Source organism: Aeromonas sp. DNRA1 (assembly GCF_963888745.1).
GTDB classification, from domain to species: Bacteria; Pseudomonadota; Gammaproteobacteria; order Enterobacterales; family Aeromonadaceae; genus Aeromonas; species Aeromonas hydrophila.
Genome location: NZ_CAWPKQ010000012.1, coordinates 1 through 46,319, shown reverse-complemented (window position 1 = coordinate 46,319; position 46,319 = coordinate 1). Strand labels below are relative to the sequence as shown.

48 protein-coding genes are annotated in these 46,319 nt (G+C 62.6%); 21 read left to right on the top strand and 27 right to left on the bottom strand.

What is annotated here, in order from left to right:
- The first annotated feature begins 379 nt into the window (after positions 1-379).
- Positions 380-919 carry a gamma carbonic anhydrase family protein gene (locus AACQ43_RS21995; RefSeq protein WP_168968694.1) on the top strand — a complete coding sequence of 180 codons (540 nt, stop codon included), beginning with the start codon at positions 380-382 and terminating at the stop codon, positions 917-919.
- 79 nt (positions 920-998) lie between these two features.
- On the opposite strand, the gene polA is transcribed toward AACQ43_RS21995, so the two are convergent.
- Positions 999-3,752 carry a DNA polymerase I gene (gene polA, locus AACQ43_RS21990; protein WP_168968693.1) on the bottom strand — a complete coding sequence of 918 codons (2,754 nt, stop codon included), beginning with the start codon at positions 3,750-3,752 and terminating at the stop codon, positions 999-1,001.
- Positions 3,753-4,151: 399 nt separating this feature from the next.
- Here polA and elbB point away from each other — a divergent pair, with 399 nt between their 5' ends.
- Positions 4,152-4,802, top strand: a complete 651-nt coding sequence (elbB, locus tag AACQ43_RS21985) for an isoprenoid biosynthesis glyoxalase ElbB (protein ID WP_029302630.1) — start codon at positions 4,152-4,154, stop codon at positions 4,800-4,802.
- A 72-nt stretch (positions 4,803-4,874) separates the two neighbouring features.
- Here the strand turns inward: elbB and AACQ43_RS21980 are convergent, their stop codons facing one another.
- The 4 genes from AACQ43_RS21980 to fieF all read right to left on the bottom strand — a co-directional run bounded on the left by AACQ43_RS21980 (position 4,875) and on the right by fieF (position 8,320).
- The gene (locus AACQ43_RS21980; protein WP_016349028.1) at positions 4,875-5,084 is read right to left on the bottom strand and encodes a cell division protein ZapB; all 210 of its coding nucleotides are present in this window, start codon (positions 5,082-5,084) and stop codon (positions 4,875-4,877) included.
- A 234-nt stretch (positions 5,085-5,318) separates the two neighbouring features.
- Entirely contained in the window at positions 5,319-6,599 is a 1,281-nt protein-coding gene (locus AACQ43_RS21975; protein ID WP_168968692.1) for a hypothetical protein, read from the bottom strand.
- 21 nt (positions 6,600-6,620) lie between these two features.
- A complete protein-coding gene (gene cysE, locus AACQ43_RS21970; RefSeq protein ID WP_049046515.1) occupies positions 6,621-7,400 on the bottom strand; it encodes a serine O-acetyltransferase in 780 nt (259 codons plus the stop codon).
- Positions 7,401-7,408: 8 nt separating this feature from the next.
- Positions 7,409-8,320: a cation efflux pump FieF gene (gene fieF / locus AACQ43_RS21965; protein ID WP_016349026.1), complete on the bottom strand. Its 912-nt coding sequence runs from the start codon at positions 8,318-8,320 to the stop codon at positions 7,409-7,411.
- Between the two features lie 86 nt (positions 8,321-8,406).
- On the opposite strand from fieF, the gene AACQ43_RS21960 reads away from it, so the two are divergent.
- From AACQ43_RS21960 to trmL, 3 genes are all read left to right on the top strand, one after another.
- Positions 8,407-9,102: a response regulator gene (locus tag AACQ43_RS21960; RefSeq protein WP_045790907.1), complete on the top strand. Its 696-nt coding sequence runs from the start codon at positions 8,407-8,409 to the stop codon at positions 9,100-9,102.
- Complete coding sequence (locus tag AACQ43_RS21955) at positions 9,099-10,454, top strand: ATP-binding protein (RefSeq protein WP_041216375.1); 1,356 nt, start codon at positions 9,099-9,101, stop codon at positions 10,452-10,454. The genes AACQ43_RS21960 and AACQ43_RS21955 overlap by 4 nt, the downstream gene beginning before the upstream one ends.
- 68 nt (positions 10,455-10,522) lie before the next feature.
- Positions 10,523-10,993, top strand: coding sequence for a tRNA (uridine(34)/cytosine(34)/5-carboxymethylaminomethyluridine(34)-2'-O)-methyltransferase TrmL (trmL, locus tag AACQ43_RS21950; RefSeq protein ID WP_168968691.1), 471 nt, complete (start codon positions 10,523-10,525; stop codon positions 10,991-10,993).
- Positions 10,994-11,021: 28 nt separating this feature from the next.
- Here the strand turns inward: trmL and dinF are convergent, their stop codons facing one another.
- The 4 genes from dinF to lexA form a co-directional block, all read right to left on the bottom strand.
- Positions 11,022-12,407, bottom strand: coding sequence for an MATE family efflux transporter DinF (gene dinF / locus AACQ43_RS21945; RefSeq protein ID WP_168968690.1), 1,386 nt, complete (start codon positions 12,405-12,407; stop codon positions 11,022-11,024).
- 22 nt (positions 12,408-12,429) lie between these two features.
- Positions 12,430-13,056 carry an SCO family protein gene (locus tag AACQ43_RS21940; protein ID WP_026080493.1) on the bottom strand — a complete coding sequence of 209 codons (627 nt, stop codon included), beginning with the start codon at positions 13,054-13,056 and terminating at the stop codon, positions 12,430-12,432.
- Between the two features lie 221 nt (positions 13,057-13,277).
- Positions 13,278-13,565 (bottom strand): hypothetical protein, encoded by a 288-nt coding sequence (locus AACQ43_RS21935; RefSeq protein WP_011704202.1) that lies wholly within the window; start codon positions 13,563-13,565, stop codon positions 13,278-13,280.
- A gap of 435 nt (positions 13,566-14,000) precedes the next feature.
- Positions 14,001-14,624: a transcriptional repressor LexA gene (gene lexA, locus AACQ43_RS21930; RefSeq protein ID WP_011704201.1), complete on the bottom strand. Its 624-nt coding sequence runs from the start codon at positions 14,622-14,624 to the stop codon at positions 14,001-14,003.
- Positions 14,625-14,828: 204 nt separating this feature from the next.
- Here lexA and plsB point away from each other — a divergent pair, with 204 nt between their 5' ends.
- Positions 14,829-17,252 carry a glycerol-3-phosphate 1-O-acyltransferase PlsB gene (gene plsB / locus AACQ43_RS21925; RefSeq protein WP_168968689.1) on the top strand — a complete coding sequence of 808 codons (2,424 nt, stop codon included), beginning with the start codon at positions 14,829-14,831 and terminating at the stop codon, positions 17,250-17,252.
- A 65-nt stretch (positions 17,253-17,317) separates the two neighbouring features.
- Here plsB and ubiA read toward each other — a convergent pair whose 3' ends face one another.
- The gene (gene ubiA / locus AACQ43_RS21920) at positions 17,318-18,181 is read right to left on the bottom strand and encodes a 4-hydroxybenzoate octaprenyltransferase (protein ID WP_011704199.1); all 864 of its coding nucleotides are present in this window, start codon (positions 18,179-18,181) and stop codon (positions 17,318-17,320) included.
- On the bottom strand, positions 18,178-18,714 hold the full coding sequence (locus AACQ43_RS21915) for a chorismate--pyruvate lyase family protein (RefSeq protein WP_011704198.1): 537 nt from the start codon (positions 18,712-18,714) through the stop codon (positions 18,178-18,180). Before AACQ43_RS21915 ends, ubiA begins: the two co-directional genes overlap by 4 nt.
- A gap of 145 nt (positions 18,715-18,859) precedes the next feature.
- Between AACQ43_RS21915 and AACQ43_RS21910 the strand changes: the two genes are divergently transcribed.
- Positions 18,860-19,297 carry a flagellar basal body-associated FliL family protein gene (locus tag AACQ43_RS21910; RefSeq protein ID WP_045528613.1) on the top strand — a complete coding sequence of 146 codons (438 nt, stop codon included), beginning with the start codon at positions 18,860-18,862 and terminating at the stop codon, positions 19,295-19,297.
- 105 nt (positions 19,298-19,402) lie between these two features.
- Positions 19,403-19,573, top strand: coding sequence for a hypothetical protein (locus tag AACQ43_RS21905; RefSeq protein WP_005307551.1), 171 nt, complete (start codon positions 19,403-19,405; stop codon positions 19,571-19,573).
- A gap of 13 nt (positions 19,574-19,586) precedes the next feature.
- Here AACQ43_RS21905 and AACQ43_RS21900 read toward each other — a convergent pair whose 3' ends face one another.
- The 4 genes from AACQ43_RS21900 to AACQ43_RS21885 all read right to left on the bottom strand — a co-directional run bounded on the left by AACQ43_RS21900 (position 19,587) and on the right by AACQ43_RS21885 (position 22,287).
- A complete protein-coding gene (locus tag AACQ43_RS21900; protein ID WP_011704195.1) occupies positions 19,587-19,928 on the bottom strand; it encodes a DUF2799 domain-containing protein in 342 nt (113 codons plus the stop codon).
- Between the two features lie 129 nt (positions 19,929-20,057).
- A complete protein-coding gene (locus tag AACQ43_RS21895; protein WP_016349017.1) occupies positions 20,058-20,180 on the bottom strand; it encodes a hypothetical protein in 123 nt (40 codons plus the stop codon).
- 74 nt (positions 20,181-20,254) lie between these two features.
- Positions 20,255-21,235, bottom strand: coding sequence for an acrylyl-CoA reductase (NADPH) (acuI, locus tag AACQ43_RS21890; protein ID WP_168968688.1), 981 nt, complete (start codon positions 21,233-21,235; stop codon positions 20,255-20,257).
- Between the two features lie 29 nt (positions 21,236-21,264).
- Positions 21,265-22,287 carry a LacI family DNA-binding transcriptional regulator gene (locus AACQ43_RS21885; RefSeq protein ID WP_024946139.1) on the bottom strand — a complete coding sequence of 341 codons (1,023 nt, stop codon included), beginning with the start codon at positions 22,285-22,287 and terminating at the stop codon, positions 21,265-21,267.
- A 252-nt stretch (positions 22,288-22,539) separates the two neighbouring features.
- On the opposite strand from AACQ43_RS21885, the gene AACQ43_RS21880 reads away from it, so the two are divergent.
- The 3 genes from AACQ43_RS21880 to AACQ43_RS21870 are packed head-to-tail and all read left to right on the top strand — an operon-like array spanning position 22,540 to position 24,620.
- Complete coding sequence (locus tag AACQ43_RS21880) at positions 22,540-22,983, top strand: PTS sugar transporter subunit IIA (protein ID WP_005307534.1); 444 nt, start codon at positions 22,540-22,542, stop codon at positions 22,981-22,983.
- Positions 22,984-23,015: 32 nt separating this feature from the next.
- Positions 23,016-23,303 carry a PTS sugar transporter subunit IIB gene (locus AACQ43_RS21875; protein ID WP_168968687.1) on the top strand — a complete coding sequence of 96 codons (288 nt, stop codon included), beginning with the start codon at positions 23,016-23,018 and terminating at the stop codon, positions 23,301-23,303.
- 60 nt (positions 23,304-23,363) lie between these two features.
- Entirely contained in the window at positions 23,364-24,620 is a 1,257-nt protein-coding gene (locus tag AACQ43_RS21870; RefSeq protein ID WP_011704190.1) for a PTS ascorbate transporter subunit IIC, read from the top strand.
- A gap of 67 nt (positions 24,621-24,687) precedes the next feature.
- On the opposite strand, the gene waaA is transcribed toward AACQ43_RS21870, so the two are convergent.
- A complete protein-coding gene (gene waaA, locus AACQ43_RS21865; RefSeq protein WP_168968686.1) occupies positions 24,688-25,953 on the bottom strand; it encodes a lipid IV(A) 3-deoxy-D-manno-octulosonic acid transferase in 1,266 nt (421 codons plus the stop codon).
- 1 nt (position 25,954) lies between these two features.
- Positions 25,955-27,070 carry a lipopolysaccharide heptosyltransferase II gene (waaF, locus tag AACQ43_RS21860; protein ID WP_016349010.1) on the bottom strand — a complete coding sequence of 372 codons (1,116 nt, stop codon included), beginning with the start codon at positions 27,068-27,070 and terminating at the stop codon, positions 25,955-25,957.
- Positions 27,071-27,311: 241 nt separating this feature from the next.
- Here waaF and AACQ43_RS21855 point away from each other — a divergent pair, with 241 nt between their 5' ends.
- A complete protein-coding gene (locus tag AACQ43_RS21855; protein WP_168968685.1) occupies positions 27,312-28,100 on the top strand; it encodes a glycosyltransferase family 2 protein in 789 nt (262 codons plus the stop codon).
- A 70-nt stretch (positions 28,101-28,170) separates the two neighbouring features.
- On the opposite strand, the gene AACQ43_RS21850 is transcribed toward AACQ43_RS21855, so the two are convergent.
- On the bottom strand, positions 28,171-29,214 hold the full coding sequence (locus tag AACQ43_RS21850; RefSeq protein WP_168968684.1) for a glycosyltransferase family 9 protein: 1,044 nt from the start codon (positions 29,212-29,214) through the stop codon (positions 28,171-28,173).
- 223 nt (positions 29,215-29,437) lie between these two features.
- On the opposite strand from AACQ43_RS21850, the gene coaD reads away from it, so the two are divergent.
- Entirely contained in the window at positions 29,438-29,920 is a 483-nt protein-coding gene (gene coaD, locus AACQ43_RS21845) for a pantetheine-phosphate adenylyltransferase (RefSeq protein ID WP_011704185.1), read from the top strand.
- 54 nt (positions 29,921-29,974) lie between these two features.
- On the opposite strand, the gene AACQ43_RS21840 is transcribed toward coaD, so the two are convergent.
- The 6 genes from AACQ43_RS21840 to radC form a co-directional block, all read right to left on the bottom strand.
- Positions 29,975-30,856: a VirK/YbjX family protein gene (locus AACQ43_RS21840; RefSeq protein ID WP_168968683.1), complete on the bottom strand. Its 882-nt coding sequence runs from the start codon at positions 30,854-30,856 to the stop codon at positions 29,975-29,977.
- 178 nt (positions 30,857-31,034) lie between these two features.
- Positions 31,035-31,847 carry a bifunctional DNA-formamidopyrimidine glycosylase/DNA-(apurinic or apyrimidinic site) lyase gene (gene mutM, locus AACQ43_RS21835; protein ID WP_102989718.1) on the bottom strand — a complete coding sequence of 271 codons (813 nt, stop codon included), beginning with the start codon at positions 31,845-31,847 and terminating at the stop codon, positions 31,035-31,037.
- A gap of 29 nt (positions 31,848-31,876) precedes the next feature.
- Positions 31,877-32,332 (bottom strand): hypothetical protein, encoded by a 456-nt coding sequence (locus AACQ43_RS21830; RefSeq protein ID WP_168968682.1) that lies wholly within the window; start codon positions 32,330-32,332, stop codon positions 31,877-31,879.
- 93 nt (positions 32,333-32,425) lie between these two features.
- The gene (gene rpmG, locus AACQ43_RS21825) at positions 32,426-32,593 is read right to left on the bottom strand and encodes a 50S ribosomal protein L33 (RefSeq protein WP_005307500.1); all 168 of its coding nucleotides are present in this window, start codon (positions 32,591-32,593) and stop codon (positions 32,426-32,428) included.
- A gap of 11 nt (positions 32,594-32,604) precedes the next feature.
- Positions 32,605-32,841: a 50S ribosomal protein L28 gene (gene rpmB, locus AACQ43_RS21820; protein ID WP_005307492.1), complete on the bottom strand. Its 237-nt coding sequence runs from the start codon at positions 32,839-32,841 to the stop codon at positions 32,605-32,607.
- A 136-nt stretch (positions 32,842-32,977) separates the two neighbouring features.
- Positions 32,978-33,652, bottom strand: a complete 675-nt coding sequence (gene radC, locus AACQ43_RS21815; protein WP_029302648.1) for a RadC family protein — start codon at positions 33,650-33,652, stop codon at positions 32,978-32,980.
- Positions 33,653-33,799: 147 nt separating this feature from the next.
- Here radC and coaBC point away from each other — a divergent pair, with 147 nt between their 5' ends.
- From coaBC to AACQ43_RS21795, 4 genes are all read left to right on the top strand, one after another.
- Entirely contained in the window at positions 33,800-35,002 is a 1,203-nt protein-coding gene (gene coaBC / locus AACQ43_RS21810; protein WP_168968681.1) for a bifunctional phosphopantothenoylcysteine decarboxylase/phosphopantothenate--cysteine ligase CoaBC, read from the top strand.
- A gap of 40 nt (positions 35,003-35,042) precedes the next feature.
- Complete coding sequence (gene dut, locus AACQ43_RS21805; RefSeq protein ID WP_016349004.1) at positions 35,043-35,501, top strand: dUTP diphosphatase; 459 nt, start codon at positions 35,043-35,045, stop codon at positions 35,499-35,501.
- Positions 35,502-35,570: 69 nt separating this feature from the next.
- Positions 35,571-36,167 carry a nucleoid occlusion factor SlmA gene (slmA, locus tag AACQ43_RS21800; RefSeq protein WP_011704178.1) on the top strand — a complete coding sequence of 199 codons (597 nt, stop codon included), beginning with the start codon at positions 35,571-35,573 and terminating at the stop codon, positions 36,165-36,167.
- A 186-nt stretch (positions 36,168-36,353) separates the two neighbouring features.
- Positions 36,354-37,190 (top strand): mechanosensitive ion channel domain-containing protein, encoded by an 837-nt coding sequence (locus tag AACQ43_RS21795; protein ID WP_060389807.1) that lies wholly within the window; start codon positions 36,354-36,356, stop codon positions 37,188-37,190.
- A gap of 125 nt (positions 37,191-37,315) precedes the next feature.
- Here AACQ43_RS21795 and AACQ43_RS21790 read toward each other — a convergent pair whose 3' ends face one another.
- The gene (locus tag AACQ43_RS21790; RefSeq protein ID WP_005323764.1) at positions 37,316-37,504 is read right to left on the bottom strand and encodes a holin; all 189 of its coding nucleotides are present in this window, start codon (positions 37,502-37,504) and stop codon (positions 37,316-37,318) included.
- A 416-nt stretch (positions 37,505-37,920) separates the two neighbouring features.
- Between AACQ43_RS21790 and pgi the strand changes: the two genes are divergently transcribed.
- On the top strand, positions 37,921-39,570 hold the full coding sequence (gene pgi, locus AACQ43_RS21785) for a glucose-6-phosphate isomerase (RefSeq protein WP_017411125.1): 1,650 nt from the start codon (positions 37,921-37,923) through the stop codon (positions 39,568-39,570).
- 148 nt (positions 39,571-39,718) lie between these two features.
- On the opposite strand, the gene ilvC is transcribed toward pgi, so the two are convergent.
- Positions 39,719-41,200 carry a ketol-acid reductoisomerase gene (gene ilvC / locus AACQ43_RS21780; protein WP_168968680.1) on the bottom strand — a complete coding sequence of 494 codons (1,482 nt, stop codon included), beginning with the start codon at positions 41,198-41,200 and terminating at the stop codon, positions 39,719-39,721.
- A gap of 209 nt (positions 41,201-41,409) precedes the next feature.
- On the opposite strand from ilvC, the gene ilvY reads away from it, so the two are divergent.
- The gene (ilvY, locus tag AACQ43_RS21775; RefSeq protein WP_017411123.1) at positions 41,410-42,303 is read left to right on the top strand and encodes an HTH-type transcriptional activator IlvY; all 894 of its coding nucleotides are present in this window, start codon (positions 41,410-41,412) and stop codon (positions 42,301-42,303) included.
- On the opposite strand, the gene AACQ43_RS21770 is transcribed toward ilvY, so the two are convergent.
- Complete coding sequence (locus AACQ43_RS21770) at positions 42,292-43,164, bottom strand: substrate-binding periplasmic protein (protein ID WP_168968679.1); 873 nt, start codon at positions 43,162-43,164, stop codon at positions 42,292-42,294. The two genes, ilvY and AACQ43_RS21770, sit on opposite strands and share 12 nt — an antisense overlap.
- Positions 43,165-43,333: 169 nt before the next feature.
- Between AACQ43_RS21770 and AACQ43_RS21765 the strand changes: the two genes are divergently transcribed.
- A complete protein-coding gene (locus AACQ43_RS21765) occupies positions 43,334-43,525 on the top strand; it encodes a hypothetical protein (protein ID WP_076362872.1) in 192 nt (63 codons plus the stop codon).
- Between the two features lie 72 nt (positions 43,526-43,597).
- Positions 43,598-46,174, top strand: coding sequence for a bifunctional acetate--CoA ligase family protein/GNAT family N-acetyltransferase (locus AACQ43_RS21760; RefSeq protein WP_168968678.1), 2,577 nt, complete (start codon positions 43,598-43,600; stop codon positions 46,172-46,174).
- The last annotated feature ends 145 nt before the right edge of the window (positions 46,175-46,319 follow it).

Genomic DNA, 46,319 nt, shown 5'->3' with positions numbered 1-46,319 from the left:
CATCAGACATTGATATCAAAAATTGTTTTTGATGCTCGATGCTGTGAGTGCCCACACAGATTGCTTGATTCAAATTGTTAAAGAGCGACGCAGCTTTTGGCTGCTGCGGGAGTGGCATTCTACTCAACCGCCTTCTCGAGTCAAGCCTTATTTGCAAAGGCTTTTCGAGGCTACCGACTCGGTTGTTTGCGTTGCCGCTTGCCGTGTCGATGGAGGCGCATTATAGGGAACGGATTCTTTCTGGCAACCCCTCATCGGCAATAAAATTGCAAAAAAGCGCACTTTTTTAGTTATTCATATCCAAGCACAGCTTTTATACAAACTTATCCACAGAAACCGGTCTCGAATTGCTAGAATGGCCGAAAACAAGGAGGCCGAGATGGACTTGCGACTAAGACCTTACAAAGGAAAACGCCCGCAATTGGGCAAACGGGTATATGTGGATCCCTGCGCCACCCTGGTGGGGGATATCCAGCTGGGCGACGATGCCAGCATCTGGCCCATGGTGGCGGCGCGGGGGGATGTGAACCATATCCGCATCGGGGCGCGCACCAATATTCAGGACGGCACCGTATTGCACCTGACCCGCAAGAGCGCCAGCAACCCAGGCGGCTATCCACTGCTGATCGGTGAGGATGTCACGGTCGGTCATAAAGCCATGCTGCACGGATGCACCATCGGCGACCGGGTGCTGGTCGGCATGGGTGCCATCCTGCTGGATGGGGTGATCGTTGAAGACGATGTGATGATCGGGGCGGGCAGCCTGGTACCGCCAGGCAAGCGGCTCGAGGCCGGCTTTCTTTATATGGGCAATCCGGTCCAGCAGGCCCGCGCCCTCAAGCCGGCCGAGATTGCCTTCCTCAAGACCTCGGCCGACAACTATGTACTGCTCAAGGACGAGTATCTGCAAGAAGCCTGACACCCCGCCACCACAAACAGGAAGCCCGGCATGATGCCGGGCTTCTCTTCTTATATAGCTATATGACTGTCAAACGGGGTCAGTGGGCCTGATCCCAGTTGTCGCCGGTACCGGCTTCCACCACCAGCGGCACATGCAGCTCGGCTGCGGCTGACATCTTCTCCTTGATGATGGCGATGTATTCTTCCAGCTTCTCTTCACGGATCTCGAACACCAGTTCATCGTGCACCTGCATCAGCATGCGGATCGACTGGTCTTCAATCCCACGGATCCAGCCATCCACGTTGATCATGGCGCGCTTGATGATGTCGGCGGCCGTACCCTGCATGGGTGCGTTGATGGCGGCCCGTTCTGCCGCCTTGCGCAGACCGGCGTTGCGGGACTTGATATCCGGCAGATAGAGGCGACGGCCAAACAAAGTCTCGACGTAACCCTGGGCATCCGCCTGCTGGCGGGTACGCTCCATATACTCCAGCACGCCCGGGTAGCGTTCGAAGTAGAGATCCATGTACTTCTGCGCTTCGGCGCGGCCGATCCCCAGCTGCTTGGCCAGACCGAAGGCACTCATGCCATAGATGAGGCCGAAGTTGATCGCCTTGGCACTGCGGCGCATGTCGCTGGTCACCGCCTCGAGCGCAACCCCGAACACCTCCGCGGCGGTCGCCTTGTGGATGTCCTTGCCCTCGGCGAAGGCAGTCAGCAACCCCTTGTCACCGGAGAGGTGCGCCATGATGCGTAACTCGATCTGGGAGTAGTCCGCCGCCACCAGCTTGTAACCGGCGCACGGGATGAAGGCCTGCCGGATGCGGCGCCCCTGTTCGTTGCGTACCGGGATGTTCTGCAGGTTGGGATCGGTGGACGAGAGCCGACCGGTCGCCGCCACCGCCTGATGATAGGAGGTGTGCACCCGCCCGGTCTGCGGCTTGATCATCAGCGGCAGCTTGTCGGTGTAGGTGGACTTGAGCTTGGCCAGCCCACGGTGCTCCATCAGCAGTTGCGGCAGCTCATAGGTCTCCGCCAGCTCGGCCAGTACCTCTTCCGCAGTGGATGGCGCTCCCTTGGGGGTCTTTTTGATGATCGGCAGCCCCAGCTTGGTGAAGAGGATCTCCCCCAGCTGCTTGGGCGAGGAGAGGTTGAACTCCTGCCCGGCCAGCTCGTGAGCCTGCTTCTCCAGCTCTGCCAGACGCACTTCGATCTCCTGGCTCTGCTGGTGCAGCAGCTTGGGCTCGATGGTGGTACCGAGCCGCTCCATCCGCGCCAGCACCGGTAGCAGCGGCAGTTCGATCTCGCTGAACACCTTGGCAAGGCCCGGCTCGGCAGAGAGCTTGCCCCACAGCGTCTGATGCAGACGCAGGGTGATGTCGGCATCTTCCGCCGCATAAGGGGCCGCCTGCTCCAGTTCGATCTGGTTGAAGGTGAGCTGCTTGACCCCCTTGCCAGCAATGTCCTCGAACGAGATGGTCTCGACGTTCAGATACCTGCGGGCCAGCGAATCCATGTCGTGACGACTGGCGGTGGAGTTGAGTACATAGGACTCGAGCATGGTGTCATAGGCGATGCCCTGCAGCTCGATACCGTGATTGAGCAGCACGTTGCGATCGTACTTGAGGTTCTGCCCCACCTTGAGACGGGCCGGATCTTCCAGCAGCGGTTTGAGCTTGCCCAGTACCACGGCTTCGGTCAGCTGTACCGGCGCCCCCAGATAATCGTGGCCGAAAGGCACGTAGGCCGCCTTGCCCGGCTCGATGGCAAAGGAGACGCCAACAACGCGCGCTTCCATATAGTCGAGACTGGTGGTCTCGGTATCGAAGGCAAACAGCGGCGCCGCCTGCAGACGGGTCAGCCACTCATCGAATTCGGCCTCATCCAGGATGCAGCGATAGTCGGTTTCGATGGCGGATACCGGGGCGACACCTTCATCATCACCCTCGGCGTCACTCTCCTCAGCGCCGCCGGACTCCAACTCTTTGATCAGGTTGCGCAGCTCGTACTCACGGTAGACCGCCAGCAGAGCCTCCTTGTCGATAGGGCCGAGCTGCAGTTCTTCCAGGCTCTGCTCCAGCGCCACGTCGGTCTTGATGGTAGCCAGCACGTAGGAGAGGCGCACCTGCTCCTCCTGCTCGCGGAACTTGTCGGCGAACGCCTTGGAGCCACGGAAGCCGAGCGCAGCCACTTTGTCGAGGTTGGCGGCGATCTCGTCGATGCTGCCGATCCCCTGCAGTAGGGCCAGTGCGGTCTTCTCGCCGACACCGGTCATGCCGGGGATGTTGTCGACTTTGTCCCCCATCAGGGCCAGGTAGTCGATGATGAGCTCGGGCGGTACGCCGAACTTCTCGATCACCCCTTCCCGATCGGTCTTCACATCTTTCATGGTGTCGATCAGGGTGACATGGTCGGAGACCAGCTGCGCCATGTCCTTGTCGCCGGTACTGATCAGCACCGGCAGCTGCTTCTCGGTCGCCTGACGGGCCAGAGTACCGATCACGTCGTCGGCCTCCACTCCCTCCACCATCAGGAAGGGGAAACCCATCGCCTTGATCATCTGGTGGATGGGGGCAACCTGGCTGCGCAGATCGTCCGGCATGCTGGCTCGGTTGGCCTTGTATTCGGGATAGATGTCGTCGCGGAAGGTCTTGCCCTTGGCATCGAACACCACGGCCACGTGGCAGTCGGGGTACTGCTTGCGCAGGCTGCGCATCATGTTGGCCATGACACGGACGGCGCCGCTCGGCAAACCGGTCGAGGTGCGCAGATCGGCCTGCTGGGAGGCAAAGAAGGCGCGGTAAAGATATGAAGAGCCGTCGACCAGAATAAGGGGGTTGCTAGGGGCCATGAAATCGTCCTGCCAGAGATAAACAGCCGCTAGGATGCCACAGGGCCCCCCTCACACCAAGGGGGGCAAAGACCCTGCCGGCGAATCCTCACAGGCCATCAATCTGTGGATAACTCTGTGCTCAAAAATGGGGGGCAGTATGAACCACAGTGATAAAACTGTGCACAAAAATATAAAAACCAATAAATAACAATTGGTTGCACATATAAAAACCGATCGCGAGACGACTTAAATGATCTCGATCAATGTGGAAAAAATTTAAGGGAGTAAGTACGGCAGGATCCAAAACGAAACAATCCTAGCACAGCAAGATGACTTGACCAGCTGAGGACGAACGATAACCATACAAAAGTACAACAATCCATTCTGGCTCACATTTTCAACAACGAGGAGTCTGTCATGAAAAAAGTGGCCGTGATTTTGAGTGGCTGTGGCGTCTTTGACGGGGCCGAAATCCACGAGGCTGTCATCAGTCTGCTGGCGCTGGCCAGGCAGGGCGCAGCAGTCCAGTGCTTCGCTCCCAATGTTCCACAGCTCCATGTCATCAACCACTTGACCGGGGAAGTGAGTGAAGGCGAGCGCCGCAACGTGCTGGTTGAAGCGGCCCGCCTCTGCCGCGGCCAGATCAGGGACGTGGCCGAGCTGGATGCGGCCGACTACGATGCCCTGCTGGTGCCGGGTGGCTTTGGCGCCGCCAAGAACCTGTGCGACTTCGCCATCAAGGGGGCTGAGTGCCAAATCCAGCCGGATGTATTGAAGGCGTGCCAGAGCTTCGCCAAGGCCGGCAAGCCGGCCGCCTACATCTGTATCGCACCGGCCATGATCCCGCTCATCTATGGCGCCGGCACCCTGGCCACCATAGGCCACGACGAGGGTACCGCCAACGCCATCGAGGCGATGGGGGGCAGCCACCTCAACTGCCCGGTCAACGAGTTCGTAGTGGATCAGGAGCGCAAGGTGATCTCCACCCCCGCCTACATGCTGGCCAACAACATAGTGGAAGCGGCGGACGGCATCGAGAAGACCGTCAAACAGCTGCTGGCACTCTGATTGCCAGACTGACCCAAACAAACGGGCCGCTCATGGAGCGGCCCGTTTTCAATTCTCGCGGATGGCGACGACTCAGATGCTTTCGCCCATCTGGTCCATCTTGCCCAGCAGGGCACGCAGACGCTCTTGCCAGGCGACGTGCTCGTTGCGCAGCTGATGGTTCTCGTCTTGCAGCTTGTTGTTCTGCTCTTTCAGCTCGTCCAGCTCCATCTTCAGCAAGGAGATGTTGTCGACAGCGGATTGTACTTTGGATTCGAGTTGCTCAAGGACTTCTAGTGACATATGCATACCTGTATGTTCAATTGCGATGCCCCACAGAGGGCGATTCAAGCGCGTGAAGCCAGCATACCCCGAGCCTATCGGCACAAACAAGCCGGTGCGCTGTAAAATGCGCCTTCCATGGATGTATTGCCTAAATATGCGTCTATTTTTCTCGCATCCTGCGCCCGGGCCACGGCCGGCCCCGCACAAGTCGCCACCTAGCCCCTGCGCAACCGCCCTCGAAAGCCCGCATCATCAGGCGTGCAGGGCGATATAGGCCCCCAGCAGCAGACAGGCGACCCCGTACATCAGCAGGCCGTAGAGCAGGTTGCCGCGCAGAATCGCCCCGGCACTCAGGTTGTAGCGGGAGGCCAGCGCCAGGTTGGAGCCGGAGAGCGGACTGGTACCGGTAGCCAGCCCCCAACCCAGCAGGAAGCACATACCGAGCAGGCTGGGGTCCGGCGAAAGCGGCCACAACAGCGGCGCCAATCCTGAGATGCTGATGAGCGGGTGCACCCCGACGATGGCCACCAGCAGGATCAACAACAAAGTGAGCGAAGACTCCAGCCAGCCGAAATGATGAAAGAAGGGCAAGCCGTGGCCGCCACCCAGCTCGAGCACCGACAGCGCACTGTTGATGCCGGCGGCCAGCAGGCCCGCCCCCAGAAACAGCACCAGTTGGCCACCGATGGCAGGGAAGCGTTCCACCACCTGCCGCTTGAGGGCCGGGCCACGCCCCGCACTCGGCATGAAGGCAAAGGCCAGCAGTGGCGCCACCAGGGCGATCACCGCCAGGATGCCGAGATCCGGCCAGATCTGCTTGATCAGCAGCACCAGCAGCGCCAGTGCCACCGGCAATCCCAGAGTCTGCAGCCGCAGTGGATAGCCGGCAAAGCCCGCCACCCCCAGCCGTTCCACCTGCCAGGCGGTCAGCCCCATCGCCAGCAGGGTCGCCACCAACCCGAACGGCAGGATGCGCGACAGCTGCAGGCCGGGCGCATACGTGAGCGCCACCGCCATGGCCACGAAGAAGGGGGACCAAAAGGCCGCCGCACAGAAGATCCGGCTCAGCACCAGCACCTGACGCCGCTCCAGGGTGCCGCCCCGTTCCAGCCGATCGCCGATGATGAACAGCACCGAGAGGTTGATGACGGCCCCCAGCAGGTTGAGGCTGGCCATGGTGCTCCACAGCCCCTTGCGCCCTTGCCATGAGGTGGTGCCGGTCAAGAGACCCGAGGTGGCGAGATTGAGGGTGCTCACCGCCGCAAACATGGTGAGCATGTTGATGTTGGGCAGTAGCCAGTCACCGGCTGTGAGGCTTGCCCCCTGCCAGCAGGAGAAGATCAGCAGTGCCAGCGCCGCCCCGTACAGGGCCAGCGCCTGGCGCCGTGCCGCCCCCACCAGCCAGGGCCAAGTGAGCAGCGAGGCCCCCCAGGCCGCGATGGCCGCCGGCCAGGGGGAAAATCCCAGATAGAGGTGCAGCAGATTGAGCAGCCACATCCCCAAGATCAGATAACCCGACCAGCGCTTGGCCATCGATGCACCTCGGTCAGGGGATCAGAGACACTGATCCATGTCCAGCGAAGGCTTGTCGCACTCCGGACGCCCCACGATCTTGGCGGGTACGCCCGCCACCGTGGTGTGCGGTGGCACCGGGTTGATAACCACGCTGCCGGCGCCGATCTTGGCTCCCATGCCCACCTCGATATTGCCGAGCACCTTGGCGCCCGCCCCGATCATCACCCCTTCCCGGATCTTGGGGTGACGATCGCCACTCTCCTTGCCGGTACCGCCCAGGGTAACGCTCTGCAGGATGGAGACATCGTCCTCGATCACCGCCGTCTCGCCCACCACGATACCGGTGGCATGGTCAAACATGATGCCCTTGCCGATGCGGGCGGCCGGGTGCACGTCCACTCCGAATACCACCGAGATCTGGTTTTGCAGATAGAGCGCCAGGGCACGGCGTCCCTGACGCCACAACCAGTTGGCCACCCGATACCCCTGCAGGGCATGGAATCCCTTGAGGTAGAGCAGCGGGGTGGAGAAGAGGTCGACCGCCGGGTCGCGATCCTGCACCGCGCAGATGTCGGCGGCCACTGCGGCCAGCAGCTCGGGCTCACTGCGCAGGGCCAGCTCGATCACCTCGCGCAGGGCGATGGCGGGCATGGTGGCGCTGTCGAGCTTGTTGGCCAGCTGGAAGCTGAGGGCCGAACGCAGGTTCTTGTGATTGAGAATGGTGGAGTGGAAGAAGCTGGCCAGCATGGGCTCTTCGGTCGCCATGCTCGCCGCTTCTTGCTGAATTTTTTGCCAGGTTCTGGCAACCAGATCATCCATGTTGCAGCCTACTGTTGTTCTGAGGGAGTGCCTTGCTGTTCCTTGTGCACCACGGAGATGGGGTCCATATGAATGATGACATCCATGCGCTCGAACGCCTGACGAACCGCCAGTTCGGCTTCATCGGCAATCTGATGGGCCTTGACCAGAGGGAGCTGATCGTCCAGTTCCAGATGCAACTGCACGAAACGGGTCGGACCGGATTGGCGGGTGCGCAGATCATGCACCCCGTGTACACCTTCGACGTCACAGCAGAGGGCCATTATTCTCGCTTGTTCCTCGGCTGGCAACTGACGATCGAGCAGCGCCTGCACCGATTCATAGCCGATGTGCAGCGCTCCCCACAGCAGGAACAGCCCGATCAGGATGGCAAACAGGCCGTCTGCCCAGTACCAACCCTGCCCCGCCAGCACCAGTGCCAGCAGCACGCCGCCGTTGAGCAGCAGGTCGGAGCGGTAGTGCAGCATGTCGGCCTTGATGGCCACGCTGTTGGTCTTGCGGATCACCAGGCTCTGGAAGCTGACCAGCAGCAGGGTCAGCACGATGGAGCCACCGCTGACCCACAGACCTGCCTCAAGCCGCTCCAGCGGCGCCTGCTTGAGCAGGGAGGAGATACCGTGCATCACCAGCAGCAGCGCGGAACCGGAGATAAAGGCCGCCTGGATCAGCCCGGCCAGCGACTCCGCCTTGCCGTGGCCGAAGCGGTGTTCGTCGTCGGCCGGTGACAGGGCATAGCGGATCGCCAGCAGGTTGATGATGGAGGCGCTCACGTCCATGAAGGAGTCGGTGAGGGAGGCCAGCAGGCTCGAGGAGTCGGTCATCAGCCAGGCGATCAGCTTGCCGGTGATCAGCAGGGTGGCGGTCGTGACGGCGGCCATGCTGGCCAGCGTCACCCAGCGGGAATATTGTTGATGGCTCAAAACCGGCTTTCCTCTTGCGGTTAAAAATCTATTATACCCTGACCCCGACGCCGGATTGGCGCGAAAAATCAGCGGAATGACTTCAGATGCACAAAATACTCCTGGTCGACGACGATCTCGAGCTGACCCAGTTGCTCACCGAAATTCTGACCCTAGAAGGCTTCCAGGTGACCGTCGCCGAAGATGGCGAAGAGGGCTTGCAACGGCTGGCTGAACAGCACTTCAACCTGGTGCTGCTGGACGTGATGATGCCCAAGCTCAACGGCTTCGCCATGCTGGCCCGACTGCGCAAGACCCACGATACCCCGGTGCTGATGCTGACCGCCCGTGGCGACAGCCAGGACCGGGTCAACGGGCTCGAGGCCGGGGCTGACGACTACCTCGCCAAGCCGTTCGACGATCGGGAGCTGCTGGCCCGGGTACGCGCCATCCTGCGCCGTACCCAGAGCACCCCGCCCCAGCGCGGCGGCAGCTCGGAAGAGGTGCGCTTCATGGATCTGGTGCTGCAACCCGGCCTGCAGCAGGCCAGCTGCCACGGCGAACTGCTGGAGCTGACCGCCACCGAATTCGGCCTGCTGGAGTGCCTGCTGCGCAACCCGGGCCAGATCGTCAGCAAGAGCCAGCTCTCCGAGCTGGTACTCGGCAAGAAGCTCGAGCCCTTCGATCGCGCCATCGACATGCACCTGAGCAACCTGCGCAAGAAGCTGCCTGAACGTACCGATGGCCAGCCCCGCTTCAAGACGGTGCGCGGCAGAGGCTATCTGTGGCTGGAACAGGCATGAGAACCGCCCGCACCTTCAACGGTCTCTCCACCCAGATCTTCCTCTGGTTCTGGTTCATGCTGTTGCTGGTGGTGGCCGCCGTGGTGATCCTGCCAACCCTGGATCCCCGCAACATCATTCCGCTGCCGGCCCACGAGATCACCCGCCTCAACAACAACCTGAAGGCACTGCAGAAGGGGGCCGACCCCAATCAGGATTTCGATCTGGCCCAGGCCATCGATGCCGCCGGCCTGCTGCCGGTCGACAACATCTATCTGCGCGATGCCAAGGGGCAGATGCAGTCCAGCACCCGCCTGAGCAAGTTCGTGATCCGTTTCATGCTCGACTCGGACAACCCGGCCAAGCCCATGCTGGGCAGCGAGCACAAGCGGGCCATCGCCGGCCCCTTCCAGATGACGCATCACGGCCAGATCTACCACATCTACTTCGGCCTCAACGTCGAGAACTCCTATCTGTTCCTGTTCATCCAGATCCTGGATCACCCGATCCAGATCCTCGGCATCGCCATGCTGGTCAGCACCCCGCTCTGTCTGCTGCTGGCCTGGCGACTGACCCGCCCCATCCTGCAGCTGCAGCAGTCGGTCTCCCAGCTGGCGGAGGGCAATCTGGAGGCACAGATCCCCAACCTGGGGCGGCGGGACGAGATCGGCCAGCTGGCGGATCACGTCAGCCACATGGTCGATACCCTCAAGAACATGATCCAGAAGCAGAAGCAGCTGCTCTCCGACATCTCCCACGAGCTGCGCAGCCCGCTCACCCGCATCCAGCTGGCGCAGGCGCTGATCCGCCGCAAACAGGGGGACAGCAACGAGCTGGCGCGGATCGAATCGGAGATCGGCCGGCTCGACAAGCTGATCGGCGACCTGCTCGATCTGTCACGGGTACAGCAGCATGTGGAAGCGCCGGTGGTGATGCCGTTGGCCGAGCTGCTGGAGCCCATCCTGGACGACGCCATGTTCGAAGCCAACCAGAGTGGCAAGCAGCTCCGGCTGCCACCGCTGCCGGCTGAATCGCTGCGGATGTGGCCCGATCTGCTGGCCCGGGCACTGGAGAATCCGCTGCGCAACGCGCTCAAATACGCCCGCGAGTTCATCAAGGTGGACTGGTATCGGGAGGGACTGGAGTGGGTGATGACCATCCGCGACGACGGTCCCGGCGTGCCGGTGGAGCAGCAGGCCCAGCTGTTCCTGCCCTTCTTTCGGGTGGACGATGCCCGCAACGCCAAGACCGGCGGCACCGGGCTGGGGCTGGCCATCGCCGCAGAGGCCATTGCGCGCCACGGCGGCACCATCCGCGCCAGCAGCAATCAACCGGCCGGGCTGACCATCACCATCCGCCTGCCCATCGGCTGAGCAGGCTCTTTTCATCCGTACGGGCGCTGGGTATGCTGGCGCCCTTTTCGCCCCATCAGGACGCAGTCATGCTCGACATCGTGCTCTACCAACCGGAAATTCCGCCCAATACCGGCAACATCATCCGCCTCTGTGCCAACACCGGCTATCGACTGCACCTGATAGAGCCGCTGGGGTTTGAGTGGGATGACAAGCGGGTGAAGCGGGCGGGGCTCGACTACCACGAGTTTGCCGAGGTGAAGCGCTGGCCAAGCTTCGAGGCCTTTCTGGCGGCGGTGGTACCGACGCGGGTATTCGCCTGTACCACCAAGGGGCGCACCGCCCATTCGGCAGTGCAGTTTGCCGCAGGCGATGCCCTGCTGTTCGGGCCGGAGAGCCGCGGCCTGCCCATCGAGATCATCGAGAGCCTGCCGTTCGAGCAGCGGCTGCGCATCCCCATGCTGCCCCAGAGCCGCAGCATGAACCTCTCCAATGCGGTGGCGGTGTTTGTCTACGAAAGCTGGCGCCAGCTGGGCTACGCCGGCTCGCTGCAGGAATGAACCCGACAGATCCAGGCAGGCGCTGATATCAGGAGGAGGCCTGCTGCGCCTCTCCCACCCCGTGGGCTGAGTGCAGCAGCCGGCCATCGCGCTCCAGCTGCCAGCAAAGCCAGCCCAGCGTCAGCCCCCGCCCCGCCATCAGGGCCGCCATCGCGGCCCACAAGGCCGCCACGCCCCAACCCTGACAGAGCCACCAGACCGGGAAGAAGCCGCACAGTGCCGCCACCAGCATGCTGTTGCGCATCTCCCTGGCTCGGGTCGCCCCGATGAAGACCCCGTCCAGCAGAAAGCACCAGACCGCCAGCAGCGGCATGGCGATGAGCCAGGGCAGCTGCACGTTGGCGGCGGCGATCACCGCCGGCAGATCGGTGATGTGCGCGATCAGCCGGCTGCCTCCCACCGCAAACAGCAGGCTGAACGTCAGGGCAATCAGCAGCGCCCAGCCGAGATTGAGCACGATTGCCTCCCGCAGCCCCTGCCGATCCCGCCGCCCGATGGCGCGGCCCACCATGGCCTCCACCGCGTAGGCGAAGCCGTCCAGCCCATAGGAGATCAGCATCAGGAAGTTGAGCAGCACCGCATTGGCCGCCACCGCCACATCCCCCAGCCTGGCACCCTGCAGGGTCATGAAGGCGAAACAGAGTTGCAGGCAGAGGGAGCGGATGAAGATATCCCGGTTCAGGGCCAGCAGCCGCAGCAACGCGGGCCACTGACGCCAGCGCTGCCAGGCCCCCTGCCACGCCGATGCGGCCAGTCGGCACAGATGACGGCTCACCAGCCAGAGCCCCAACCCGAGCGCGCTGTAGTCCGCCAGCAGCGAGGCGGCGGCGACCCCCTTCACCTGCCAGCCCAGCCCCAGCACGAACCAGGCATCGAGCCCCATGTTGACCAGGTTGGTGAAGATCAGCAGCAACATGGGGCTACGCGCATCCTGCATGCCCAGCAGCCAGCCCATGATCACCAGGTTGCAGAGCGCCGCCGGGGCGCTCCAGACCCGCACCGAGACATACTCGGCGGCATAGTGCTGCACCTCGGCGGATCCACCGCTGAGCGCAATGAGAGTGGGGATCAACGGCAGCAACAACAGCAGCAACGTCACTCCCAGCCCGACGGCGAGCCCCAGCGCGCGGGCCAGAGTATCGAGCTGGCCGGCCGGGCTGCTGGCGCCGTGAGCCTGGGCGGTCAGGCCGGTGGTGGACATCCGCAAGAAGCCGAGCAGCCAGAACAGCAGGTTGATGAGGGTGGCGCCGACCGACACGCCGCCGAGGAACCAGGCCTGACCGAGATGACCGATCACCCAGGTATCCACCAGCCCCAGCAGCGGGGTGGTGACATTGGAAAACACCATGGGCAGTGCCAGAGCAAACACGGCGCGGTGGCGCCGCCCATCTCGCCACCAGACGGGGATCAGCATGTCGGAGGGAGTCCGTTGCTCATCATGCGTCGTCCAGCCGTACTATCTTGGCAAAGTCCGACACCATGCTCGCCATGACAACCCTGGGCACACTGCCCTCGCTCAGACGGGGGCGAAACACGGCCTCCAGCTTGCCGGCCGGATTGATCAGCACGATGGAGGCGGAGTGGTCGATCAGGTAATCCTTCTCACCCTGGTCGGCTATGGAGTAGATGAGCCCCAGATTGCGCACGAACGGGAACAGCTTGTCGTGGGGGCCGGTCGCCGCCTTGAACTCCGGGTTGAAGAAGGCGGTATAGGTTTTGAGACGGGCCACGTCGTCCCGCTGCGGATCCGCCGAAATGAACACCACCTGGCTGTTTGGAGCGATCTTTTTCAGCTCGGGATAGACGGCACGCAGATCCGCCAGGGTGGTCGGGCAGATGTCAGGACAGAAGGTGTAGCCGACGAACAGGAAAGTCCAGTGGCCGGTCAGGCTGGCAGGGACAAAGGGTTGGCCATCCTGATCGGTGAATGCGAACGGATTGATGTCCCGCCCCGCCGGGTAGTAGTCGGCATGCTCGGGTAGGGCGGGCTGGTTCCAGTAAAATCCGGCCATCATGCCCCCGACCAGCAGCAGAAACAGCAAGGGGTAACGCGGTTTAACCATAAGAGAACAGACCCTTTCACTTCGACATACCCGCCAACCGGGCCCGAATGGAAGAGCCATTGTAACCCAGCAGGCGCCGTACCGGTCACCCCCTTGTACCGGATGCCCGTTCGCTGGCCAACTTCCGTCAGAAGATGACGCAAGGGCCGGTGATGCCGGCCCGAACCCGCCCAAAACAGCAGCCCCACCATGGGGTGGGGCTGCACAAGAAGAGGTGACACTCAGGGCTGTTGTCGACGCCGCTCATGCGGGCGTCTGGATTGTGCTCGCAGCGGGATGACGGGGGCGGTCCAGGGGGCGTCGGCCAGCCCGCCGTCATGATGGCTGTGAAACAGGCGCACCAGCCGGACAATCTTGTCCTTGGGGCACCCCAGCCAGATGGTCCAGCAGGCGCCCTTGTGGTGTACCCAGAGGGCATAGAAACGGGTCATCCGGTTACCCTTGATGAAACGGGTGATGGAAGAAACGGGCGATGCCAGACCCGGATCCCATGGCGAGCTTGAAGCCATACCTGTCCTCCTCGATCAACAGGTCACGCCAACCGGCACCGCCCATCACCACTAGGGTGAATGAGTCGATGACTGCCGCGTGTCGACTGCGCGAGTGTGCCGCTGCGGTGCCGACTGCCGGCGCCCTGGCCACTCTCCCTTCTATCCCGCAAGCGCCTCTTTGCAGGGTGTGAGCTGCACACCGCACGAAGCTGTTGTTTTTTCCTGCTGCCCTCCGGGTTCCTGCTACCAGCGATCTGGATAACGCGCGTCATGGCGAGCAGCGGGGCGACTCAAGCCAACGAGTCCGCCTTACCAAATGATATATCTGAAATGAATCGCCTGCGGTCACCGCCCGCAGACAAAAATGGCGGGTATCAGGATCTGATTGAAATCATGGGGAAAGGAGTACAGAAACGAAACGGCCTCCCGCAGGAGGCCGTTTCGTGGCTGGGATTACATCCAGTCGGCGTTGCGAATGACGCCGACCGCCAGCCCCTCGATGGTGAGCTGCTGGCAGGAGAGATCCACCTCGATGGGGGAGAGCTCTTCATTCTCCGGCAGCAGCCACACCTGGCTGCCTTTGCGCTGGAAGCGCTTGACGGTGACATCCTCGTCGAGCCGCGCCACCACCACTTGGCCGTTGCGTACCTCCTGGGTCTTGTGCACCGCCAGCAGGTCGCCATCCAGAATGCCGATGTTCTTCATGCTCATGCCCTGTACCCGCAGCAGGAAGTCAGCTCGCGGGTGGAACAGGGCCGGATCCACCTGGTAGTGGCTCTCGATATGTTCCTGCGCCAGGATGGGCTCGCCAGCGGCCACCTTGCCAATCAGCGGCAGCCCGCTCTCTTCCAGCGGCTCTTCCTCTTCAAGCAACAGGCGGATGCCGCGGGACGTGCCCGGCATGATCTCGATGACCCCCTTTTTGGCCAGGGCCTTCAGATGTTCCTCGGCCGCATTGGCCGACTTGAAACCAAGCTTCTGGGCTATCTCGGCGCGAGTCGGCGGCATGCCGGTTTCGTTCATGTTCGCCTTGATCAACTCCAGCACTTCGGCCTGGCGGGGAGTAAGGGGTTTCATAGCATGGGCACCTGTCTTTTTATACAGCACACTGGCAGTATATACAGTGCAGTGGCCAAGGCAAGGCGCAGCTGACATTTGTCGCGGCCCGGTGCTCATTTGCTGCAGATTTGATCCCGCGCAGCCGACTCATCGTACCTCTCGGCGACAAGCAGTCGGTGATTTGCTATGCTCACGCCGCATTTTTTTGGAGAGCAGACGCACATGTCCCTTGGACAGAACATTTCCAGAGCCATCTTGCAATGGCCGGTCAGCGGCTTGGTCAATCACAAGAGCCTGCCGGAAAATCCCATCACCGAGCTCAAGCTGGATCCGGCCAGACCCATCGTCTACGCCCTGAAGACCAGCTCGATCACCGACCTGATGACCCTGCAACAGTGCTGCGAGGATCTCGGCCTGCCCGGCCCCTTCACCCCGCTGGAGCTGAACAGCCAGTTGCTGCCCCGTTATGTCTGTCTGGACCGTCCGCCTCCCCTGTTCGGCAAGCGCAGCAAGCCGCTGCCCTTCCTGCAGGAGTTCCACCAGCTGCTGGATCTGCACAAGCAGGATCCGGCGCTGGATATCCAGGTGGTCCCCGTCACCCTGTTCTGGGGCCGTGCCCCCGGCCGGGAAGGCGAGGAGGCCTCCGGCTGGAACATCATCAGCAGCCTGGCACCAAACCGCCTCAAGAAGGCGCTCATCGTGATCCTCAAGGGACGCGAGAACCTGGTGCGCTTCTCCCCGCCGCTCTCCCTGCGTCACATGGCGGACAAGCACGGCACCGACGAGGCCATCGCCCACAAGCTGGCGCGGGTCGCCCGTACCCACTTCAGCCGCCAGCAGCTGGCCGCCACCGGCCCCAAGCTGCCCAACCGCAACCTGCTGTTCAAACAGCTGCTCGATTCGAACGTCATTCAACAGGCCATCGAGGAAGAGGCCCAGCGCGAGGGGATCAGCCTGGAGAAAGCCCAGAAACGGGCCCACGGCTACATGGACGAGATCGCCTCCGACTTCTCCTACCGGCTGATCCGGCTCGGCGAAAGCTTCCTCGGCTGGCTGTGGAACAAGCTCTACCGCGGCCTCTCGGTCAACGGCGCCGAGAAAGTGCGCCAGCTGGCCCAGGAAGGGCACGAGATCGTCTATGTGCCCTGCCATCGCAGCCACATGGACTATCTGCTGCTCTCCTACGTCATCTACCACCAGGGTATGGTGCCGCCCCACATCGCGGCGGGCATCAACCTCAACTTCTGGCCGGCGGGCCCGATCTTCCGCCACGGCGGCGCCTTCTTCATCCGCCGCACCTTCAAGGGCAACCCGCTCTACAGCACGGTATTCCGGGAATACCTCAACCTACTGTTTGCCAAAGGTTATTCGGTGGAGTTCTTCACCGAGGGCGGGCGTTCGCGTACCGGCCGCCTGCTGCCGCCCAAGACCGGCATGCTGGCGATGACCCTGCAGGCCATGATGCGCGGGCTGGACAGACCGGTGACCCTGGTGCCCGTCTATCTGGGCTACGAGCACGTGATGGAGGTGAACACCTACCACAACGAGCTCAAGGGCAGCCGCAAGGAGAAGGAGAGCTTCCTGCAGGTGCTCGGCATCCTGCGCAAGCTGCGCAACTACGGCCGGGGCTTCGTCAACTTCGGCGAACCGCTGACCCTCAACAGCTACCTGAGCGAGCATATACCCGACTGGAAACAGCACATCGGAGAAGAGGAGCGTCCGGAGTGGATGGCGGGCACCGTCAACCAGCTGGCCGAGCTGCTGATGACCCGCATCAACGGGGCTGCCGCCGTCAACGGCCTGACCCTGAGCGCGCTGGCGCTGCTGGCCGCCGAGCGCCATGCCCTGACCCGCGACGAACTGCAAGCCCAGCTCAACACCTATCTGGACCTGCTCAAGCAGGTGCCCTACAGCCCGCACAGCACCATCCCGGACGAGGATGCCAAGACCCTGCTGGATCAGGCGATGGAGCTCAACAAGTTCGAGGTGAGCGAGGACAAGCTGGGCCAGATCGTCAGCCTGGACCGCTATCAGGCGATCCTGCTGACCTACTACCGCAACAACATCCTCCATCTATTCGCCATGCCCTCCCTGGTAGCGGCCCTGATCGAGCGCTGCGAGGGGATCTCCCGCAGCGAAATCGTTGCCCGTTGCATCGACATCTACCCGCTGCTCAAGACCGAGCTGTTCCTGCGCTACGAAGAGGACGAGTTGCCGGAGCTGGTCGATGCCCTGCTGGCCGAACTGCAGCGCCAGCAGCTGATCGAGGCCCGCGACGGCGGCTTCTGGGTCAATCCGGTCAACCAGACCCGCCTGCTGTTGCTGGCGGAGAGCATTCAGGAGACCCTGCAACGCTACGCCATCGTGCTGACCCGGGTGCTGGCCCAGCCCCGCATCGAGGCCGAGCAGCTGGAGGCGGACGGCCTGATGATGGCAGAGCGCCTCGGCACCCTGCACGGCATCAACGCCCCCGAGTTCTTCGACCAAAAGCTGTTCAGCACCCTGATCCACACCCTGCGCAGCGAAGGCTACCTCGACCCGGGCTGCAAGCCGGATCTGGGCCGCTTCCAGGCGCTGGCAGACAACATAGTGCCGCTGCTGAGCACCAAGATCCGCCGCACCATCCAGGCTGGCAACCGGCTCTGACCCCGCTCGCACGACACCATAAAAAAGGCCGCAACATGCGGCCTTTTTTCATGACAGGAGCGGGCTTACAGGTAGTTGATCACTACCCCGGCAAAGATCAGCGCCCCCACGTAGTTGTTGTTGAGAAACGCCTGGAAGCAGGCCTCCCGCTGCCGCTCACGGATCAGCCGCTGCTGATAGACGAACAGCGCCGCCGCCGCCAAGAGCGACCAGTAGTAGCTGGAGCCCAGCTCGCTCAGCTGCCCCACCAGCAGCAGGATCAGCAGGGTCAGCAGCTGCAGCGCGCCGATGATCCGCTTGTCGTGGCGGCCGAACAGGATGGCGCTCGACTTGAGGCCGAGCTTGAGGTCGTCGTCCCGGTCCACCATGGCGTACTGGGTGTCGTAGGCGATGGTCCACAGCAGGTTGGCGAGAAACACCAGCCAGGCCACCGCCGGCAAGGCGTTGGCCTGAGCAGCATAGGCCATGGGAATCGACCAGGAGAAGGCCATGCCGAGCACCAGCTGGGGGATCGGGATGTAGCGCTTCATGAAGGGGTAGCAGACCGCCAGCAGTAGGGCCGCGAACGACAGGCCGATGGTGAGCGGGTTCATGGTCAGCACCAGGGCGAACGAGATGAGCGCCAGCACCGCAAACAGCGCCAGCACCTCCCGCGGCTTGACCTTGCCCATGGGCAGCGGCCGGCCGGCGGTGCGCTTCACGTGACCGTCGAAGTTGCGATCCGCATAGTCGTTGATGACGCAACCGGCGGAGCGCATCAGAAAAACCCCCACCACGAACACCAGCAGGGTCCAGAGATCCGGCAGGCCGTCAGCCGCCAGCCACAGTGCCCACAGGGTCGGCCACAGCAGCAGCAGGGTACCGATGGGCTTGTCGATGCGGGCCAACTGCACGTAGGCCAGTCCCCGCTCCTTGGTTAACAGATTCACTCCAGCTCCTTGTTGCATGACAGAGAGGGCAAGAAGAGTTCATGGACCAGCAGTGGCCATTGCCCCAGAAACAGACGGGAACGACGCCCCCAGACGGTGCCGGCCGGACACCAGGGATTGCTCGCAATCTCGAAACAGGCCAGTTGCAGGTGATCGCGCCGGGCAGGCTCGTCACCGAAGATACGTTCGCCCAGGGGTTGCTCACCCAGCTCGCGCAGACCGCTCTCTTGCAGGGCGGCTTCGGCAAACAGGGTCCAGCCCAGCACGGCCGGCCCATGATCGCCGTGCAGGATCACCTCGCGACACAGCCCCATGGGCTGCTCGGCGACCACCAGCTGCTGCTCGTCGGCGTCGAGGGCGACGCTGCGATTGCCAAACAGTTGTACCGAGAAGTGACGATTGTGGCGGCGCAGGCGCCGGGTCATGGAATCGGCCTCCAGCAACCAGGGCAGCAAGGCCTCGGGCGGCTCGCACTGCGCGGGCGTCTGCCAGGGCACGAGCCGGGCAAGGGGAACAGTCAACTCGGACTTCACAGCTTCACCATCCGGAGATTTCCGTTATCAGGTTAAAATCCGGTTTATTATCCGTAAATCAATCGAGAATTGTAAGAACATCCGTGCTTGACGGCCCCGATGGCAACATCAAAAATGGGGTATCTCTTGCTGATGAGCCATCCCTATGAAGCTATTCAAATTTCTGCTGGTGTTGTTGCTAAGCTGCGGTGCACTTCAGGCCTATGCCTCCGAAGGAGGGGAAGCCCCCGCAGAAGGGGAAGCGGCTGCCGCCGCCAAGCCGGGTTTCTTCTATCACCTGCTGGATCCCGACATCATCACCAACTACCTGAGCGATGGCAAAACCCTCGGCTACGTCCGGGTCACGGTGGAGCTGATGGCCGAGAACGAGGCCGACCTCAAGCTGCTGGAGCAGCATGACCCCCTCATCCGTGACGCCATCATCCGCCTGATGGGCAGCAAGAGTGCCGACCAGATCAAGTCGCTGGTCAGTCGCGAAGACCTGCGCAAGGAGTGCCAGACCCGGGCCAACGAGCTGCTGGTGAAGGAGACCGGCAAGAAGGCGGTGCGCGAGCTGATCTTTACCAAGTTCCTCTATCAGTAATCTCCCGTCACCACGAGCGGGCCACGAGATCATCCTGGTCCGCTCGCTGTTTTAGAAATGAAAATTGATTACACTAGGGCCCACCGAGTTGTCGAGGTAGTCGAGATGGGCAACAAGACCCTGTGTGAATGGCGTCGCAGCGAGATCCCGGCCGATCTCAAGACCCTGCGCAAAATCGTGCGCAAACCCAAGTTCGTCTGCGGCAAGTGTGCCCGCAGCGCCAACGACAAGAGTTATCTGTGTCAGCCGCTGCGGTTGAAAGAGAAAGAAGCCTGAACCGCCAGCCCGGCTATTGATCGGTCCAGCCCTGGCGGCCCTGCTCGAACAGCCGGCGCGCCTGGACGTCATTGGGGCAGACCCCACGATACTCACCACCGGAACGGCCCGCCAGATAGAGGTGCTCCGGCCGGCAATACCAGGCCAGTCCCTTCTGATGCCCCTGTTTCCACAGCTCGGCATCCACCTTCTCGCCGCACTGGGCCTGATGAAACTCGACCCGCTCGGCGGTAAAGCCCAGCTTGCCATCGGCCTCCCCCACCTCGCTCCACACCTTCTCGCACGGATCGTCCGAATGGGAGGCGCAGCCCCCGAGCAGAACGGCAAACACTATCACCGAGAGTCGCATAATCATCCTTGAGTGTCGTTTGGGCAGTTCATTCTAGCCAGAGCCGCAGCCCCCTCCAAGCACCTCTCCCCATTCCTGTGAGCCGCCCAAAAAAACAGGCGGGCCCGAAGCCCGCCTGTGTATTCAATGCGCGGATTACTGGTCGTCGAGAGGGTCATCATCCTGCCAGCTCTCGTCTTCCCATTCATCCAGCTCTTCTTCCCAGGATTCCGGCTCCCAATCGTCATCGAGATCGTAATCCGGCTTGTGTCCACCCATGCTCATTCTCCTTGGATAGTGCACCCGCACTCAAAGTCTATCCAGAAAAATGGGGCTCGCCAGTCAGGGCTGGATCAAAGTTTGACCAGGGTGCGGCCCGCGATTTGCCCTTGGGTGATGGCTTCGGCGGCCTCCGCCACCTGCACCAGCCCGATCTCGGTGACCGCCTGCGCGAAGAAACTGGCGGGCAGATCCCGCGCCAGTCGCTGCCACGCCAGTTGGCGGCGCGCCAGCGGGCACATCACCGAATCGACCCCCTGCAACCGCACGTTGCGCAGGATGAAGGGCATCACGCTGGTGGGCAGATCGAAGCCACCCGCCAGCCCGCAGGCCGCTACGGCGCCGCCGTAGTTCATCTGGGCCAGCAGCTTGGCCAGCACCTGGCTGCCGACGGTATCGACCGCTCCGGCCCACAGCTGCTTCTCCAGCGGCTTGGCGGGCTCCAGCAGCTCGCTGCGCGGCACGATGCGACTGGCGCCGAGCGCCGTCAGCATCTCGCCCTGCTCCTCGGGACGACCGGTCAGGGCCGCCACCTGATAACCCAGTGCGGCCAGCAAGGCGACGGCGGTGGAGCCCACCCCGCCGGCGGCGCCGGTCACCAGGATCTCGCCACTCTGCGGGATCACCCCCGCCTCTTCCAGTGCCAGTACGCAGAGCATGGCGGTCAGACCGGCGGTGCCGATGCACATGGCCTGCCGCTCATCCAGCCCGGCCGGCAGCGGCACCAGCCAGTCGGCCTTGACCCGCGCCTGTTCGGCCATGCCGCCCCAGTGGCCTTCACCCACGCCCCAGCCGGTCAGCACCACCTTGTCGCCCGGCTGGTAGCGGTCGTCGGCAGATTCCAGCACGGTACCGGTGAAGTCGATGCCGGGCACCAGCGGCCACTGGCGCACGATCTTGCCCTTGCCGGTGATGGCCAGCCCGTCCTTGTAGTTGAGGGAGCTGTAGCTCACCGCCACCCGCACCTCGCCGGCCGGCAGCTGGCTCTCGTCCAGCCGGGTCAGGGTCGGCACCGTCTTGCCATCTTGGTTTTCCAGTAACAGAGCCTTGAACATGGTTGCCTCTTTGATGAGTGTGAAAGGGGTCAGCTGCTTTGCCGCTTCTGCAGCTGGAAATCGAGGGTCAGCGCCGAGCCCATGACGGGTTCACCAGCCAGCTGACGCAGGATGAGATCGGCCGCCTCCTGCCCCATCCGCTGATAGGGGATGCGGACCGAGGTGAGGGCCGGATAGCAGGCGCGCGCCACGTCCAGATCGTCGAAACCGGCGATGGCGAGCTTGCCCGGCACGTTCAGGTGGCGGCGCTGGCATTCGAACAGCACCCCGGCTGCCAGCTCGTCGTTGACGCAGACCAACGCATCCAGTTCGGGCCAGCGCAGCAGGAACTCCCCCAGCATGGCCGCCCCCGTGCTGAAGCTGGGCCGCTCCGAGGTGTTGATGATGGCGTCGGGGGAGAGGTAGTTGTCCAGCAGCGCCTTCTGCCAGCCCTGCATGCGTTGCTGCAGCATCCACTGCTCCTGGCGGGCGCAGAGAAAACCGATATTGCGGTAGCCGCGCTCGATCAGGTGGCGGGTCAGCTGGTAGCCGGCATCGAAGTTGGAGACCCCGACGTTCATGTCGATAGGGCTGCGGGCCATGGCCCCCACCTCCACCACCGGCAAGCGGGCCGCCTGCAGCCGCTGGCGGATGGTCTCGCCGGGATCGCTGCCAAACAGCACCACGGCCGCCGGATTGTGCTGCAGAAAGCTGGTCAGCAGGCTCTCTTCCTGCTGTTTGAGGTGCTGGGCATCCCCCAGCATGATCTGGTAGCCCTCGCCCCGCAGCGTCTGCTGCAGCCCGGCGATCACCTCGCCGCAGCCGCACTCGGTCAGGCTGGGCACGATCACCACTATGGTCTGGGAGGTGGCGGACGCCAGCGCCCCCGCCGCCCGATTTGGGATATAGCCGAGTTCGTCCACCGCCGCCTCGATGCGCTCGCGCATCTTGTCGGACACCAGCTCGGGGGTGCGCAGGGCGCGCGACACCGTCATGGCCCCCACGCCGGCCAGCTGGGCCACATCGTTGAGGGTCACCCGACCCGTGCTACGGCGTTTCTTCGCTTCTGACATCCTTTCCCTTCCTCGGCATACGGGTGCTCACTTTAAGGCAAAAGCGCGGCACTGACTATTTGCTCAAACCGGATTTTACCTCCTTTGAGCCAGAGAAGGGGCAAGATGAATCCCTTCTATGGGAGAAATGATAGCGCTATCACAGATCGATGTTAGCGCTATCTGGTAGCGCTAACTTTCGCGATCAGGCTCACAGTTATCAGCCGGCAAGATCGCTAGATTGGCGCCATCTTATCCAGCCCGGACATTGCCATGCTGACCCAATTGCTGACCGAGGAGGTCATTTCCATCGAAGCGGGCGCCCGCGACTGGCGTCACGCCATCGAGCTGGCCACCGCCCCCCTGCTGGCCAACGGCACCATAGAACCCTCCTATGTGGCGGCGCTCTATCGCTCCCACGAGGAGCTCGGCCCCTACTACGTGCTGGGTCCGGGGCTGGCCATGCCCCACGCCCGCCCGGAAGACGGCGTCAACCGCCTCGGCTTGGCGCTGACCGTGCTGAAGGAGGGAGTCAACTTCGGCTCCGAGGGCAACGACCCGGTCCGGCTGCTGGTCACCCTTGCCGCCAGCGACAGCAACTCCCACGTGGAGACCATCGCCCAGCTGGCCGAGCTGTTCATGAATGAAGAAGACGTGGCGGCCATCATGGCGGCCACCAGCAAAGACGACATCTTGCGCATCCTGGCGCGTTATTGAGTGGCGCCCTGCGCCCGACAGAGGAAGAGAGCATGAAGATTCTGGTTGTATGCGGACACGGCCTGGGCACCAGCCTGATGATGGAGATGAGCATCAAGAGCATTCTCAAGGAGCTGGCCGTGACGGCCGAGGTGGATCACCGGGATCTCGCCTCCGCCGGCAGCGAGCGCGCCGAGATCTTTGTCGCCACCCGCGACATCGCCGAACAGCTGGTCAGCATGGAGGTCGACGGCCGACTGGTATCGCTGGACAACATGGTCGACAAGGCCGCCATGAAAGAAAAACTCGCCATCGCCCTGCGCGAGCTGGGCGCACTCTAACCCCTTTGCGACTGTCTGGGCGGCCGATGAGCCGCCGCTTCCATCTGCTTGGAGCTGACCATGGAATTTTTCAATTTTCTGATGTTTGACGTGCTGTCGGAGCCGGCCGTGCTGGTCGGCCTGATCGCCCTCATCGGTTTGATCGCCCAGAAGAAACCGGTGACCGAGTGCATCAAGGGCACGGTCAAGACCATCATGGGCTTCGTCATCCTGGGGGCCGGCGCCACCCTGGTGGTGAACTCCCTTGGCGACTTCGCCACCATCTTCCAGCACGCCTTCGGCATCAAGGGGGTGGTGCCCAACAACGAGGCCATCGTCTCCATCGCCCAGCAGTCGTTCGGCAAGGAGATGGCGATGATCATGTTCTTCGCCATGCTGGTGAACATCCTGATCGCCCGCCTCACCCCGTGGAAATTCATCTTCCTGACCGGTCACCACACCCTGTTCATGTCGATGATGGTAGCGGCCATCCTCTCCGCCGGCGGCATGAGCGGCATTCCGCTCATCGCGGTGGGCAGCCTGGTGGTCGGCGTGACCATGGTGCTGTTCCCGGCCCTCGCCCACCCCTACATGAAGCAGATCACCGGCTCCGATGACGTGGCACTCGGCCACTTCTCCACCTGCTCCTACGTGCTGGCCGGCTGGATCGGCGCCAAGTTCGGCAACAAGGCCCACAGCAGCGAAGAGGTGCAGGTGCCCAAGAGTCTGCTGTTCCTGCGCGATACCCCGGTGGCCATCTCCTTCACCATGGGCATCATCTTCCTCATCACCTCCGCCTTCGCCGGCCCCGAGTTCGTCGCCAGCGTCGCCAAGGGCAAGCACTGGTTCATGTTCTCCCTGATGCAGTCCATCACCTTCGCCGCCGGGGTCTACGTGATCCTGCAGGGGGTGCGGATGGTCATCGCCGAAATCGTGCCGGCCTTCAAGGGGATCTCCGACAAGCTGGTACCCAACGCCAAGCCGGCGCTGGACTGCCCCATCGTCTTCCCCTACGCCCCCAATGCGGTGCTGATCGGCTTCCTGTCGAGCTTTGCCGCTGGTCTGGTGGGCATGGTGCTGCTCTACCTGCTGGGACTCACCGTCATCATTCCGGGCGTCGTACCTCACTTCTTCGTCGGCGCGGCGGCCGGGGTGTTCGGCAATGCCACCGGCGGTCGTCGCGGCGCCCTGCTGGGGGCCTTCGCCAACGGCCTGCTGATCACCTTCCTGCCGGTGTTCCTGCTGCCGGTGCTGGGGGATCTCGGCTTTGCCAACACCACCTTCAGCGATGCCGACTTCGGCGTGGTGGGGATCCTGCTCGGTCTGATCGTGCGCTGAGCCAGCCCGCCGCCAAAACAGAAACGGAGCGCCATGCGCTCCGTTTTTTATGTCCGTCTGTCCGGCTTCAGTCGTTCTCCAGGCTGGCGAGGCAGTGAGACAAGGTGCGCGCCAGCGCCCCCTGATTGCGCAGCACCACGGCGCGGGCCTGCTCGCCCATCTCCCGGCACCGGCTCTCGTCGGCCAGCAGCGCGCTCACCTGCTCCCCCAGCTCGGCGGCATCGGCTACCACGGCGGCGCCACCCTGAGCCACCAGCTGGCGGGTGATGTCGCTGAAGTTGAAGTAGGCGGGGCCACTCAGGCAGGGTTTGCCCAGCGCAGCCGGCTCCAGCAGGTTGTGGCCGCCCACCTTGACCAGGCTGCCGCCGACGAAGGCCACGTCGGCCGCTGCCAGCATCAGCGGCAACTCGCCCATGGTATCGCCCAAGTAGATCTTGTCGCGCTCGCCGACCACACCGCCCGCCGTACGCCGCACGCAGCCGTAGGGGGCACACAGCGCCGCCACCCGCTCGAACCGCTCGGGGTGGCGAGGCACCAGGATCAACAGGGCCGACGGCTGCGCCGTGAGCACCCGGTCGAAGGCGGCCAGCACCTGCTCGTCTTCCCCCTGATGGGTGCTGGCGGCGATCCAGACCGGCCGATCCGTCCCCAGCAACTGGCGCAGGGCACGGCCCCTGGTCTGCACCTGCTCATCGAGCTGGATGTCGAACTTGATGGAGCCGGTCACCGCCAGCCGCTCGCGCCCCAGCCCCAGCCGATGGAAGCGATCCGCGTCGTCCTGGTGCTGGCAGAGCAGGTGGGTCAGCGGCCGGCTGAGGGCATTGAACGCCCCCTGAAAGCGGCCATAGCGCTGGCAGGATCGCTCCGAGAGGCGGGCATTGATGATGGTTACCGGCAGGTGACGCGCCTCGCAGGCGGCCAGCCAGTTCGGCCACAGTTCGGTTTCCATCACCCAGAGCGCGCGCGGTTTGACGACATTGAGGAATGCCGCCACCGCCCAGGGGTAGTCGAGCGGCGCGTAACGGTGCTCCACCAGATCCCCCAGCCTGACGGCCTGCTCGGCGCCGGTGCGGGTGGTGGTGGTGAGCAGGATCGGCAGATCGGGCCGCTCGGCCTTGAGGGCGCGGATGAAAGGGCTGATGGCCAGCGTCTCCCCCACACTCACCGCATGGATCCAGAGTGGCGCCTCCTGCCCGGTGGCGGGCGTCCGCCCCAGGTGCTCGGCCCAGCGCTTGCCAAAACCGGGCTTGCCCTTCTTCGGCTTGTAGAGCGCCAGCAGCGCCAGCGGCAACCCCAGGTGGATCAGCAGGTTGTAGAGCAGCCGGTAACCCATGCTAGTGCGGCTCCCCGCGCTTGCCAGGCTCGGCGACGAAACGGGGCGGTTCGCCGGGCGGCAGCGCCAGCGGCGGGGCCGGCGTTTCACTGCACTCCAGCCGGCGGCCAGCCTCGATGACTTGTTCCGGCATCAGCTCGATCAGGCATTTGAGGTGGCCGAACTTGCAGGTGCGCTTGAAGCAGGGGCGGCACTCGATGTCGGTGTGGACGATCTCGACCCGGTCCGCCAGCGGTGGGGTATAGAGCGGCGAAGTGGAGCCATAGACCCCGATCAGCGGCCGGTTGAGGGCGGCGGCGACGTGCATCAGGCCGGAGTCGTTGGCGATCACCCGCCCGGCCAGCGCCATCAGGTCGATCGCTTCGTACAGATTGGTCTTGCCCGCCAGCACGTGGCAGTTGGGGCGCGACAGCGGGTTGATCCGGTCGCGGATGGTGTTGGCCACCGCCGCGTCCTTGGCGGAGCCGAAGATCCACACCTGCCAGCCCTCGTCGAGGTGCTTTTGCGCCACCACGGCGTAGTGGCCCTCCGGCCAACGCTTTGCCGGGCCGAACTCGGCCCCCGGACAGAGCACCAGCACCGGGCGGGCGCGATCCAGTCCGAGCCGCTCCAGCGCCTTCTCCTGGTTGATGAGGTCGACGTTGAGGGCCGGCTGGGGAATGGTCGGGATGTCGGCCCGGCTCTTCATCTGCGCCTTGGGATAGGCCAGCGCCAGGTAGGCCTCCACCATCAGCGGAAAGGCGGACTTGTTGCTGCGCATGTCGTTGAGCAGACCGAAGCGGTGCTCCCCCTTCCAGCCGGTGCGCACCGGGATGCGGGCAAACCAGGGGATCAACGCCGACTTCATGGAGTTGGGCTGGATGATGGCCTGATCGTACTTCTCGGCCGCCAACTGCTTGCCGAGCCGGCGGCGGGCCCCCAGCTTGAAGTCGCCGTGACCGAGCGGCATCGGGATGGCTTTGTCCACCTCCGGCATCCGCTCCAGCAGGGCACCACACCAGGCGGGCGCCATCACGTGCAGCTCGCTGTCGGGGTGATTGGCCTTGATCGCCTTGTAGAGGCTCTGGGACATCACCATGTCGCCGACCCAGGAGGGGCCGATCACCAATATCTTCATCTCGCGCGTCTCTTGGGCCAAGCCCTGCGGTTAATCGTTGCTGGCCGAGATTATGCCCCAAGAATGGCCCGAGAAATAACAGAAGATCCCCGTACCACCCGCTCTCATACCAAAAAAGCATCCGTTTGAAACTGACGCAGCCCCGACAGCCGGAACCATGCTCCGCCTGCCGTTTTAGGCTAGAATGGGCGCCAATTTGAGCATGGCCCGCCAGCCGGGCGCCAACAAGAGCCTTTAATCCGTGAACAAACCGACTCTGGCGGCTGTCCTTATCGTCAAGAATGAAGCCGAAAACCTGCGCCCCTGCCTCGCCTCCCTCGACGGGCTGGTCGACGAGATCGTCATCATGGACTCCGGCAGCCAGGACGAGACCCCGGCCATCGCCGCCGAATTCGGCGCCCGCTTCTTCGTCAATCCGGTGTGGCCGGGCTTCGGCCGCCAGCGCCGCCTCGCCCAGTCCCACGTGCAATCCGACTGGGTACTGTGGCTGGATGCGGACGAGCGGCTCACCCCCGAGCTGAAAGCCGCCATCGCCGCCGTCATGGCCAACCCGGCCAGCGACACCATCTACTCGATCCCGCGCCTCTCCTGGGTATTCGGCCGCTTCATCCGCCACAGCGGCTGGTATCCGGACCGGGTGCTGCGCCTCTATCCCAAGGCGCTCACCAGCTACAACGAGGTGCTGGTGCACGAGAAGGTGGAGGTGCGCGCCAACATGAAGATCGTCAACCTGCACGGCGACCTGCTCCACTTCACCTATCGGGATCTGGAGCACTACCTGGTCAAATCCGCCGGCTATGCCCGCGCCTGGGCCGATCAGCGCACCGCCCGCGGCAAGAAGGGCTCCCTCAGCCAGGGACTGGTGCACGCGCTGGGCTGCTTCCTCAAGATGTACCTGCTCAAAGCTGGCTTCCTCGATGGCAAGCAGGGGCTCTTGCTGGCCATCCTGTCGGCCCACTCCACTTTCGTGAAGTACGCCGACCTCTGGATCCGCCAGCAGCCGCAGGCACCGGATCAGACGGACACGTAAGCCGCCAGCACTTCCCCCCATACGAGACAGGGCCCTTCAAGGGCCCTGTCTGCATTTACATCATCTGGTATCAGTGTTCAGCGCGCCAGAACGGCGGCGCCCAGCGGGCGATCGCCGCCGCCATGGTCTTGGGATCGAGCTGGCTCATGTCTTCCGGGTGATCGCTGTCTTCCGGCGGGCTGAACGCCAGGTGGCGCCCCTCGCTGTTGAGCGGACGCCAGCGCAGCGGCGTCGCCGAGCGGTGCGCCGGGAAGAAGCCGATGGTGGGCACATCCAGCGCCGCAGCGATGTGCAGCGGCCCGGTGCTGCCCGCCACGAACAGGGCGGCGTTGGCCATCACCTGGCAGAACTTGGGCAGCCCCTCGTCGGAGCGGTAGATCCAGCCGTTGCCGCCGTGGGCCAGCAGCTCGGCCGCCAGCTGTTCGGCGAGCTTCTCCTCCCCCGGCCCCGCGGTCAGGATGCACTGCAACTCGGGACAGGACTGGTTGAGCTTGATGATGAGGCGGGCGTACTGCTCGATGGAGAGGTTGTTGGCCGAGCCGCCGCTGCCGGCATGCACCATCAGCCAGGGGCGGCCGGCATCGAGCCGCAGGCGGGCAGCAACCTGCTCGCGCACCTGTTGCAGGCTCTCGGCATCGAAGCTGAGGTAGGGGCCCTGCGGCTCCACTGCGCTCACCTGCTGGTCAGCGAGGAAACGGCGCACCAGATCCAGGTTGTATTCGTACTCCGGCTTCTGGGAGCGGGAGCGGCGCTGGATCAGGCGCTGGTTGTAGAGCACCTGGGCCAGCTTGGTGGCCGGCGCCAACCGGTAGGGAATATGCGCCTTCCACACCAGCATGGCGTTGCGGGAGTTGGAGAAGAGGCAGATGGAGGCATCGAAGGCGGCGGCCTTGATGCGCGCCTGCAAGGCGCGTTGCTGTTCCTTGTCGGCCCGTGAGCCCGGATCCAGGATGATCTCGTCAATCCAGGGGCAGAGGCGGGCCAACGGCGCCGTGTAGGCAGGAACCAGGGCAGTCACATGACACTCCATGGAGCGCTTGAGCATGGCAAAGCTCGGCCAGGCCAGCATGAAGTCACCAATCTTGTCATTGCGGACTACCAGAATACGTTTCATAAAAAATCCCTTTGCTCCCTGTCACCAATGCAAGGAGGCTTGATGCGCGGTGCGGGTATTCTTGCCTGATGTATCGCTATTCTCAAGCGAAGAGACCCGGTGACCCCGATTTGGATCGGCAAAGCCGGCATCGGGGCGCCAAAACTCGGCCCAAGGCGGTCGCGCCAATCCCCCAACAGACCCTATAATGCGACCAAATTTCCCGGTTGCAGGAATCAGCAGCATGACCAACAAGGTAATCTATCCCGGCACCTTCGATCCCGTCACCAACGGCCACACCGACCTCATCGGCCGGGCCGCCAAACTGTTTGATGAAGTGGTGGTCGGGGTGGCCAACAGCCCGAGCAAGCGGCCGCTGTTCGATCTGGACGAACGGGTGCAACTGGCCCGCCAGGTGACCGCCCACCTGCCCAACGTCAAGGTGGTCGGCTTCTCAGGCCTCTTGGTGGATTTCGCCAGGGAGCAGCAGGCCAACGTGCTGATCCGCGGTCTGCGCGCCGTCTCCGACTTCGAGTACGAATTCCAGCTGGCCAATATGAACCGCCGCCTGATGCCGGAGCTGGAGAGCGTATTCCTCACCCCGGCCGAGGAGAACTCTTTCATCTCTTCCACCCTGGTGAAGGAGGTCGCCCTGCACGGCGGTGACATCCGCCAGTTCGTCGACCCCGCCGTGGCCGCCGCCATCAAGGCCAAACAGACCAAGTAACAACGAAACAGGCTACCCGAGGGTAGCCTGTTTGCTGCTGGGGGTCTGTGCGGCTCAGCCCGCCAGACGCGGGCCCAGCAGTTGCTGACTCGCCAGGGTCAGCTGATCGAGCCACTCGTAACGGCGCCGGTACATGGCCCGCTTCTTGGAGGCGATCTCCTCCAGCGGCTTGCGCTGAGCGGGCTGCAGCCGTACGAAGTTGTCATCCAGATCGATGGCGCCAAACTCCTGCCACAGCTCGTCATAGTCCGCCTGCAGACAGGCTTTCTTCTTTTTGCTGTAACGCCGGGCCTGATAGATATGGGCCTTCATCCGCACCGCCGAGATGTGCTCGGCCTGCATCGCCTCGGCCAGCTCCATCACCAGCATCACCACCAGCGACTTGGGCCGCAGACCGTGGCCCTCCTTGGTCAGCGCACGCACCTTGTCCTGCGCCTGCTCGATGCAGGGCTCAGGCCCCTGTACCGAACCGATCACCACTGCCAGCCGGTTGGGGGTGCCGGCCAGCGAGAAGGCGCAGCTATAGAGCCGCTTGCCCTGCGGGTCGATGATGGAGAGGGCGAGCTCCGCCTCGCGGCGGAAGGTACCGTCATGGCGCAACACGATGCGGCAACCGCTCTCGGGATAACGGCCGAGTTCGATGCCATCCCCCAGATAGAGCGGGTCGATCAGATCCGGGTAGCGGGCCAGCATCAGCCGGTAGTGATTTTCCAGCATCTCGGCCCGCTCGGTCGCGGTGGAGCCGGCAAAGCGATAGGGCCGCATCGGCTTGTCGAGCAGCTCGGGATAGTGGGCAGGCAGGGCCTTGAGCGGTTCGGCCTGAAACAGCTCGAACACCCGGCTCAGCTGCTGCCGATAGAGCAGGCTGCGCAGCACGAACTTGGCGCGATTGAAGGTTTTGCGGGCGCTGTCATCGGGATAGAGGAAGCGCGCCATTTTTTGGGCACAATAGTGCCCCTGCCGGGACAAATGGTCCCAGTCTATTGATTTAGCTGTCATTTTATTTTCTCAAACCGCCTGAACGGTCGAGATAGTAGTGACAGGCGAGCAAATCTTCAACAGACTGGAAATACTCTCTTACAACTTGGCCATTTCAGGCCAAAAAAACCGCGATTCAGCGCTGGCAGTGTGAGCAGAACACGGTGGTACGCTGCCCCAGCCGGATTTCACTGAGCAGAGTGTGGCAGTGAAAACAGGGCTGACCGCCTCGCCCATACACCTGCAACTGCTGCACGAAATAGCCCGGCTTGCCGTCTGCACTGGTGAAATCCTTGAGGGTGGTGCCGCCCTGCCGAATCGCTTCGGCCAGCACCCGCTTGATCTCGGTCACCAGGGTGCCCAACCGCTCGGCACTGATGTTGCCCGCTGCCCGCTTGGGGTGAATGCCGGCCGCGTAGAGCGCCTCGTTGGCGTAGATGTTGCCCACCCCGACCACCACCTGGTTGTCCATCAGGAAGGTCTTGATGGCGGTGCTGCGCCCCTTGGCGCGCTCACGCAGATAATCAGCGTTGAACGCATCGGTGAGCGGCTCCGGCCCCAGCTTGGCCAGCAGCGCGTGCGCCTCGGCCGGCTCGCGGGTCCAGAGCAGGGCGCCGAAGCGGCGCGGATCGTTGAGCCGCAGCAGCTTGCCGTTGGCCAGCTCGATATCCACGTGATCGTGCTTCTCGGCCGGGGTGCCGATGTCCAGCACCCGCAGGCTGCCCGACATGCCCAGATGGAGGATGGCGGTGCCGAAGTCGGTCTCCAGCAGCAGGTACTTGGCGCGGCGGCTGACCCGGTGGATGGTGAGATCCACCAGCTCCTGGATTTCCCCCGGCACCGGCCAGCGCAGACGGCCGTCCCGCACCACCACTCGGGTGACCTTGATGCCGGTAAGCCAGGGTGAAATGCCCTGGCGGCTGACTTCGACTTCCGGTAATTCAGGCATGGGATCCTCGTGCTGACGCTGAAAAGGGGTTAGGGAGCGGGACGCAGCAGGCTGCGGTACTGCTCCTGGCTCAGGCTGAGCCAAGTCGAGGGCGGCAGCAGGGCGGCAAACTTGCCGCTGTCCTGATAAAGGCCCACCTCGATGGGATCGCTCTGGCCGGCGACCCAGATCTTGAGGGTAACCGGGTTGCCGCGCACGGATTCGCCGGGCGGCAGCAACCAGCCCTGCCAGGCTTCGATGTGCGCCGCCAGCTGGGTACTGCTGAGCCCCAGATCCGGCCCGCTGCGCCAGCCCTGCCCGATCCGTTCGATCTGCCAGCTAGGCCCTTGCCAGGTGAGCACCACGGCGCTCTCCGGCAGCAGCGGACGCGCCCGCCTGGCGCTGTTCTCCTGCTGGGCCAGCTCCAGCCGGTGCAACAGGGTGATCACGATCAGCACCACCACGATGATCACGTTGTTCCAGCCTTTTCGGCTCAGTTTGAACATGGCAAGCCTCCCTTAGAACCGGCAGTGTACTGAATTTCGGCCATAAAAAAACCCGGCACTAGGCCGGGTTTTTGGGAATGCAGCATCAAGTAATTACTTGATTTTGCCTTCCTTGTAGATCACATGCTGACGAACAACGGGATCAAACTTTTTGATCTCCATTTTTTCGGGCATGGTGCGCTTGTTCTTGGTAGTGGTATAGAAGTGACCAGTACCGGCGCTGGAGTTCAGGCGAATTTTCTCGCGAATACCTTTAGCCATGATCTAATTCCTTATACCTTAACACCGCTGGCGCGCAGTTCAGCCAGAACCACTTCAACGCCACGCTTGTCGATGATACGCATGCCTTTTGCGGATACGCGCAGGCTTACGAAGCGTTTTTCACTCTCAACCCAAAAACGGTGAGTGTGCAGGTTCGGCAGGAAACGACGCTTGGTAGCGTTGTTAGCGTGCGAACGGTTGTTACCAACTGCCGGGCGCTTGCCGGTTACTTGGCATACTCTAGACATGTCAGTCTCTCCAAATCTTACTTCATTGCTCGAGCAAATATCTGCCCCGCTGGCCTTCGATTGCGGGGCAAACAGAAGGCGGCATTTTATACAGCATCCGTGATCAAAGATCAACTAATACGGCGCCAGAGCACAGTCATAACCAACCGCGCTCGGCGAAAGAAACCGTGATGCCGTCACCGATCACCAAGTGATCCAGCACTCTGATATCGATCAGGGCCAAGGCGGCCGTGATCCGATCCGTGATCTGGCGGTCGGCCCGACTGGGCTCGGCGACGCCGGACGGGTGATTATGCGCCAGAATCACGGCGGCTGCATTATGTTTGAGTGCGATCTGCACGATTTCTCTGGGCCAGACGCTCGCCGAGTCGAGGGTGCCGTAAAAAAGTTCAACGAATTGAATCACTCGATGCTGGTTGTCGAGCAGCAGCAGGGCAAACACCTCCCGGGGTCGATCCCGTAGCTGGGCCTGCAGATAGTCCCGGGTCAACTGGGGCGAAGTGAGCGGATCGCCTCTTTGCAACTGTTCGGCCAGATGGCGCTTGCCCATTTCCAGCACGGCCTGCAGCTGGGCATATTTGGCCGGCCCAAGGCCGTGCGCCGCGCAAAAGACCCGCTGTTCGGCGCCAAGCAGCGCCCGCAGCGAACCAAATTGCTGCAACAGCTGGCGGGAGAGATCGACCGCACTCAGGCCGCTGACCCCGGTGCGCAGGAAGATCGCCAGCAGCTCGGCGTCGGACAAGCCGCCAGGCCCCTGACGCAGCAGCTTCTCGCGCGGGCGTTCATCTTCCGGCCACTCCTTGATGCTCATTTGTCTCTCCCTCATACCTATTGAGAGAAAACATAGCAAAAAATCGCGGGAGCCCGACCACAAGTCCCCCATGTCAGCCTCTGTCGTCGTCCGCTGCCTGTGGTATCTTAGCCGACCAGTCAGAGTGAGCCGGAAGAGAAGCAGCAGATGAGATTGGCCGATAAACGCATCCTGTTGGGTGTCAGTGGCGGGATCGCCGCCTACAAGAGTGCCGAACTGGTACGCCGCCTGAAAGATCAGGGGGCCGAGGTACGGGTGGTGATGACCCGTTCCGCCAAGGAGTTCATCACCCCGCTGACGCTGCAGGCCGTCTCCGGCCACCCGGTGGCCGACAGTCTGCTGGATCCCGCCGCCGAGGCGGGTATGGGTCACATCGAGCTGGCCAAGTGGGCCGATCTGGTGCTGATCGCCCCGGCCAGCGCCAACCTGATGGCCCGCATGGCCGCCGGCATGGCTGACGAGCTGCTGACCACCCTCTGCCTGGCCACTCCGGCACCGGTGGCGCTGGCACCCGCCATGAACCAGCAGATGTACCTCAACGCCGCCACCCAGGCCAACCTCAAGACTTTGGCCAGCCGCGGCATCCTGCTGTGGGGGCCGGACTCCGGCAGCCAGGCGTGCGGTGACGTGGGCCCAGGCCGGATGCTGGATCCCCTCGAGCTGGTTGAGCGCTGCTGCCAGCAACTCGCCGCCGAGCCACTGCTGGCCGGGGTCAGGCTGCTGCTCACCGCCGGGCCGACCCGCGAGGCGCTGGATCCGGTGCGCTACATCAGCAACCACAGCTCCGGCAAGATGGGCTACGCCATCGCCCGCGCAGCTCGTGAAGCGGGCGCCGAGGTGACGCTGGTGAGCGGCCCGGTGGCACTGGTCACCCCGGCGGGCGTCACCCGTGTCGAGGTGGAGAGCGCCGAGCAGATGCATCAGGCGGTGATGAGCCGGGTCGGCGAGTGCGACCTCTTCATCGGCTGCGCCGCCGTCGCCGACTACCGCCCCGCGCAGGTGGCCAACCAGAAGATCAAGAAGACCGGTGACAACGACCAGATGCAGCTGACCTTGGTCAAGAACCCCGACATCATCGCCGCCGTGGGGGCTTTGTCAGACAAGCCCTTCACCGTCGGATTTGCCGCAGAAACCGTGGATGTGGAACAATACGCCCTCGACAAACTGCAGCGTAAGCGGCTGGACATGATCGCCGCCAACGACGTATCTCGTGCGGGCCAGGGCTTCAACGCCGATGACAACGCCCTGACCGTGTTCTGGCAAGGGGGTCAAGCACCCCTGCCCCTGGCCGATAAGCTGACGCTGGCTCGTCATCTCATCGCCCTGATTGCAGACCACTACCGGCACTGAGCCAGTCAATCGACCACCTCCACTCCATTAAAAACGATTTATGACAACACAAATTGAACTGAAGATTCTGGATGCCCGCATCGGCACCGAGTACCCGCTGCCCGCCTATGCCACACCAGGCTCCGCCGGCATGGATCTGCGTGCCCTGCTGGATGCCCCGCTGACCCTGGCCCCGGGTGATACCACGCTAGTGCCGACCGGGCTGGCCATCCACATTCAGGATCCGGGCCTGTGCGCCACCATCCTGCCCCGCTCCGGTCTCGGCCATAAGCACGGCATCGTGCTGGGCAACCTGGTTGGCCTCATCGATTCCGACTACCAGGGCCAGCTGATGGTCTCGGTGTGGAACCGTGGCAATGACAGCTTCACCATGCAGCCCGGCGAGCGCATCGCCCAGCTGGTGATCATGCCGGTAGTTCAGGCCAGCTTCCAACTGGTCGATGAGTTCAATCAGAGCGAACGGGGTGAAGGCGGTTTTGGTTCTTCTGGTCGCCAATAACAGACCACACCAGCCCGCGCGGCGGTGCCTAATAACAGAATCAGGCCATTGTTTTTTTTAGGGGAATCCATGGCAAGCAGTAATCAGAAACAGAGTCGGCGCGATCAGATCCTGCAGGCGCTCGCCCACATGCTGGAGACCAGCCCTGGCCAGCGCATCACTACGGCCCGTCTGGCGGCCGAGGTGGGGGTATCCGAGGCCGCTCTCTATCGACATTTTCCCAGCAAGGCGCGAATGTTCGAGGGGCTGATCGACTTTATCGAGGATTCCCTGCTGTCACGGGTCAACCTGATCATGGCCGAAGAGAAGGACACCATGGCCCGCTGCCACCACATACTGCAGCTGCTGCTGGTGTTCGCCGAGCGCAATCCCGGCATCACCCGCATCCTCAATGGCGATGCCCTGTTGGGCGAGCACGACCGGCTGCGAGATCGTATCAGCGTCCTGTTCGACAAGCTGGAGACCCAGATCAAGCAGGTGCTGCGGGAAAAGCGGCTGCGTGAAGGCCAGGGCTTCCAGCTCGATGAGACCATGCTGGCCAACCTGCTGCTGGCCTATACCGAGGGACGCATCAGTCAGTTCGTCCGCTCCGAGTTCAAAATCAAGCCCACTGCCGGCTTTGAAGATCAGTGGCAGTTTATCCGCAGCCAGCTGCTGCAGAGCTGACAAGCTCAATTTGCAATCAGTAGCGGCAACGCCGCTCCAGACGGGTTGCAGTAAAGAGGGAGGCCTTGGCCTCCCTTGTTTTTTGTGGCACAAAAGAGGCGATGAGCACCAGATGCGACCCGGATTGTCGCATTCCAGTGTTAGATTCATGCGTCATAAACCTTTTATCGCCTGACAGGACACCCTATGGAACCCGAAATCATCACCGAAGCGCAGACCTGGCTGGTCAACAACCAAGGCCTGCTGATCGAGTATGCCGTCAACATCGCGGCCGCCCTGATCACCCTGCTGGTCGGCTATATCGCCGCCAACCTCATCAGCAGCGCCGTGGTCAAGGTGATGCAGGCCCGCAAGCTGGACACCACTGTCACCCACTTCGTCGGCAGTATCCTCAAGTACGCCATCCTGGTGTTCGTGGTGATCGCCGCGCTGGGCCGGGTCGGGGTGCAGACCGCTTCCTTCGTCGCCATTATCGGTGCCGCCGGTCTGGCCATCGGTCTGGCGCTGCAAGGTTCGCTCTCCAACTTTGCCGCCGGCTTTCTGCTCATCATCTTCCGCCCCATCAAGGCAGGGGAATTCATCGAGGTGGCAGGCACCAATGGCGTGGTGCAATCCGTTCAGCTCTTTACCACCACCCTCACCTCCGGTGACAACAAGATGGTGGTAGTGCCCAACTCCGCCATCCTCAACGGCACCATCGTCAACTACTCGCGCATGGATACCCGCCGCGTTGACATGACCTTCGGCATCGGCTACGGCTCGGATCTGCGCAAGGCCAAGCAGATCCTCGAGCGCCTGGTGAATGAAGAGCCACGCATCCTCAAGGAGCCGGCAGCCACTATCGCCGTCGCCGCGCTGGCCGACTCCTCGGTCAATATCGTGGTACGCCCCTGGGTCAAGACCGGCGACTACTGGGGTGTCTGGTTCGACTTCCACGAGAAGGTGAAGCTCACCTTCGATGCCGAAGGCATCGAGATCCCCTTCCCGCAGATGGTCATGCACATGCAAAAGCCGCAGGCCTGAGCCTTTTCCTGAATGACACAATGCCAGCCTTAGGGCTGGCATTGTCGTTTCCGGCCCCCTGACGGGCATAAAAAATCCGGCCACCAGGGGCCGGACTTTGTTTTCAGCATGCCGGGGGCGTCGACTCACACCAGCCGACGGGCCACCCGGTTGAGCAGCGGTTGCACCAGCACATAGCCTCCCAGCACGGCACCGATCACTGCCAGCACCCGTAACGGCAAGGTAGGCGCCGCACTGGTCAGTACCATGGTCAGCAGGCCGATGAGGCCGGTGGCGATCAGGCTCAGAGCAAACAGGGATAACACAGCTTTCATAGCGATCTCCTCATTCCAGACAGTGGCCATCCCTGGGAGATCTCGTCCATTCGCTCATATGCTAGCCAGCCTCCGGGACCAACAACTTGCGCCTGCGCATGAAATGAGCAAAAAGGCGTCTATCGAATACTCTTTTGGCTGCCAGGCCAAACTGCCACCCCACTCGCAGCCTGCCCTCGCCCTGAAAGCCCTTTCAGCGGCGGCAAGCCCGACCAAGTATGCGCAAACGCAAGATCCGGCTGCCATCAGTGACTCATAATCGCAGCGTTTTGGTTGTAAACTCGGTCGATGGCAGACAATTGGTAAAGCTCTGTTACACGGGCGGCGCAACTGGCCCGGTATAATGCTCGAATAATAAGGTTTGGCGGGAGCCTTGCCTGCAAGGTTCATACACAACTTGGAAGACTGATAATCCTATGAAAAACATCAATCCAACCCAGACCCAGGCCTGGCAGGCACTGGAAGCCCACTTTGCAGCGAACAAAGAGACCCGGCTCAAGGATCTGTTTGCCCAGGATCCCCAGCGTTTCGACAAATTCTCCCTCACCTTCGGCGGCGACATCCTGGTCGATTACTCGAAGAACCTGATCACCGAAGAAACCCTCAAGTTGCTGGTTGATCTGGCCAAAGAGACCGATCTTCGCAGCGCGATTGACGCAATGTTCAACGGCGACAAGATCAACATGACCGAAGGCCGCTCGGTGCTGCACGTGGCCCTGCGCAACCGCTCCGACCGCCCCATCGAGAGCGACGGCAAGGATGTGATGCCGGAAGTGAACGCCGTGCTGGCCAAGATGAAAGGCTTCTGCGAGAAGATCATCTCAGGCGAGTGGAAAGGCTACACCGGCAAGGCGATCCAGCACGTGGTCAACATCGGTATCGGTGGCTCCGATCTCGGCCCGGTGATGATCACCGAGGCACTGCGTCCCTACAAAAACCACCTGCAGATGCACTTCGTCTCCAACGTCGATGGCACCCACATCGCCGAGACTCTGAAGAAGATCGATCCGGAAACCACCCTGTTCCTGGTGGCCTCCAAGACCTTCACCACCCAGGAGACCATGACCAACGCCCTGACCGCCCGCGACTGGTTCATCAAGATCGCCGGTGACAAGGCCCACGTTGCCAAGCACTTCGCTGCGCTCTCCACCAACGGCAAGGCCGTGGCCGAGTTCGGCATCGACACCAACAACATGTTCGAGTTCTGGGACTGGGTTGGCGGCCGCTACTCCTCCTGGTCTGCCATCGGCATGCCCATCGCCCTGTCCGTCGGTTTCGAAAACTTCGAAGCCCTGCTGCAAGGCGCCTTCGAGATGGACATGCACTTCGCCACAGCCTCCTATGAGCAGAACGTGCCGGTGCTGCTGGCGCTGATCGGCCTGTGGTACAACAACTTCTACGGTGCCGAGTCCGAAGCCATCCTGCCGTACGACCAGTACATGCACCGCTTCCCTGCCTACTTCCAGCAAGGCAACATGGAGTCCAACGGCAAGTACGTCGACCGCAACGGCAAGCCGGTTGACTACCAGACCGGCCCCATCATCTGGGGTGAGCCGGGTACCAACGGCCAGCACGCCTTCTACCAGCTGATCCACCAGGGCACCAAGCTGATCCCCTGTGACTTCCTGGCACCGGCCATCAGCCACAACCCGATCGGCGACCACCACCCGAAACTGCTGGCCAACTTCTTCGCCCAGACCGAAGCGCTGGCCTTCGGCAAGAGCAAGGAGCAGGTCGAAGCCGAGTTCCTGGCGGCTGGCAAAACCCTGGAGCAGGTCAAGGATCTGGTGCCGTTCAAGGTGTTCGAAGGCAACCGCCCGACCAACTCCATCCTGTTCAAGAGCCTGACCCCGAAGACGCTTGGCTCTTTGATTGCCATGTACGAGCACAAGATCTTTGTACAGGGCGCAATCTGGAACATCTTCAGCTTCGACCAGTGGGGTGTGGAGCTGGGCAAACAGCTGGCCAACAAGATCCTGCCGGAGCTCAATACCGATGCGGCTGTCACCAGCCATGACTGCTCCACCAACGGCCTGATCAACACCTGGAAAGCGTGGAAAGCCTGATTTAGTCAGCCTTTCTGAATGCAAAAGCCCCGCTCGATGAGCGGGGCTTTTTTATGGCCGGGTTTTCTGGTGGGCCGGTCGGGTGTCCAGCCCGACCGGCGACGGGGATCGTCACCCCCGCCCCTTCATCATCCTGCCCGATGCCGGCTTAACCGCCGACGGCGATGCGCTTCATGTCTTTCATGTAACCGCGCAGTACCTGACCGATCGCTTCGATGGGGTGGTTGCGGGTCGCCTCATTGGCGGCCAGCAGTGCCAGGTTATCGACGCTCTGCTCATCCGCCTTGCTGGCACCCAGATCGCCCGCTTTCAGGGTCGGCATGAAGTGCTCGCGCAGCAACGGCACGGCGGCGTTGGCGAACAGGTAGTTGCCGTACTCGGCGGTGTCGGAGATGACCACGTTCATCTCGTACAGACGCTTGCGGGCAACGGTGTTGGCGATCAGCGGCAGCTCGTGCAGGGATTCGTAGTAGGCAGACTCTTCATAAATGCCGGAGGCCACCATGGTTTCGAACGCAAGCTCGACACCCGCCTTGACCATGGCCACCATCACCACGCCATTGTCGAAGTACTCCTGCTCGGCAATCTTGCCTGCAAACGCCGGCGCGTTTTCGAAGGCTGATTTGCCGGTCTCTTCGCGCCAGCCGAACAGCTTGGCATCGTCTTCGGCCCAGTCGGCCATCATGCCGCGGGAGAACTCACCGGCGATGATGTCGTCCATGTGCTTCTCGAACAGCGGGCGCATCAGGGTCTTGAGCTGCTCGGAGAGCTCGAAGGCGCGCAGCTTGGCCGGGTTGGACAGACGGTCCATCATCAGGCTGATGCCGCCCTGCTTCAGGGCTTCGGTGATGGTCTCCCAACCGAACTGGATCAGCTTGCCGGCATAGGCCTTGTCGGTCCCTTCGGCAACCAGCTTGTCGTAGCAAAGCAGGGAACCGGCCTGCAGCATGCCGCAGAGGATGGTCTGCTCGCCCATCAGATCGGATTTCACTTCCGCCACGAAGGAGGACTCCAGCACCCCGGCACGGTCGCCGCCGGTGGCGGAGGCCCACGCCTTGGCGATGACCATGCCTTCACCCTTGGGATCGTTCTCCGGGTGAACGGCGATCAGGGTCGGCACACCAAAGCCACGCTTGTACTCTTCACGCACTTCGGTACCCGGGCACTTGGGCGCCACCATCACAACGGTGATGTCGGAGCGGATCTGCTGACCCTCTTCCACCACGTTGAAGCCGTGGGAGTAGCCCAGCGCGGCGCCCTGCTTCATCAGCGGCATCACGGTTTTGACGACGTCGGAGTGCTGCTTGTCCGGGGTCAGGTTCAGCACCAGATCGGCGGTCGGGATCAGCTCTTCATAGGTACCGACCGCGAAGCCGTTGTCGGTAGCCTTCTGCCAAGAGGCGCGCTTCTCGGTGATGGCGGCCTTGCGCAGGGCGTAGGAGATATCCAGCCCGGAGTCGCGCATGTTCAGACCCTGGTTCAGACCCTGGGCACCACAGCCCACAATCACCACCTTCTTGCCCTTCAGCACGTTGCAGCCGTCCGCGAACTCTTCGCGCTGCATGAAACGACACTTGCCCAGCTGGGCCAACTGCTGACGCAGGTTCAAGGTGTTGAAATAGTTAGCCATGGTGATTGCTCCGTTCGATTGATTCCATGCCGGGTAGCGGCGTTGTCTGAACCACTATAGCGCGGGACACTTATTGCCTGAACTGATATATTCGAAACAGTACGTTGCAATAATTGAAACGTTAACCCTTCATCATCGCTGGCAGGATCTAGCGCCAGATGGCTGATGCCCAGGCTCTCGAGTAGAGATGCCGCACCAGGAGTTGAAAGATGGACCTTCGCAATCTCGAGCTGTTTCTCCACCTCGCCGACTCCCTCCACTTCGGCAAGAGCGCCGATGCCATGGCGGTCAGCCCCTCCACCCTCAGCCGCGCCATCCAGCGGCTGGAGCAGGAGACCGGCTGTGTGCTGTTCGAGCGGGACAACCGCTCGGTGCGGCTCACCCCGGCGGGCGAGAAGCTGCGCGAATTCGGCGGCGCCCTGCTGCAGGAGTGGCGCCAGCTCAAGCAGGAGCTCAAACGCAGCGACGAGCCGCTGCAGGGACGGCTGCGGGTCTTCTGTTCGGTCACCGCCAGCTACTTTCTGTTGCCCGAAGTACTGGAGCGCTTTCGCCGCCGTTATCCCCAGCTGGAGATCAAGCTGGAGACCGGCGACCCGGCGCTGGCGGTGGACAAAATCCTGGCCGACGAGGCCGATCTGGCCATCGCCGCCCGCCCGGATGCCCTCTCCGCCAAGCTGGAATTTGCCAGTCTGCAGCAGGTACCGCTGGTGTTCATCGCCCCCCGCACCGCACCGCAGCAGAGCCAGTGGTTTTCTCAGGGAGAGCCAGACTGGGAGCGGCTGCCACTGATCCTCTCCGAGCAGGGGCTGGCCCGCAAACGCTGCGATCAGTGGCTGCGCAACAAGGGGATCGCCCCCAACATCTATGCGGAGGTAGCGGGCAACGAGGGGATTGTCGCCATGGTGGCGCTCGGCTTCGGAGTGGGGCTGGTGCCGGCGGCGGTGATCGACCACAGCCCCATGGGCGAAAAGGTACGTATTGTCGAGCCCAAACCGGCGCTCAAGCCGTTCGATGTCGGCATCGCCGTGCTCAAGAAGCGGTTGGAAGAACCGCTGATCCGCGCCTTCTGGGATACGGCTCGGGGCCAGGGTTCACTGCGCTGACACGGCGGGCAGCGCCGGAGCATAAATGAGCGAAGGATCCTGCATCATGGCCCGGCTGCCGGCCGGCAGATCGGGATTGCTCAGCTCCAGCATTACCCGCCGATCGAGTTGCAGCCGCCGGATGGTGCTGCCAAAGCCCGCCTCGAATACCCGCTCATAATCACCGGACTGACGGGCTCGCTGCAGTCCGAGCTCGATGCGTTTGGCCAGTTCCGGGTATTTGGGCGAGACGAAGAACAGCAGCGCCAGCGGATAGCGAAACACCAGATGCGGCTCGATGGCCAGATCCGGGTGCTGCTTGAGCTCCTCCTCAATCTCGATGACCGAGCGCAGGAAGCAGTCGAAGCGCTGCTTGCGCAACATGTTGAAGAGGGCGTCGTAGAGGCTGCCCACCACCACGTTGAGACCGTTCTCCTTGAGCAGACGGGTATCAGGCCAGGATCTGTGCTGCCCGATGCGAAACCCGGCCTGCCGCCAGTCAGCCAGCGATCGTATGTTGGCGAACCGCCCCTCGTCCCCCTGCCGAATGAGGCACACCCGCCAGCCCAGCAACCCTTTTGCCAGCGGAACGTGGATGGCCAGCAGGGTACGCTCGCGCTCCTCATCGGGAGCAAACACCCCGACCTGCACCAACTCGCCGCTTTGCAGCTCCTTGACCGCCCGTCCCTGCTCCATCGGCGGGCTGGTAATCAGCCGATAGGGGCCGTATTCGGGCACGGTCAGATCGAGCGAGAGTCGCAGCAGACCGGCCACAGCAGGATTGGGATGGTCCAGCAGCAGGTTCCAGGCCCTGATGGATACCTCTGCCGCCGGCACGCTGCCGGCAAACAGCATGACGCAACACAACCAGATCCTGCTCATCGCGCACCTCCCCCACCATCCATTCACTATAACCTCAGGCCGGGCCCTCTTGGCTCATTGCGCCACAGATGTGTGAGCCACTTCGTGTCAAATCTGACAATGGTCAGCCTGAAAAGCAGCGCACAAACTAGACTGGATGCTCAATCTGAATGGAACAAGGAGCCGCGCCATAATGCCTCATCTGATCGAAATCACCAGCTCGCTGCTGTTCGATGAGTATCTGCAGAGCCTGGGAGTAGCACAAACACAGCTTGATCAGGAGCAGGATATCTATCTGCAGGAGCGCCACCTGGCAGCGGTACGCCAGATCCAAGGTGAGTTGAAGTTTTACCTGCGAGCCAGCGCCCTGACCAGGCAGTGATCCGCAACCGGTCACAGAACCGGCGCTGAAAGCGTATTACACTGGCACCATCCGCCACCCACGGGAGTGCCCATGAAACCAAGCGGCCTGGATCGGCTCTTCAAACCCCAGTCAATCGCCGTCATCGGTGCCTCGACCGACCCGCAGAAAGCGGGTCACGTGGTGATAAGACACCTGCTCGCCGGCCATTTCAAAGGCCCCATCCTGCCGGTCAGCCCGCACAGCAAGGCCATCGCCGGTGTGCTGGCCTATGCCGATATCGACAGCCTGCCACTGGCCCCCGATCTCGCCATCGTCTGTACCCGGCGGGAACGGGTATTGACCCTCATCGAAGCGCTTGGCAAACGGGGAACGGGCGCCGCCATCATACTGGCGGCAGACTTCACTGCGCCGGAGCGGGAACAGCTGCAACAGCTCAGCCAGCAATACGGCATCCGCCTGCTCGGCCCCAACAGCATGGGGATGCTGCTGCCGGGTCAGGGCATCAATGCCAGTTTCTCGCCGATTGCCGCCAAACCCGGTCAGGTTGCCTTTCTCTCCCAGTCTGCCGCCGTCAGCACCACCATCCTGGATTGGGCCAAACAGCATGAACTCGGCTTCTCGGCCTTCATCTCCCTTGGCGATCACTGCGACATCAACTTCGGCCAGTTGCTGGATCAGCTCTCCCGCGACAGCGTGACCCGCGCCATTCTGCTCTACATGGACAAGCTGCAGGACGCCCGCCATTTTCTCTCGGCCGCCCGCGCAGCTGCCCGCAACAAACCCATTCTGGTGCTCAAGAGTGGCCGCCATGAACCGGACAGCGGGCTCGACAACGTCTATGACGCCGCCATCCGTCGCGCCGGTATGCTGCGGGTGCGGGATACCCACGAACTGTTTGCCGCCGTCGAGACCCTGAGCCACTCCCTGACCCTCAAGGGGGAGCGGCTAGCCATCATCTCCAATGGCCGTGGCTTGGCCAACATGGCGATCGACAAGTTGCTGGAGCGGGGCGGCAAGCTGGCGATGCCACCCCGCGATATCGGCAGCGATGCCGACATCAATGACTATCAACAGGCTCTCGACAACCTGCTGCAAGGGGATGAGGCTGACGCCATCCTGCTCATCCATGCCCCTTCACTCACCGCCCGTGGCGCCGCCCTGGCGCGCAGTCTGATCGACTACATCAAGCAGCACCCCAGGGCCAGACGCTTCAATATCCTGACCAACTGGGCGGGGGAATATTCGGCCCAGGAGGGGCGTCGTCTGTTCAGCGAGGCAGGCTTCCCCACCTACCGCACCCCTGAGAGCGCGGTCGCCGCCTTCATGCACATGGTGGAATACCGGCGCAACCAGAAGCAGCTGATGGAGACCCCCGCCTCCCTGCAGGGTGACAAGCTCAACCTCGAGCTGTGCCAGCAGTTGATCAGACAAGCGCTGGAACGCAAACAACTCACCCTCGACACCCATCTGGCACACCCCATTCTGCAGGCCGCTGGGCTCTCCACCCTGCCGACCTGGATCGTCTCCGATGCCATCGAAGCCACCCTTACCGCGGAGCAGATCGGCTATCCGGTGGCAGTCAAGCTGCGCTCGCCGGATATCCTCCACAAGTCGGCGGTACACGGTGTCATGCTCAACCTGCGTACCTCGGCCGAAGTCGCCCAGGCTGCGGATGCCATTCTGGATCGAGTCAGGCAGCACGATCCCGGTGCCCGCATCGAAGGCCTGCTGGTGCAGCGCATGGCGCGGCGCAGCGGCGGATTGGAGCTGCGGATCCGGCTGCAACAAGATCCCGTATTCGGCCCTGTCATCCTGCTCGGCGAGTCAGGGGCTGAGCCGCAGGAGATGATGGCAGCCTTGCCGCCGCTGAACCAGGCGCTAGCACGCTACCAGATCATTGGGGCGCTCAAGAGCCGCAAGATCCGCGAGCAGGCCAGTCCGGAGCGACTCGATATCGATGCCCTCGGCCAGGTGCTGTGCCAATTGTCGGAGCTCCTGCTCGCTTTCCCCGAGATCCAGCAGCTGGATCTGCACCCACTGCAGGCCTGCGGCGCCGAAATGGTGGTACTGGATGCCAGCCTGACTCTGCAACCTGCTGAAGAAGGCCGTTGCAGACTGGCTATCCGCCCCTATCCCACCGAACTGGAAGAGGGGGCCTGGCTCAAGGATCAGAACCATGTGCTGTTGCGCCCGATTCGGCCAGAGGATGAACCGGCTCACAAGCAGTTTGTACTCAAGGTATCGGACGAAGACAGGTACAAGCGCTTCTTCGCCGACGTGGGGGAGCTGGGACATGAAGAGCTGGCCCGCATGACCCAGATCGATTACGACCGGGAGATGGCGTTTGTCGCCGTGGGGCAGGATGGTCCGTTCGACCAGCAGATCCTGGGGGTAGTACGAGCCATTTCCAACCCGGACCTGTCTGATGCAGAGTTTGCCATCCTGGTGCGCTCCGACCTGAAAGGGCTGGGGCTTGGCAAGCTGATGATGGAGAAGATAGTACGCTATGCCAGAGAGCGCGGCATTGGCCAGCTGTCTGGCATGACCATGCCTAGCAACCGCGGCATGATCAACCTAGCCAAACGACTTGGCTTCAAAATTGATATCCAGCTGGAAGATGGGGTAGTCAACATGGAGCTGCCCTGCGCCGGTCAAGGACAGGCATAAAGCAGAGAAATCCGCAGTTTATGACCATAAATCGCGGATTTTAGATAATAAAAAACCCCGCTCAGATGAGCGGGGTTTCTCGTGTTGGGTGCCTGGCAGTGTCCTACTCTCGCATGGCGAATGCCACACTACCATCGGCGCTACC

What these genes read in the sequence shown, in the direction of transcription:
- dut (WP_016349004.1), top strand. Translation starts at nt 35,043, where the DNA reads ATGACAACACAAATTGAACTGAAGATTCTGGATGCCCGCATCGGCACC.
- coaBC (WP_168968681.1), top strand. Translation starts at nt 33,800, where the DNA reads ATGAGATTGGCCGATAAACGCATCCTGTTGGGTGTCAGTGGCGGGATC.
- AACQ43_RS21960 (WP_045790907.1), top strand. Translation starts at nt 8,407, where the DNA reads ATGCACAAAATACTCCTGGTCGACGACGATCTCGAGCTGACCCAGTTG.
- AACQ43_RS21790 (WP_005323764.1), bottom strand. Translation starts at nt 37,504, where the DNA reads ATGAAAGCTGTGTTATCCCTGTTTGCTCTGAGCCTGATCGCCACCGGC.
- lexA (WP_011704201.1), bottom strand. Translation starts at nt 14,624, where the DNA reads ATGAAACCCCTTACTCCCCGCCAGGCCGAAGTGCTGGAGTTGATCAAG.
- waaF (WP_016349010.1), bottom strand. Translation starts at nt 27,070, where the DNA reads ATGAAGATATTGGTGATCGGCCCCTCCTGGGTCGGCGACATGGTGATG.
- polA (WP_168968693.1), bottom strand. Translation starts at nt 3,752, where the DNA reads ATGGCCCCTAGCAACCCCCTTATTCTGGTCGACGGCTCTTCATATCTT.
- coaD (WP_011704185.1), top strand. Translation starts at nt 29,438, where the DNA reads ATGACCAACAAGGTAATCTATCCCGGCACCTTCGATCCCGTCACCAAC.
- AACQ43_RS21905 (WP_005307551.1), top strand. Translation starts at nt 19,403, where the DNA reads ATGGGCAACAAGACCCTGTGTGAATGGCGTCGCAGCGAGATCCCGGCC.
- AACQ43_RS21900 (WP_011704195.1), bottom strand. Translation starts at nt 19,928, where the DNA reads ATGATTATGCGACTCTCGGTGATAGTGTTTGCCGTTCTGCTCGGGGGC.
- radC (WP_029302648.1), bottom strand. Translation starts at nt 33,652, where the DNA reads ATGAGCATCAAGGAGTGGCCGGAAGATGAACGCCCGCGCGAGAAGCTG.
- AACQ43_RS21875 (WP_168968687.1), top strand. Translation starts at nt 23,016, where the DNA reads ATGAAGATTCTGGTTGTATGCGGACACGGCCTGGGCACCAGCCTGATG.
- AACQ43_RS21850 (WP_168968684.1), bottom strand. Translation starts at nt 29,214, where the DNA reads ATGAAACGTATTCTGGTAGTCCGCAATGACAAGATTGGTGACTTCATG.
- AACQ43_RS21770 (WP_168968679.1), bottom strand. Translation starts at nt 43,164, where the DNA reads ATGAGCAGGATCTGGTTGTGTTGCGTCATGCTGTTTGCCGGCAGCGTG.
- AACQ43_RS21795 (WP_060389807.1), top strand. Translation starts at nt 36,354, where the DNA reads ATGGAACCCGAAATCATCACCGAAGCGCAGACCTGGCTGGTCAACAAC.
- ilvY (WP_017411123.1), top strand. Translation starts at nt 41,410, where the DNA reads ATGGACCTTCGCAATCTCGAGCTGTTTCTCCACCTCGCCGACTCCCTC.
- slmA (WP_011704178.1), top strand. Translation starts at nt 35,571, where the DNA reads ATGGCAAGCAGTAATCAGAAACAGAGTCGGCGCGATCAGATCCTGCAG.
- AACQ43_RS21840 (WP_168968683.1), bottom strand. Translation starts at nt 30,856, where the DNA reads ATGGCGCGCTTCCTCTATCCCGATGACAGCGCCCGCAAAACCTTCAAT.
- rpmG (WP_005307500.1), bottom strand. Translation starts at nt 32,593, where the DNA reads ATGGCTAAAGGTATTCGCGAGAAAATTCGCCTGAACTCCAGCGCCGGT.
- rpmB (WP_005307492.1), bottom strand. Translation starts at nt 32,841, where the DNA reads ATGTCTAGAGTATGCCAAGTAACCGGCAAGCGCCCGGCAGTTGGTAAC.
- AACQ43_RS21940 (WP_026080493.1), bottom strand. Translation starts at nt 13,056, where the DNA reads ATGGTTAAACCGCGTTACCCCTTGCTGTTTCTGCTGCTGGTCGGGGGC.
- AACQ43_RS21955 (WP_041216375.1), top strand. Translation starts at nt 9,099, where the DNA reads ATGAGAACCGCCCGCACCTTCAACGGTCTCTCCACCCAGATCTTCCTC.
- AACQ43_RS21995 (WP_168968694.1), top strand. Translation starts at nt 380, where the DNA reads ATGGACTTGCGACTAAGACCTTACAAAGGAAAACGCCCGCAATTGGGC.
- AACQ43_RS21935 (WP_011704202.1), bottom strand. Translation starts at nt 13,565, where the DNA reads ATGGCTTCAAGCTCGCCATGGGATCCGGGTCTGGCATCGCCCGTTTCT.
- mutM (WP_102989718.1), bottom strand. Translation starts at nt 31,847, where the DNA reads ATGCCTGAATTACCGGAAGTCGAAGTCAGCCGCCAGGGCATTTCACCC.
- acuI (WP_168968688.1), bottom strand. Translation starts at nt 21,235, where the DNA reads ATGTTCAAGGCTCTGTTACTGGAAAACCAAGATGGCAAGACGGTGCCG.
- cysE (WP_049046515.1), bottom strand. Translation starts at nt 7,400, where the DNA reads ATGGATGATCTGGTTGCCAGAACCTGGCAAAAAATTCAGCAAGAAGCG.
- AACQ43_RS21880 (WP_005307534.1), top strand. Translation starts at nt 22,540, where the DNA reads ATGCTGACCCAATTGCTGACCGAGGAGGTCATTTCCATCGAAGCGGGC.
- AACQ43_RS21830 (WP_168968682.1), bottom strand. Translation starts at nt 32,332, where the DNA reads ATGTTCAAACTGAGCCGAAAAGGCTGGAACAACGTGATCATCGTGGTG.
- waaA (WP_168968686.1), bottom strand. Translation starts at nt 25,953, where the DNA reads ATGGGTTACCGGCTGCTCTACAACCTGCTGATCCACCTGGGGTTGCCG.
- elbB (WP_029302630.1), top strand. Translation starts at nt 4,152, where the DNA reads ATGAAAAAAGTGGCCGTGATTTTGAGTGGCTGTGGCGTCTTTGACGGG.
- AACQ43_RS21980 (WP_016349028.1), bottom strand. Translation starts at nt 5,084, where the DNA reads ATGTCACTAGAAGTCCTTGAGCAACTCGAATCCAAAGTACAATCCGCT.
- AACQ43_RS21895 (WP_016349017.1), bottom strand. Translation starts at nt 20,180, where the DNA reads ATGGGTGGACACAAGCCGGATTACGATCTCGATGACGATTGGGAGCCG.
- AACQ43_RS21760 (WP_168968678.1), top strand. Translation starts at nt 43,598, where the DNA reads ATGAAACCAAGCGGCCTGGATCGGCTCTTCAAACCCCAGTCAATCGCC.
- pgi (WP_017411125.1), top strand. Translation starts at nt 37,921, where the DNA reads ATGAAAAACATCAATCCAACCCAGACCCAGGCCTGGCAGGCACTGGAA.
- ilvC (WP_168968680.1), bottom strand. Translation starts at nt 41,200, where the DNA reads ATGGCTAACTATTTCAACACCTTGAACCTGCGTCAGCAGTTGGCCCAG.
- plsB (WP_168968689.1), top strand. Translation starts at nt 14,829, where the DNA reads ATGTCCCTTGGACAGAACATTTCCAGAGCCATCTTGCAATGGCCGGTC.
- AACQ43_RS21975 (WP_168968692.1), bottom strand. Translation starts at nt 6,599, where the DNA reads ATGGCCAAGCGCTGGTCGGGTTATCTGATCTTGGGGATGTGGCTGCTC.
- trmL (WP_168968691.1), top strand. Translation starts at nt 10,523, where the DNA reads ATGCTCGACATCGTGCTCTACCAACCGGAAATTCCGCCCAATACCGGC.
- dinF (WP_168968690.1), bottom strand. Translation starts at nt 12,407, where the DNA reads ATGCTGATCCCCGTCTGGTGGCGAGATGGGCGGCGCCACCGCGCCGTG.
- AACQ43_RS21910 (WP_045528613.1), top strand. Translation starts at nt 18,860, where the DNA reads ATGAAGCTATTCAAATTTCTGCTGGTGTTGTTGCTAAGCTGCGGTGCA.
- AACQ43_RS21885 (WP_024946139.1), bottom strand. Translation starts at nt 22,287, where the DNA reads ATGTCAGAAGCGAAGAAACGCCGTAGCACGGGTCGGGTGACCCTCAAC.
- AACQ43_RS21870 (WP_011704190.1), top strand. Translation starts at nt 23,364, where the DNA reads ATGGAATTTTTCAATTTTCTGATGTTTGACGTGCTGTCGGAGCCGGCC.